Annotated in this window: 49 protein-coding genes and 6 pseudogenes (2 of these 55 only partly in view); 26 read left to right on the top strand and 29 right to left on the bottom strand. The window is 63.0% G+C overall.

Annotated elements, in window-relative coordinates; genetic code table 11:
- From K6I40_RS21905 to K6I40_RS21890, 4 genes and pseudogenes are all read left to right on the top strand, one after another.
- Positions 1-414 carry the 3' portion of an AIM24 family protein gene (locus K6I40_RS21905; protein WP_222916585.1) on the top strand. 249 nt of this gene lie to the left of the window's left edge, so only the last 414 of its 663 coding nucleotides appear in the window; its start codon lies off the left edge, out of view; it ends in the stop codon at positions 412-414.
- Between the two features lie 78 nt (positions 415-492).
- Positions 493-1,880: pseudogene (locus K6I40_RS21900) on the top strand (sodium:calcium antiporter).
- Positions 1,881-1,928: 48 nt separating this feature from the next.
- Positions 1,929-2,669 (top strand): ZIP family metal transporter, encoded by a 741-nt coding sequence (locus tag K6I40_RS21895; RefSeq protein WP_222916583.1) that lies wholly within the window; start codon positions 1,929-1,931, stop codon positions 2,667-2,669.
- A 107-nt stretch (positions 2,670-2,776) separates the two neighbouring features.
- Complete coding sequence (locus K6I40_RS21890) at positions 2,777-3,229, top strand: universal stress protein (protein ID WP_222916581.1); 453 nt, start codon at positions 2,777-2,779, stop codon at positions 3,227-3,229.
- A 16-nt stretch (positions 3,230-3,245) separates the two neighbouring features.
- Here K6I40_RS21890 and K6I40_RS21885 read toward each other — a convergent pair whose 3' ends face one another.
- The 7 genes and pseudogenes from K6I40_RS21885 to K6I40_RS21855 all read right to left on the bottom strand — a co-directional run bounded on the left by K6I40_RS21885 (position 3,246) and on the right by K6I40_RS21855 (position 13,171).
- Positions 3,246-4,673 carry a hemolysin family protein gene (locus tag K6I40_RS21885; RefSeq protein WP_222916579.1) on the bottom strand — a complete coding sequence of 476 codons (1,428 nt, stop codon included), beginning with the start codon at positions 4,671-4,673 and terminating at the stop codon, positions 3,246-3,248.
- A gap of 5 nt (positions 4,674-4,678) precedes the next feature.
- Positions 4,679-6,778 (bottom strand): ABC transporter ATP-binding protein, encoded by a 2,100-nt coding sequence (locus K6I40_RS21880; protein WP_222916577.1) that lies wholly within the window; start codon positions 6,776-6,778, stop codon positions 4,679-4,681.
- Positions 6,775-7,695, bottom strand: coding sequence for an ABC transporter permease (locus K6I40_RS21875; RefSeq protein WP_222916575.1), 921 nt, complete (start codon positions 7,693-7,695; stop codon positions 6,775-6,777). Before K6I40_RS21875 ends, K6I40_RS21880 begins: the two co-directional genes overlap by 4 nt.
- Positions 7,692-8,687: an ABC transporter permease gene (locus K6I40_RS21870; RefSeq protein ID WP_222916573.1), complete on the bottom strand. Its 996-nt coding sequence runs from the start codon at positions 8,685-8,687 to the stop codon at positions 7,692-7,694. Before K6I40_RS21870 ends, K6I40_RS21875 begins: the two co-directional genes overlap by 4 nt.
- A gap of 196 nt (positions 8,688-8,883) precedes the next feature.
- Positions 8,884-10,724 (bottom strand): annotated as a pseudogene (locus K6I40_RS21865) (ABC transporter substrate-binding protein).
- 195 nt (positions 10,725-10,919) lie between these two features.
- Positions 10,920-11,570, bottom strand: coding sequence for a helix-turn-helix domain-containing protein (locus K6I40_RS21860; protein WP_222916571.1), 651 nt, complete (start codon positions 11,568-11,570; stop codon positions 10,920-10,922).
- Positions 11,571-11,680: 110 nt separating this feature from the next.
- On the bottom strand, positions 11,681-13,171 hold the full coding sequence (locus K6I40_RS21855; RefSeq protein ID WP_222916562.1) for an SLC13 family permease: 1,491 nt from the start codon (positions 13,169-13,171) through the stop codon (positions 11,681-11,683).
- Between the two features lie 247 nt (positions 13,172-13,418).
- Between K6I40_RS21855 and K6I40_RS21850 the strand changes: the two genes are divergently transcribed.
- Complete coding sequence (locus tag K6I40_RS21850; protein ID WP_222916560.1) at positions 13,419-13,925, top strand: DUF2391 family protein; 507 nt, start codon at positions 13,419-13,421, stop codon at positions 13,923-13,925.
- A gap of 71 nt (positions 13,926-13,996) precedes the next feature.
- Here the strand turns inward: K6I40_RS21850 and K6I40_RS21845 are convergent, their stop codons facing one another.
- The 3 genes and pseudogenes from K6I40_RS21845 to K6I40_RS21840 form a co-directional block, all read right to left on the bottom strand.
- Positions 13,997-14,833 carry a GNAT family N-acetyltransferase gene (locus tag K6I40_RS21845; protein WP_222916558.1) on the bottom strand — a complete coding sequence of 279 codons (837 nt, stop codon included), beginning with the start codon at positions 14,831-14,833 and terminating at the stop codon, positions 13,997-13,999.
- A gap of 162 nt (positions 14,834-14,995) precedes the next feature.
- Positions 14,996-15,186 (bottom strand): annotated as a pseudogene (locus K6I40_RS28670) (AMP-dependent synthetase); the annotation flags it as partial.
- A 56-nt stretch (positions 15,187-15,242) separates the two neighbouring features.
- Positions 15,243-15,476 (bottom strand): hypothetical protein, encoded by a 234-nt coding sequence (locus K6I40_RS21840; RefSeq protein ID WP_222916556.1) that lies wholly within the window; start codon positions 15,474-15,476, stop codon positions 15,243-15,245.
- 130 nt (positions 15,477-15,606) lie between these two features.
- On the opposite strand from K6I40_RS21840, the gene K6I40_RS21835 reads away from it, so the two are divergent.
- Positions 15,607-16,161 (top strand): Rieske 2Fe-2S domain-containing protein, encoded by a 555-nt coding sequence (locus K6I40_RS21835; protein ID WP_222916553.1) that lies wholly within the window; start codon positions 15,607-15,609, stop codon positions 16,159-16,161.
- Positions 16,162-16,324: 163 nt separating this feature from the next.
- Complete coding sequence (locus K6I40_RS21830) at positions 16,325-16,774, top strand: response regulator (protein WP_222916551.1); 450 nt, start codon at positions 16,325-16,327, stop codon at positions 16,772-16,774.
- A gap of 69 nt (positions 16,775-16,843) precedes the next feature.
- Here K6I40_RS21830 and K6I40_RS21825 read toward each other — a convergent pair whose 3' ends face one another.
- From K6I40_RS21825 to K6I40_RS21815, 3 genes are all read right to left on the bottom strand, one after another.
- The gene (locus K6I40_RS21825) at positions 16,844-17,725 is read right to left on the bottom strand and encodes a TIGR01548 family HAD-type hydrolase (RefSeq protein WP_222916549.1); all 882 of its coding nucleotides are present in this window, start codon (positions 17,723-17,725) and stop codon (positions 16,844-16,846) included.
- Between the two features lie 68 nt (positions 17,726-17,793).
- Positions 17,794-18,426 carry a metalloprotease family protein gene (locus K6I40_RS21820; protein WP_222916547.1) on the bottom strand — a complete coding sequence of 211 codons (633 nt, stop codon included), beginning with the start codon at positions 18,424-18,426 and terminating at the stop codon, positions 17,794-17,796.
- Between the two features lie 78 nt (positions 18,427-18,504).
- Positions 18,505-18,909, bottom strand: a complete 405-nt coding sequence (locus K6I40_RS21815) for a UPF0146 family protein (protein ID WP_222916545.1) — start codon at positions 18,907-18,909, stop codon at positions 18,505-18,507.
- A gap of 39 nt (positions 18,910-18,948) precedes the next feature.
- On the opposite strand from K6I40_RS21815, the gene K6I40_RS21810 reads away from it, so the two are divergent.
- Positions 18,949-19,470: an archaemetzincin family Zn-dependent metalloprotease gene (locus K6I40_RS21810; protein ID WP_222916543.1), complete on the top strand. Its 522-nt coding sequence runs from the start codon at positions 18,949-18,951 to the stop codon at positions 19,468-19,470.
- A gap of 54 nt (positions 19,471-19,524) precedes the next feature.
- On the opposite strand, the pseudogene K6I40_RS21805 reads toward K6I40_RS21810, so the two are convergent.
- The 5 genes and pseudogenes from K6I40_RS21805 to K6I40_RS21785 all read right to left on the bottom strand — a co-directional run bounded on the left by K6I40_RS21805 (position 19,525) and on the right by K6I40_RS21785 (position 26,684).
- Positions 19,525-21,338, bottom strand: a pseudogene (locus tag K6I40_RS21805) (ribosome biogenesis/translation initiation ATPase RLI).
- Between the two features lies 1 nt (position 21,339).
- Positions 21,340-21,657 (bottom strand): hypothetical protein, encoded by a 318-nt coding sequence (locus tag K6I40_RS21800; protein WP_222916541.1) that lies wholly within the window; start codon positions 21,655-21,657, stop codon positions 21,340-21,342.
- 84 nt (positions 21,658-21,741) lie between these two features.
- Complete coding sequence (locus tag K6I40_RS21795; protein ID WP_222916539.1) at positions 21,742-22,590, bottom strand: hypothetical protein; 849 nt, start codon at positions 22,588-22,590, stop codon at positions 21,742-21,744.
- A gap of 2 nt (positions 22,591-22,592) precedes the next feature.
- Complete coding sequence (locus tag K6I40_RS21790) at positions 22,593-23,165, bottom strand: hypothetical protein (RefSeq protein WP_222916537.1); 573 nt, start codon at positions 23,163-23,165, stop codon at positions 22,593-22,595.
- Positions 23,166-23,693: 528 nt separating this feature from the next.
- Positions 23,694-26,684, bottom strand: a complete 2,991-nt coding sequence (locus K6I40_RS21785; RefSeq protein WP_222916535.1) for a flagellin — start codon at positions 26,682-26,684, stop codon at positions 23,694-23,696.
- Positions 26,685-27,273: 589 nt separating this feature from the next.
- On the opposite strand from K6I40_RS21785, the gene K6I40_RS21780 reads away from it, so the two are divergent.
- The 7 genes and pseudogenes from K6I40_RS21780 to K6I40_RS21750 all read left to right on the top strand — a co-directional run bounded on the left by K6I40_RS21780 (position 27,274) and on the right by K6I40_RS21750 (position 34,634).
- Positions 27,274-27,837, top strand: a complete 564-nt coding sequence (locus K6I40_RS21780; protein WP_222920474.1) for a hypothetical protein — start codon at positions 27,274-27,276, stop codon at positions 27,835-27,837.
- 80 nt (positions 27,838-27,917) lie between these two features.
- On the top strand, positions 27,918-29,090 hold the full coding sequence (locus tag K6I40_RS21775; protein WP_222916533.1) for a hypothetical protein: 1,173 nt from the start codon (positions 27,918-27,920) through the stop codon (positions 29,088-29,090).
- 168 nt (positions 29,091-29,258) lie between these two features.
- The gene (locus K6I40_RS21770; protein ID WP_222916531.1) at positions 29,259-30,437 is read left to right on the top strand and encodes a signal peptidase I; all 1,179 of its coding nucleotides are present in this window, start codon (positions 29,259-29,261) and stop codon (positions 30,435-30,437) included.
- Between the two features lie 139 nt (positions 30,438-30,576).
- A pseudogene (locus tag K6I40_RS21765) lies at positions 30,577-31,760 on the top strand (DUF5305 domain-containing protein).
- 166 nt (positions 31,761-31,926) lie between these two features.
- A complete protein-coding gene (locus K6I40_RS21760; protein ID WP_222916529.1) occupies positions 31,927-33,639 on the top strand; it encodes an AMP-binding protein in 1,713 nt (570 codons plus the stop codon).
- 239 nt (positions 33,640-33,878) lie between these two features.
- A complete protein-coding gene (locus K6I40_RS21755) occupies positions 33,879-34,175 on the top strand; it encodes a helix-turn-helix domain-containing protein (protein WP_008455442.1) in 297 nt (98 codons plus the stop codon).
- A 45-nt stretch (positions 34,176-34,220) separates the two neighbouring features.
- Entirely contained in the window at positions 34,221-34,634 is a 414-nt protein-coding gene (locus K6I40_RS21750; protein ID WP_222916527.1) for a hypothetical protein, read from the top strand.
- Between the two features lie 59 nt (positions 34,635-34,693).
- Here the strand turns inward: K6I40_RS21750 and K6I40_RS21745 are convergent, their stop codons facing one another.
- The 3 genes from K6I40_RS21745 to K6I40_RS21735 form a co-directional block, all read right to left on the bottom strand.
- Complete coding sequence (locus tag K6I40_RS21745) at positions 34,694-35,611, bottom strand: NAD+ synthase (protein ID WP_222916525.1); 918 nt, start codon at positions 35,609-35,611, stop codon at positions 34,694-34,696.
- 357 nt (positions 35,612-35,968) lie between these two features.
- Positions 35,969-37,396, bottom strand: coding sequence for a hypothetical protein (locus tag K6I40_RS21740; RefSeq protein ID WP_255681825.1), 1,428 nt, complete (start codon positions 37,394-37,396; stop codon positions 35,969-35,971).
- A gap of 210 nt (positions 37,397-37,606) precedes the next feature.
- Positions 37,607-39,493 carry a PINc/VapC family ATPase gene (locus K6I40_RS21735; protein WP_222916523.1) on the bottom strand — a complete coding sequence of 629 codons (1,887 nt, stop codon included), beginning with the start codon at positions 39,491-39,493 and terminating at the stop codon, positions 37,607-37,609.
- A gap of 159 nt (positions 39,494-39,652) precedes the next feature.
- Between K6I40_RS21735 and K6I40_RS21730 the strand changes: the two are divergent.
- Positions 39,653-40,797: pseudogene (locus K6I40_RS21730) on the top strand (M20/M25/M40 family metallo-hydrolase).
- Positions 40,798-41,157: 360 nt separating this feature from the next.
- On the opposite strand, the gene K6I40_RS21725 reads toward K6I40_RS21730, so the two are convergent.
- Entirely contained in the window at positions 41,158-41,526 is a 369-nt protein-coding gene (locus K6I40_RS21725; protein WP_222916521.1) for a hypothetical protein, read from the bottom strand.
- Between the two features lie 208 nt (positions 41,527-41,734).
- Here K6I40_RS21725 and K6I40_RS21720 point away from each other — a divergent pair, with 208 nt between their 5' ends.
- The 5 genes from K6I40_RS21720 to K6I40_RS21700 all read left to right on the top strand — a co-directional run bounded on the left by K6I40_RS21720 (position 41,735) and on the right by K6I40_RS21700 (position 46,109).
- Positions 41,735-43,309 carry a carboxypeptidase M32 gene (locus K6I40_RS21720; RefSeq protein WP_222916518.1) on the top strand — a complete coding sequence of 525 codons (1,575 nt, stop codon included), beginning with the start codon at positions 41,735-41,737 and terminating at the stop codon, positions 43,307-43,309.
- Between the two features lie 90 nt (positions 43,310-43,399).
- Entirely contained in the window at positions 43,400-44,143 is a 744-nt protein-coding gene (locus K6I40_RS21715) for an SDR family oxidoreductase (protein WP_222920429.1), read from the top strand.
- 89 nt (positions 44,144-44,232) lie between these two features.
- A complete protein-coding gene (locus tag K6I40_RS21710; protein WP_222916511.1) occupies positions 44,233-44,796 on the top strand; it encodes a hypothetical protein in 564 nt (187 codons plus the stop codon).
- A gap of 125 nt (positions 44,797-44,921) precedes the next feature.
- The gene (gene truA / locus K6I40_RS21705; protein ID WP_222920428.1) at positions 44,922-45,785 is read left to right on the top strand and encodes a tRNA pseudouridine(38-40) synthase TruA; all 864 of its coding nucleotides are present in this window, start codon (positions 44,922-44,924) and stop codon (positions 45,783-45,785) included.
- An 87-nt stretch (positions 45,786-45,872) separates the two neighbouring features.
- On the top strand, positions 45,873-46,109 hold the full coding sequence (locus K6I40_RS21700) for a hypothetical protein (RefSeq protein WP_222916507.1): 237 nt from the start codon (positions 45,873-45,875) through the stop codon (positions 46,107-46,109).
- A 19-nt stretch (positions 46,110-46,128) separates the two neighbouring features.
- Here the strand turns inward: K6I40_RS21700 and K6I40_RS21695 are convergent, their stop codons facing one another.
- Positions 46,129-47,598, bottom strand: a complete 1,470-nt coding sequence (locus K6I40_RS21695; protein ID WP_222916505.1) for a M28 family metallopeptidase — start codon at positions 47,596-47,598, stop codon at positions 46,129-46,131.
- A gap of 124 nt (positions 47,599-47,722) precedes the next feature.
- On the opposite strand from K6I40_RS21695, the gene pepF reads away from it, so the two are divergent.
- Positions 47,723-49,525 carry an oligoendopeptidase F gene (pepF, locus tag K6I40_RS21690; protein WP_222916502.1) on the top strand — a complete coding sequence of 601 codons (1,803 nt, stop codon included), beginning with the start codon at positions 47,723-47,725 and terminating at the stop codon, positions 49,523-49,525.
- Positions 49,526-49,689: 164 nt separating this feature from the next.
- Complete coding sequence (locus tag K6I40_RS21685; protein WP_222916492.1) at positions 49,690-50,922, top strand: proteasome-activating nucleotidase; 1,233 nt, start codon at positions 49,690-49,692, stop codon at positions 50,920-50,922.
- 56 nt (positions 50,923-50,978) lie between these two features.
- Here the strand turns inward: K6I40_RS21685 and K6I40_RS21680 are convergent, their stop codons facing one another.
- Positions 50,979-52,199 carry a PQQ-binding-like beta-propeller repeat protein gene (locus K6I40_RS21680; protein ID WP_222916488.1) on the bottom strand — a complete coding sequence of 407 codons (1,221 nt, stop codon included), beginning with the start codon at positions 52,197-52,199 and terminating at the stop codon, positions 50,979-50,981.
- 143 nt (positions 52,200-52,342) lie between these two features.
- Here K6I40_RS21680 and K6I40_RS21675 point away from each other — a divergent pair, with 143 nt between their 5' ends.
- Together K6I40_RS21675 and K6I40_RS21670 are read left to right on the top strand one after the other, a co-directional pair.
- On the top strand, positions 52,343-52,828 hold the full coding sequence (locus tag K6I40_RS21675; RefSeq protein ID WP_222916485.1) for a pyruvoyl-dependent arginine decarboxylase: 486 nt from the start codon (positions 52,343-52,345) through the stop codon (positions 52,826-52,828).
- Between the two features lie 54 nt (positions 52,829-52,882).
- Positions 52,883-53,281 carry a DUF5811 family protein gene (locus K6I40_RS21670; RefSeq protein WP_222916482.1) on the top strand — a complete coding sequence of 133 codons (399 nt, stop codon included), beginning with the start codon at positions 52,883-52,885 and terminating at the stop codon, positions 53,279-53,281.
- Positions 53,282-53,368: 87 nt separating this feature from the next.
- Here K6I40_RS21670 and K6I40_RS21665 read toward each other — a convergent pair whose 3' ends face one another.
- The 3 genes from K6I40_RS21665 to K6I40_RS21655 all read right to left on the bottom strand — a co-directional run bounded on the left by K6I40_RS21665 (position 53,369) and on the right by K6I40_RS21655 (position 54,910).
- A complete protein-coding gene (locus K6I40_RS21665) occupies positions 53,369-53,791 on the bottom strand; it encodes a DUF6276 family protein (protein WP_222916479.1) in 423 nt (140 codons plus the stop codon).
- Between the two features lie 57 nt (positions 53,792-53,848).
- Complete coding sequence (locus tag K6I40_RS21660; protein ID WP_222916476.1) at positions 53,849-54,595, bottom strand: V-type ATP synthase subunit D; 747 nt, start codon at positions 54,593-54,595, stop codon at positions 53,849-53,851.
- Between the two features lie 111 nt (positions 54,596-54,706).
- Entirely contained in the window at positions 54,707-54,910 is a 204-nt protein-coding gene (locus K6I40_RS21655) for a zinc ribbon domain-containing protein (protein WP_222916473.1), read from the bottom strand.
- Positions 54,911-54,974: 64 nt separating this feature from the next.
- Here K6I40_RS21655 and K6I40_RS21650 point away from each other — a divergent pair, with 64 nt between their 5' ends.
- Complete coding sequence (locus tag K6I40_RS21650) at positions 54,975-55,277, top strand: hypothetical protein (protein ID WP_222916469.1); 303 nt, start codon at positions 54,975-54,977, stop codon at positions 55,275-55,277.
- Positions 55,278-55,319: 42 nt separating this feature from the next.
- On the opposite strand, the gene K6I40_RS21645 is transcribed toward K6I40_RS21650, so the two are convergent.
- Together K6I40_RS21645 and K6I40_RS21640 are read right to left on the bottom strand one after the other, a co-directional pair.
- Positions 55,320-55,532: a hypothetical protein gene (locus K6I40_RS21645; RefSeq protein WP_222916467.1), complete on the bottom strand. Its 213-nt coding sequence runs from the start codon at positions 55,530-55,532 to the stop codon at positions 55,320-55,322.
- Between the two features lie 186 nt (positions 55,533-55,718).
- Positions 55,719-57,201, bottom strand: the 3' portion of a protein-coding gene (locus K6I40_RS21640; RefSeq protein WP_222916463.1) for a long-chain-fatty-acid--CoA ligase. 131 nt of this gene lie beyond the right edge of the window; the window shows 1,483 of its 1,614 coding nt (coding positions 132-1,614); its start codon lies beyond the right edge, outside the window — the gene reads right to left on this strand; the stop codon is at positions 55,719-55,721.

Genomic DNA, 57,201 nt, shown 5'->3' with positions numbered 1-57,201 from the left:
CATCTCTATCTCGCGGATCAAGAGAAGAAGATCCAGCTCCTCGAGCTCAATGCCGGTCAGTCGATCTCGGTCAACGGGAACGACGTGCTCGCGTTCGAGTCGAGCGTGACCTACGAGATTCGGACCGTCGAGAGCATTGCGGGCTTCTCGGCCGGCGGCATGACTAACGTCTTCCTCGAGGGGCCGGGCACCGTCGCGATCACGACCCACGGCGAGCCGCTGGTCCTCCGCCCGCCGGTCAGAACCGATCCCAGCGCGACTGTCGCCTGGAGCGGGACGACGCCCGGCAGCCACGTCGACAACGCACTCTCGAATATGATCGGCCAGTCCTCCGACGAGACCTACCAACTCGAGTTTACGGGCTCGGAGGGATTCGTGGTCGTTCAGCCGTTCGAGGAACAAACGCCGCAGTAGTAGCAGTAGCAGGCAACATTAGCATCGCACCGTACCACGTATGACCGTTCAACCAGTACGCGTTCCTAGACGATTTCCATGAGACGACGAGCACTCGGCGCAATATCGGCCGCAGTCGCACTGACGCTTCCCTGGGTCGCCATTGTGGGAGCGACCGATATTCTTCCCTGGCTCACAGCGGTCGCGGGAGTCGAATACCAAGCACCGGCCCGGTTCAGCACGCTATCGACGTTCTGGACAGTGATCCTGACCGGACTCGCCGTTCTCGGGGCCGCGTTCCTCCTCGCGTGGGCCGCCGAGACCGCCGAGAAGGACGTCCCCCAGGCGTTCGCGATCGCGGTGCTCGCCGTGTTGGCCGTCGCGCCAGAATACGCCGTCGACGCGCTCTACGCCTGGAACGCGGGCGTGTTCGCGGGCACCGAACGCGGGATCGAGGCAGGCAACCTGGCCGTCGCCAACATGACCGGCGCGAACCGGATCCTCATCGGCATCGGCTGGGCCGGCGTCGCCCTCTTTACGATCTTTCGCCGGGGGTCGTCGGTCGATCCCTCGGTCGAGAAACGACCGGGCTTCCTCACGGACGTCGTAATCTTGGACCGGGAGATCGGCCTCGAGATCGTCTTCCTCTTGCTCGCGACGCTCTGGGCGTTCCTCGTCCCGCTCAACGGCGGGATCGATATCTTCGACATGCTGTTCCTGGTCGGGCTCTACGTCTGTTACATCGCGGTGATCCTCCGCGGCGAGGTCGAACCGGACATGGACCACGTCGGCGTGCCGGCATACCTCCAGCGCTTTTCGAGACCGCTTCGTATCGCGACCGTCCTCGTGCTCTTCATCTACTCCGGCACAATGATCTTCACCGCCGTCGAGCCCTTCGCCCACGGGCTCGAGCACCTCGGCGAGAGCGTCGGCATCCCCTCCTTCTTCATGATCCAGTGGATCGCGCCGCTGGCCTCCGAAGCGCCGGAACTCATCGTCGTCGTCTATCTGGTGAACAAGGCCCGCTCGACCGCGGGCTTTAACGCCTTGATCTCGTCAAAGCTCAACCAGTGGACGCTGCTGATCGGGACTCTCGTCGTCGTCCACTCGCTCGCGCTCGGTCGGTACGGCGTGCTCGCCTTCGACTTCAAACAGTCGGCGGAAATCTGGCTGACCGCCGCCCAGTCGTTCTTCGCTATCGCCCTCCTGATCGGCTTCAAATATCGGTTCGGGAAGCGATCACGCTGCTCGTCCTGTTCCTCTCGCAGGTCCTCCTCGAGTTCGTCATCATCCGTGAGTTCGTCGCACTTCCGGTCTCGAGTACCGACCTCCTGCTCATCTATAGCGGCATCTACATCGTCCTCGGAACGGTGCTGTTCATCAGCCGCCGGCGGGCGTTCGGTCGTCTCGTCCGGCGGACTGCAGGGACGGTCGGCGATGCGATGCCGATGGTCGGGACTGATCGAACCCACAGCGTCGACGACTAAAGCTGCCGGCCACAGGTCTACGTTCGCAGGGGTGGTTCGTCCACGTCGATGCTCTCGACCGGCGCACTGCGCCCCGACGGGGTGGGTCTCCTTGTGCTCGCGATCATACTCGCACTGGTCCACCTCTTCGCCGGCCGGCTGGGATTTGGCGGCCGGATTCCGCGGAGCCGGTGGCTGTCCCTCGCCGGCGGCGTCTCGGTCGCGTACGTGTTCGTCCACCTCCTCCCCGAGGTCGGGGCGGCCGCGGCGACGCTCAAGGAACACGGAACGCCGACAGCCTTTGCTGAGCAGTACGGCTATCTGATCGCTCTGCTGGGATTCGTCACCTTCTATGGCCTCGAACGACTCGCCCGCTGGACGAGCACCGATCCGGGATTGGACGACGAGCCCGCCGGGACGGGGGTATTCTGGATTCACGTCGGCTCGTTCGCGGCCTACAATTCGATCGTCGGCTACCTCCTCTGGGATCGCGAACTCGGCAGCCCGCTCCTGTTCGTCACTGCCATGGCACTCCACTTCCTCGTGACCGACGACGGCCTTCGAGAACACCACGGCCCGACGTACCACCGTCGAGGCCGGTGGGTACTATCTGCGGCGGTACTCATCGGCTTCGCTGGCGGATACGTCCTCGAGGACACCGAACTCCTCGTCTCCGTCTGCGTCCCGTTTCTGGCAGGCGGAATCGTCCTCAATGTGATCAAGGAGGAACTGCCGTCAAATCGCGAGAGTGGGTTCTGGGCCTTCGCCATTGGAGCGGCCGGCTACGCCGTGCTGTTGCTGTTCGTGTGACGACGTCCCGACGTATCCCAATGATCTTTCGATAGAGTATACATTCCGCGTCAATCACGGCGCATTTATGTAATAATTTTACAATATATGGGCACAAATCTCGGTGTATGTCTATACTTGCGGCCGTCGATGCAACGGAGAAACGGGATGCCGTCGTCGAGACCGGACACGATCTCGCCTCGGCGTACGGGACGGAACTGTCCGTCCTTCACGTCGTCTCGCAGGACGATTTTGAATCCCGTAAAGAGACCGTCGAGCGCGTCTCGGACGTCCAGGGATACAGCAAGTCCCAGCGCGCCGACGCCGCAGCGAACGTCGCGAACGAGGTCGTCGTCGAGACCCTCGAAGACGCCAATATCGAGGCGATCTCGACAGTCGGTCGCATCGGCGAGCCGGTGCCATCGATTCTCGACGTCGCGGGCGATATCGACGCGCAGTATATCGTCATCGGCGGTCGAAAACGGTCTCCGACGGGGAAGGCCCTGTTCGGGAGCACGACTCAGTCCGTCCTGCTCGAGGCCGATCGCCCGGTCGTGACGGTTCTGTCAGACGGGGAGTAGTCGGCGAATCAGTCTCCTAGCTCGAGGTGGCGACGCCGGATCCGTCGGCCGTCGAAGGTGCGGGCTCAGTGATGCGGACGCGCTTGATGCGTGTGTCGTCGACGCGTTCGACGGTCAGTTCGACGCCGTCGTACGCGAACGTCTCGCCGGGGTCGACCAGCCGCCCGGCGCGGTTGAACACGAAGCCAGCGATCGTCTCGAACTCCTCGCCTTCGGGGAACTCGACACCGATGACGTCGTTGACGTCCTCGATATTCACCTCGCCGTCGACCCGGATGGTTCGTTCGTCGACGGTCTCGATCGGTTCCGCCTCCTGAGCATCAAGTATCTCGCCGACGACCGCTTCGACGATATCCTCGGTCGTGACGATCCCCTCAGTCGTCCCGAATTCGTCGATGACGACGACCTGCTCGACCCGCTCGTGGCGCATCTCGCGAAACAGGTCGTCGACCTGCTTGCTTTCCGGGACGTGCAGCGTCTCCTCAATGTGGGCCTCGAGCGAGGCGTCATCGGTCGGTTCACCAGCCCGATAGTCGCGGACGAGATCGCCGAGCGCGACCACGCCGATGACGGTGTCGAGACCGCTCTCGTACACCGGCAGGCGAGCGTGGCCGCTCTTGACGCACTTCGCGACGGCGTCATCGACCGTCGCCGTGCGAGAGACGGCGGTCACGTCCAGCCGCGGCGTCATCACCTCCTTCGCGATGGTGTCGTTGAACCGGAACACACGCTGGAGCATCTCGCGTTCGCTGGCCCCGATGATCCCCTCGTTCTCGCCGGTCCGAATCAGCTCCCGGATCTCGTCGCGGCTCACGTACGAGGACTCGACGGTGGTCCCGCCGCCGGTCATCCCGTTGACGATGCGGGTCAGCCGATCGAACGTGACTACCAGTGGATACAGCGCGTACTTCGAGATCTGGAGCGGCCGGGCGACCGAGAGGGCCCACGACTCCGTGTTCTCGATGGCGTACGATTTCGGGGCGCTCTCGCCGAACAGCAGGACGACGGCGGTCACGCCAAACGTCGCCGCCGCCATCGCCTGGCCCTGTCCGACGTACATCGCGAACAGTCCGGTCGCGATCGACGACATCGCGATGTTGACGAGGTTGTTGCCGACGAGGATCGTCACCAGCAACCGATGCGGATCCGATTGCAGCGCCTGCACCGTCTCGGCACCGGGGCTCCCATCCTCGACGAGTGCCTCGATGCGGTGCTGGGCCAGCGAGAACATCGCGATCTCCGCCGAGGAGAAAAAGCCCGAGAGGACTAGCAACACCAGTAGCGTTCCGACGCCGACGGCGGCCACGAGGTTCGTCGGGAGGTCGAAGCCGACGGCTCCCTGCGCGACCGCCAGGCTCTCGACGCCGACAATTGGTCCCTGCATGACCGCCGGGCTCTCAACGCCGACGATTGCTCCCACCAGGGTCGTCTCGAGGCCGGACATGGGCGTCAGTCACCCACTGAGTCGGTGTTCGCAGACGCCGGGAACTCGTCGTCCGCGGCCGACGCGTCCGAGGCAGCCGACTCGCCCTCGCTCTCCGGGAAGTAACACGCCGCCCGGTGGCGCTCGTCGCCGGTCTCATCGATTCCCGGCTCGGCCTCCCAACACGATTCCTCGGCCTTCGGACAGCGCGGGGCGAACGCACAGCCCGAAGGGAGATCAACCGGGTCCGGCGGCTCCCCGTCGAGCAGGACGCGGGTCCGATCGACGGTCGGGTCCTTCTCCGGCGCGGCCGAGAGCAGCGACGACGTGTAGGGATGCTTAGGCTGAGTTGCGATCCGATCGACGTCACCCTCCTCGATGATTCGGCCGAGGTACATGATGGCCAGCCGGTCGGAGACCTGTGTCAGGCTCGCGAGGTCGTGAGAGATGTAGACGATCCCGATGTCCTCGGTGTCAGCCAGTCCCCGCAGCAGGTTCAGCAGGTTGACCTTCAGCGAGACGTCCAGCATCGACGCCGGCTCGTCACAGATGAGGAAGTCCGGATCCAGTATCAGCGCTTTGGCGACCGCCACACGCTGGCGCTGTCCTCCAGAGAGTTCGTGGGGATAGCTATCGAGGAACTTCTCGGCAGGGGTCAGTCCTACCTTCTCGAGCGTCTCGACGATGGCTTGCTCTTTCTCATCGGTGCGGTAGTCGTGGATCGTCAGCGGCTCACCGACGAGTTTGCGGACAGTCTGGCGCGGGTTCAGCGAATCGAAGGGGTCCTGGAAGATGATCTGGACCTTCCGCCGGAACTCCTGAAGATTGCCGTCCTGATAGTACTCGTAGGGCTCTCCGTCGAACACCAGGTCGCCGCCGGTCGGGTCCTCGAGCAGGGCCATGGTCTCGCCGAGCGTCGACTTCCCGCAGCCGGACTCGCCGGCGACGCCGAGCACCTCCGAGCGACGGACGGACAGCGAGACGCCGTCAACCGCCTTCACGTGATCGGGGTCCTCGCCGCGGAACTTGCTCACCAATGACTGGCTCTGCTCGTAGTGTTTTTCCAGAGTATCCGTCTCGAGGATGACCTCGCCGCGGTCGGAGTCGGCATCGCCGTCGTCGGGGATGTCCCACGTCTCCGGCTCGTCGGCAGCCTGTCGCATCTGGGCCGCCTCCTTGACGCGGTGGCAGGCCGACCGGTGGTTGCGGTTCGGGAGATCGACTAGGTCCGGGTGGGACTCCCCGCACTCTTCCGTGGCGAACGGACACCGATCCTCGAAGACACAGGCCGTCGGCTCCTGGTTCAGGTTCGGCGGCGAACCGGGGATCGCGACGGGGTCCTCGCTCTCGCCGATCTCCGGGAAGGAGTTCTTCAACCCCATCGTGTAGGGGTTGGTGGGGTTGACCAGCACGTTGTCGACGCTGCCCTGCTCCATCACCTTCCCGCCGTAGAGGATCGATAGCTCGTCGCAGGTCTCGGCGATGACACCGATCTCGTGAGTGATGAGCAGCAATGAGCTGTCCATCCGCTCTTGAATCTCGAGGATCTTGTCGATGATCTTGTCCTGAACGATGACGTCCAGCCCGGTCGTCGGCTCGTCGGCGATGATGAGGTCCGGCTCGAGGGCCAGCGCCATCGCGATGGTGACCCGCTGGCGCATCCCGCCGGAGAACTCGTGGGGATAGTCGTCGATCCGATCCGGATCGAGCCCGACGATCTCGAATAGTTCACGGACGCGGTCGCGCGCCTTGGAATCTGTGACGTTGCGGTGGGTGTGGATCGCCTGTGCGATCTGGTCGCCGGTCGACATCACGGGATCGAGCGAGTCCATCGCGCTCTGGGGGATGTAAGCGATGTCCTCCCAGAGGACGTCCCGCCGTTCGGCCGCCGAGAGCGATGTGAGATCCGTCCCGTTGAACTCGATCGTCCCGCGCTCGACGGTGCCGTTCCCCGGGAGTAGTCCCAGCAGTGCTTCCGCAACGGTGGATTTCCCGGAGCCGGACTCGCCGGCGAGGCCGTAGTTGACGCCCTCGTCGATACTGAAGGAGACGTCGTTGACGGCGTGGACTGGTTCGTCGTCGGTCGCGTACGTGACTGTGAGGTCTTCGACGTTGAGTAGCGTCATTGGTCAGTCTGGATTTCGGGGTTGATGACTTCCTCGTAGGCCCGTCCGATGAGGAACACCGAGGTGGTTATCGCGGCAATACCGATCGCTGGCGGGAGCACCCACCACCACGCGACGCGCATGCTGCCCGACGCGAACACCTGCCGAAGCATCCGACCCCAGCTGGTCATCGTCGGGTCGCCGAAGCCGAGGAACGCTAGACTCGCCTGTGCCGCGATCGCCCAGGCGACGCCGTAGGCGGTGTAGAGGAACCCGATCGGCAACACGTTCGGCGCGACGTGGTACAGCATCGTCCGCAGATTGCTCGCGCCGCTGGCTCGAGCCGATTTGACGAACGTCCGCTCGCGGACCGACAGCACTTCCGAGCGGACGACCCGCGCCGGCATCTTCCAGAGGAAGCCGGCGATGATGGCCGTGATCAGCCAGATGTTCGGCGTCATGAACGTCAGCAACAGCAACGCCATCGGCATGAACGGCAGCGAGAACGTCAGGTCGGTCAGGCGCATCAGGAGTTCGTCGACCCAGCCGCCGTAGTAGCCGCTGACGACGCCGACGGTGAAGCCGAGCGCACCCGTCCCCAGGCCGCCGAAGAGGCCGACAATGAGCGTCGGTCGTGCGCCGGCGAGGAACTGGCTCAGCACGTCCTTCCCGTAGGCCGTCGTCCCGAAGTAGGCGTCCGCGCTCGGGGCCGAGAGCCGGAGTACGGAGCTGGTGTCGCCGCGGACGGTGTATTCGATCGGGTCGTGCGGGGCCAGGAACGGCCCGAACAGCCCGAGGAAGACGAACGCCGCGACGACGAGCATGCCGGCGAACGCCAGCGGGTCCCGCCGCAGGAACGCGAACTGGTCGCGGACAGTCGTCCACAGCGCGTCGACGCGCCTGTACAGTTCGGCTTTGGGTTTCGTTTCGGTACTCATGCAGAGCCACCTCCGTTGGTCGACACAGTCGGATCAAAGTACGCGTAGAGGACGTCCGCGGCGAGGTTCGCGATGATAACCGCCAGCGCCATGATGAAGACCGCCGCCTGCACCAGCGGATAGTCCTGCTGCTGGATGGCCAATACGAGTTCGCGGCCGATGCCGGGCCAGCTGAAGACCACCTCGAGCAGGATGAGGCCCTGGAAAATCATGCCGAGACGGAGGGTGAAGTACGTCAGAATGGGCAGCATCGAGTTCCGGCCCGCACGGGCCAGTTGCTGCATCTCCGAGAGCCCCTTCGCCCGGTGGAGTTTGAGGAACTCCGAGCCCCGCTTCTCAATGACGCCGTTACGAGCGAGCAACAAGAAGTCACCGCTGTAGTAGAGGACGGCGACGGTAAAGGGCAGGAGGTAGTGATGGAGGAAGTCCAGCGAGACGAACGTCTCGAGGTAGCCGTCCGGCGTCGCCCGGATCGATCGCATCCCGAGGGCAGGCACGATCTCGAGGTTGTACGCGAAGACGATGATGAAGAAGATCGCCGTAATGAAGACGGGCGTCGAGCGCAGCAGCGTCGTCGAGACGATGCTGGCTTTCTCGAGGCGGCTCCCACGGTTCCAGCCGGCGTACATCCCCAGAAGCGAACTCAGGATCGCCGTCGTCACCAGCGCCGGAATCAACAGGATCAGCGAGTTGATCAGCCGCGGCTCGAGGACGTCCCAGACCGGCTGGCTCCGCAGGATGGAGTAGCCAAACTGGAAGGTCAGCAGGCTCCCCAGGTAGTTGACGTACTGCACCCAGATCGACTGATCGAGCCCGTACATCGCGCGGATTTCGTCGATCTGCTCCTGATTGAGGTTCCCCGAGGTCACGAGCGCCTCGAAGGGACTCCCCGGCAGGAGTCGAAGGACGACGAAGATGACCGAGACCGCGACCAGCGTCAACAGGACGGAGATCGCGAGTCGCTTGAGCAGGAACCGCTGGAACTTGCTCATCGGTTCCCCTCCGAACAGGTGATCGCAGTGTCGTTCGCTGACCGTGTCGCCGTGCTCGCTGCCGCGCGGCGGTCGAGCGGCGTGCGCTCGGCTCGAGCAGCGGCACGGTCAGGGTGCCGGTTCGCCTCGGGTCGGGTCCGTGCCCGCGGAATTCGCGGGAGAGTGGCCGTCGTGTGGTGCATTGGATTCCGTCTGTTCATGAGAAATCTGGCTGGTCGAGATCCGAGCGGCGCTTGTGGGAGTTCTCGGGCTGGATACGCTCGACGAACGCGCCCCAGGCCTCGCCATTGGGGAATCGCAGGTTGTCGTCGCTGTCCCAGGTGTAGCCCGCCTGCTCGAGGATCGTCCGCGCTTCCTCGGTATCGTAGTTGTAGTCAGTCGTCTCGGGATTGTGCCACTGGGTGAGCGACGAGATCAGGTTCTCTCCGGACGGGACCGTCGCCTGACCCTGGAGGAAGTCCTCGACGAACCCTTCCGAGTCGACCGCTTTCGACAGTGCGATACGGAACTCCTTGTCCCGGATCGGCGGACAGGAGAACATGAGCTTCGCGTTCAGCGGCGCGTAGCTACCGACGGACAGCTTCTCGATCCCATCGGTGTTGGCCGCGCGGTCAGCCTGCAGGTCCGAGAGTGTCGTCCCGATCGCGTCGATCGCGCCGCTCTGGAGCGAACCGATCAGTGCGTCGACATTGCTCACATTGATCCAGATCACGCTGTCGACGCCGGGGCCGCGTTCGGCCTGATCGCCCAGCGCATCGGTCCGCCAGTCGTCGTCGAACATCCAGTGGCCCTCGTTGCGCGAGGCCTCGAACCGGGTCCCCTGTTCCCAGTTTTCGAACTGGAAGGGGCCGGTGCCGACGGGCGCGTCAGGGTTGTGCTGGGACGGGTTGTCGACGTCCTCCCACCGGTGTTTCGGGAGGATAACGCTTCGGACGACGCGCTGGGTCATGAACGATGCGTCGGGGTTCGCCAGGTTGAATCGCACCTCGTGATCCCCGAGTATCTCGACCGACTCGATGGGTTCGTAGAACGGCACCTGGCTCGTAGAGGAGTACTCCTGGTACAGTTCGACGGTGAACTTCACGTCCTCGGCGGTGAACGCCTCGCCGTCGTGCCACTCGACGCCCTCGCGCAGCGTGAGTTCGACAGTCGTATCGTCGACGAAACCGCCGCCGGTCGCCAGTGCGGGGACCACGTCCAAATCGGGTGTCGCGTCGAATAATCCGTCGTAGATGAACGTGAGTCGATTGGCCTCCGCGCCGCCGGCGGCCCACGGCAGGTTCAGCGAGTTCATCGACGTGGTGACGCCCTTGACGTAGGTCCGGTTGTCCGCCTCGGGCTGGAGGTTGACCTCCGTCCAGACGAACGAGTCCATCGTCGGGCCGTTGCCCGGCGTTTCGACGTAGCCGCTCCACCGTTCCGTGTTCACCGCCGTGATGATGTTCGGGTACAGCGTGATGAGCGCCCCGACGTCTTCGGCGAACAGTTCCTGTGCGCGGTCGACGAGTTCTTCGCGCTCCTCACGATCGGTCGTCTGGGCCTGTTCTGTGAGAACCGCTTGTAGCTCGGGATTGTGGTAATTGTCGTAGTTCGAGAGCGACCCCTCGGTCGCGCGCATCAACAGCGGGTTTGGATCGAGCCCCCGCTGCGGGTCCGGCCCGTGCGTACTCATCGAAATGACCGCCTCGAGCCCCCGCGTTTTCCAGCTCTGGGCGTACAGCTGGTTCAGTGGCCGATCATTGAGCCCGACGGCCATACCCAACTCGTTGAGACCGCGCTTGACCATCAACGCGTGCTCGCGCATCCACGGGTCGTCCTCGCTCGAGAACTCGACCGGCAACTGCTCGAGTACCGACCCGGCCGTTGCGCTGTAGTCCAGCGGCGGCGAGTCGGCGTCGACGGTCTCCCATTCCCGCCAGTACTGTGTCTCGACGGTCTCCGGTACCCCTCGGGCACGTCCGGCTCGAGACTCTCACCACGGCTGCTACTACAGCCCGCAAGCGCGCTCGTTCCGAGCGTCGCGGCGGCCGCGGCGATGTAGCCGCGTCGTGAGAGTCGGTCGCATGCCCTGCCGACCGAACTATCATCATTTTCTCTTGTCGTCATCCATCCCCACGTTACGGACTCACTAGGTTCTGTTTACTCCCATAGCGACCGATATCTATCGAACTTTAAAACGGGGCGACTAACTATGACTCCCTGGTCACGCTCGAGAGCGGATTCGGTCCGGGATCAGTCGCGAGGACCGTAGATGAGTTCGAGCAGGGTCCGCTCGGCGGTCCGGAGTCGCTCGTTGACCGTCGACTGGGTAACGTCGAGTTCGTCCGCGAGGTCCGTCTCCGATGTTTCCCGGGGCACATCGAAGTAGCCGCGGGTGTAGGCCGTCTCGAGGACCGCCAGCTGGTCATCGGTGAGTTTCGAGACGAGGACCTCCGTCAGCCGGCCGCTGTCCAGTGGCTCGCCAGGCTCCTCGTCCTGAGTGACCGACAGCAGCTCGAATTCACCCAGTGTCTCCTGAATTTCGTCGGCCATCGAGCGGAACTGATCCCAGTCGCGTGCGGTCGTCACGACTTCGAAGACGCCGTTCTGGAGGACGATCCGGTTCGGAATCGCCTCCTGGCGCAACACGAGGCTCAGAATGAACGGGTACGACTCGTTCGCCAGAATAGTAAGCCGACGGATCTCGAGATTATCGGACGCGGTCGGGATCTCGCTGCTATAGAACAGTGATGCACCGGAAATCCCCTCAAGGGCCGTCTCGGGATCGAATTCGGTATTCGAGGCGACGGTCACCGACTCGAGCCATGTCCCGTCCTCGACGTAGAAGGCGTTATCGAGTTCGATACTCCGGACGTTGTCCAGCGCCTGCTGGAGCTTTGCCATCACGCCCGTCGGGACAGTTGTGAACTCGACGCGTAGAATTTGCGACCCTCCGTACAGGGTAGAGTCCGGCCCGCTCATATATAGCTCACGTTTGTCGCAGTCGATCGCTGTCAGCTCACCAGTGGCCAGTAGACGAGCCACGCGAGCGCGGCGACGACGATCGAGAGTCCCATCGTTACGAGGCCGAACGCGGCGACATCGCGGTGTGACAGCGGCCCGCGATCCATCGAGACCAGCACTGCCGTCGTGTTGAACGGCAGGATCGTCGTCGAGCCGACGACCAGTAAGACGGTCAGCGCGAGCGGCAGCCGAGCGATGCCGAAGACGCTCGCGAACTCGAGGACGATCGGGAGCGCAACGACAATCGCCGCTGAGCCGGTTGAAAACAGGATCCGGATGCCGATGGCGATGGCGATCAACACGGCGACGATCTGCCAATCGGCGAGCGCCGCGAACGGGATCCATTGTGTCAGCGCGTCGATGACGGCCGTAATTGCGCCGGTCGCGTTCATCACGTCCAGTATCGACAACATCGCGCCGATGAGGAAAATGATGCCCCAGCTCACGTCTGTGATGTCCTCGCCTGTGATGACGCCGACGGACGGGAGCGAGAGCACCGTGACCGCTGCAACTGCGGGGACCACCGTCGGAAGCCCGACGAACGAGCCGCCGATCCAGCTCGCGACGGCTCCGAGGAGGACGAGTCCCACGAGACGCTGGTCGCGCGTCAGCGAGGCCGTCCCGTCGCCGTCCGTCTCCGGGTGAGTCTCGTCACCGTCCGCTCGCACCTCGATTCCGTCGCCGTCCGCGTCCGGCCGGGGCGCACCATGCGCGCCGACCGTTGCTTTCCCACCGACCCGCGCGAAGAGCCCCGCAGCGAGGGCCGCCAGCGCGTACAGGAGGATCGTTGGCGGCACCATCAACACAGCCCAGTCGACCCACGTGATCGGCCGTACCGACGTCGCGACGATCTCGGAGGTGACCAGCGCCATCCCGCCGCCGGTCATCAGCGCCATCGACGCGATGGGATTGACGTGGCCGAGAACGAGAAATGCTGCACTCTCGAACCCGCCGTCGGCGTCCGGTCCGAACGCGCCCGCGAGTCGCTTCACGATGGGGATGAACGTGATCGCACGGGCCATCGCGGAGGGCATGACCAGCGCCAGCGCGAGGACACTGCCGGCGACCGAGCGCAGCGCCCGGCGCGGCGTGCTGTCCGCAGTCAACAGTCGTCGCGCCAGCCGCCGATCGAGCCCGACGCTCGTCGTCGCGTTGCCCAGCAACAGGAGGCAGAGCAGAAAGAACACGAGCGTTGAGGTGAAGCCCGTCGTCGCCGCGCTGAACGACTCGACGGTCCCCAGCGCGAACAGTAACGTGACGCTGAGAACGCTCGAGACGACGTATGGCACGGGCCGAGTCAGCCACAATACGAGCGCTGACAGGAAGACGGCCAGCGTGCGTTGGCCCTCAACGGTCAGCGCCGCCGGTGGGGGCAGTACCGTCCCGGCGACGAGCACGACGGCGGCCGCGAGCAGCCCCGCGACCTGCCGTGACGGCACCGTCGCCGTCAGCCCCCGCCGCTCGCCGGATCCATCGCCCATTACTGTCATCCTCGCTACTCCCGCTGAAGAATCTGGTGACACCGTGATCGGGGCAGATCAGGACGGCGGCCATCTCTCGCGAACTCGTGAATCCCACCCGCTGATCGTATCGGCCGGAGTCACCTCCTCGAGGGTCACCCTCGTAATCCCCAATTGATGACGGGAAAATCCAGTTGCACTGGGTCACCAACGCGAGTATCGGACGTTCGAACGGGACCGTTTTACCGTTCCGCCGTAATCTCTCGCTATGAAACTTCGACGGCCGCGCCGGCCGCGCGATTTCCGGCTCGCGGACTCCGCCCAGCAGATCGTCGGCGGGTTCCTGCTCGCCGGTCCGTTCGTGGTCACCGAAGAGGTCTGGGTGCTCGCGGGGAACATGCATATCCTGCAGGCGCTTTCGATCGTCGCCATCGTCTTCGCGATCGGCTACGCAGCGCTGTACAAGGCGGACACGACCAGAGATATAGACGACGAACAGGAGGTTGCCGGCATTCCAATTCGGTTTATCTCACTCATGTGTGTCACCTTCGGCTCGGTAACCGTGCTCGCGCTCCTGTTCGGTGCCCCTTGGACGTTCCTCGAGGACGCCACGACTGCCTGCGAGCCCGTGCGCCTGTTTCGTGCCTCCGGCCCATTCCTCGAGAACGCCGCGACCTCATGTGAACTCGTGCTGACCTCGTTCAAAGCGGTGACCGTGGGCTCGGTCTTCAGCGTCGTCGGTGCGGCGACAGCCGACAGCATCTTCGCGAAGTGATGTCGCCTCAGTTCGGCTCCGAGCGGCCGACTCGAGACGCCGGGCGATCCGGCTCCGTACAGTGAGAGCCGTTACAGGTACGAGTCGTCGTACGATTCCTGGGATCGCTCCGCGTGGGAGTTGCCGCAGTCACTGCACTCGAGCCGGTCCATGTTGTCCATCGTGACGTCGAGCGAGCCACAGTTCGCACAGTAGTACCCGTACTGTTCCTCGTGGGCCTCGTCCTCGTAGGTGACGAAAAACGACGCCGCGGTGCCGGACTCTTCCTCGTCGCGGGCAATGTACGCCGTCTCGCCGTCGTCGGTCGTCGTCAGGTGACCGTCGGTCGTCTCCGTTTCGGGGAACTCCTCGCCTGCCGCGTCCGCTTCGTTATCCGAATCCGTCGTTCTTGACTCCGTTGGCAGCTCCACGTCGACGTCCACGTCCGCGTACACGTACTTCACGAGGGATTCCTCGGCGACCTCGATGCGCCGGTCCCCGTTGTGCTCGAGGCCGAACTGTTCGACGAACTGATGGCCCTCAGTGTTTGCCTCGAGGACGGTGACGCAGACGTGTTCGGCCCCCCGATCGCGGAGCGTCTCGTTCGCGGTCTCGTACAGCTCCGTCCCGATCCCCTTCCCCCGGTGTTCCGGATCGACGAAGAGCCAGTTCACCTCGCCCCACTCGTCTGCGAGGCGGCCTTCGACGAACCCAGCGATGGTCGTGCCCTCGATCTCATCGCCTGTTTCGACGACGTGGAGCAACGTGTTCTCGTCGTCGATCTTGTCGGCGACGGCGTCGTCGCCGAACTGATCGTCAGTGATTCCGTCGATCTGCCCCGGACTGAGCCTGAACGAGGTCGTCATCGAACTGTCCACGACCTCTCGAATCCGCTCGGCCTCGTCCGGCTCCGGTTCCCGAATCTCCATACCGAATACTTGGTATCGACCCGGATAAGATGGCTGCAGGCGGGGACATGCGGATTTATTTGGGGGTTCCACTCCCGTCGGCACGCCGGCCGACGCTTGCCTCGACCTCGCTCGAGGACGACCGTTCGCGATCGAATATGCAGTGACTTCTGCCCGACAGTATCACTCCTCGTCGGTCCCCTCGCGTTCTCGCAGAGAGCGACGACGGATCTTGCCGGTCGTCGTAGTCGGAGCCACTCGACGAACTCGACGTGCTGGGGGTGCTCGTACTCGGCAAGTCGGTCGGTGACCAGATCGCGGATTTCCGCGTGGGGTTCGTCAGGATTGTAGCCGTCGACGGCCGGTTTGACGAACGGCGTTTTTCGACACGTGTGAAAATCGACGGGAAACCAGCCGGTACGCCGCCTGGTCAGTCCTCTTCCGTCTCTTCCTCGTCCGTTTCCTCAGCATCTGTCGCTTCTTCGTCGGTTTCGCCGCTCGGTTCCGCTTCGCCTTCGACCTCGATCTCCGCCTCGACTTCGATCGTCAGTCCGTCGGCCTCGAGTTCGCCCTCGAACTCGCGTTTGTCTCCGACCTCGATCTCGAGTTCGTTCGAGTCCACTTCGACTTCGACCTCGACGTCGACGGTGATTTCGTCGTCCATACGCGTTCTTCAGCCGGCGTCCCTAAAGGAATATCGTGCGTTTTCGGGAATCGAATCCGCGTGCTCGTCACCGATTCCCCGCGGTGACCTGGTCCGGAACGTATTTTTAGGCCGGCCGAAAAAGGAGTGCATGACTGATTCCGTCCACGTAACACTCGAGGGTGACGACGAATCCACCTCCGTTCGCGTCTACGACGATAAGGGCGATGTGTCGACCGACGACGCAACGTTTCGGTTCAGCGTCGACGGCGGAATCAGGGATGACTCGAGCGGCGACGAGACCGATGCAGCGGCCGGGAAGCGAGAGACGGCCAACGGTGACGATCCCCGCCGAATCGCGCCGCTCGCGGACGTTCCGACGAACGGGACGCTCCGGTGTGAAGCCCGACGCGACCGTCGCGGAACGGAACTGATCCTCCGACGGGAGGGCAGCGAGGTGTCCGCGTGGCGAAACTCGTGTCCGCACAAGCCCGAGGTCCGCATCGATCCCGGTCCGGGGGCGATCGTCCGCGATGATCAACTGGTGTGTCACGAACACGGCGCGCGCTTCGAGTGCGACGACGGCGTCTGTACGGCGGGCCCATGTCGGGGCGACGCGCTCGACTCGATCGCGGTCGCCGTTCGCGACGGGGCCGTCTATCTGACCGACGACCGCTTCGATTCGTGTCGACGGCTGAACGAGTAGGCCGTTCGTTATCGTCGAAATCCGCGTTCGAGTCTCGAACTGCCGCGGAGTGGTCTCTACCACCCTGTCGACTCCTGTCACTGCCCTCGGAAAAGTACACATCTGATTACATTACCTCCCGATAACCGTATGGTTCTTTTAGGACTCCGATCCAAACAGTAGTATGTCTCCACCGATTGAGGACGCGATCACCATTCTACTGGTCGAACCGAACCCCGGCGATGCCCGTCTGTTCTCCGAATCGTTCGACGATGCGAACATCGCGAGCGAGATCCATACCGTCACCGACGGTGAGGACGCGCTCGATTTCGTCTATCAGCGAAACGATCACGCGGACAGCCCGCGTCCGGACATGATCCTGCTCGACTTCCAGCTTCCCGACATCGACGGCGCGGACATCCTCTCCGAACTTAAGTCGGAGGAGGCGCTGCGATCGATCCCCGTGATCGTGATGACGAGTTCGGCGTCCGAAGAGGACATCGCCCGATCCTATGACCTCCACGCGAACGCGTACGTCCAGAAACCGGTCGAACCTGACGAGTTCATCGAACTCGGTCGTTCGTTCGAGGACTTCTGGTTGACGTTCGTCCGCTTCCCCGACGAACAGCCCTAACGGACCGTCCGAACCGTCCCCCGCTCGAGCACTCGTCTCCTTGTTCGACCGTTCGTCCCCCGCTCGAGCCTACGACTCGAGCCAGTCCGGCAATGCGTTGACCGACTCGAGGATCGCCGCCGCGCCCTCGTTCTCGTACTTCAGTCGACCCTCTTCGCCGGTCAGCCCGCCGGTCAGGACGCCGATACCGCGGTACTCTCGGTCGGAATCTGCCTCGCTCGCGTTGACCGCCGTCCGAACGTCGTCTAACGTGTCGCCGACGAAGACGACGCTCTCGGCGTCGAACCGCTCCGCGAGCGTCGTCAGCGCGCGCGGGTGCGGCTTGCCCTCCTCCCAGTCGTCCATCGTGAAGCGGTGCTCGACCGGAACCGCATCGTCGAGCCCGACTCGATCGAGGGCGATCTCGGCCTCGGCCGCCGGCCGCCCGGTCAGGACGCCCACGTCGTAGTCCGCGAGCAGCTGATCGCGGGCCTCGGGCTCGAGCAACACCGGCTCGTCGTGGATGAATCCGGCCGTCTCCCGCTCGAGGTCGGGCTCGCCGCCCTCGAGCCCGCGGTAGAGTTCGTCGCCGAGGTATAGTTGCTGGAAGACGTCGCGGAGCCGCTCGCGGTCCCAGCGCCCCGTCACGCGCTGGGTCGCCCGCGCACCGATCGCCTCGCGGACGACGCTCTCGGCCGCCTCGAGACCGCCGCCTGAAGCGGCGATCTCGTCGGTATAGGCCTCGAGCGACTGGCTGTAGCCCTCTTCGGCCGCGAGAATGTAGAGCGCGGCAGCGTACGTCAACTCCCAGTCGTTGTTGAACCCGCCTGCGTCCTTGAACTCCTGAATGTCGTCCTTACGGATCGTCCGCCCGTAGACCACGTCGACGGACTCGACGATCGCACGCCGATAGGAGTCGGCGACGTCGACGAGCACGCCGTCGATGTCCAGGACGACGGCAGCTGCGTTCATACCCGTGCGAACGAGCCGACAGGGATAAAGGCGACCGGTATTCGACCGCGTTCGATGACCGTCCCCGATCACAGGAACGGCAACTGAATGCCGACGAAGAGAAACACCGCGATCCCAAGCCCGAGTGCATAGAAAACATCGGCCCACGCCCAGGCGAGCGCGTTCGCGAGGTAAATCACGGCGATGACGGGCACACCCAATAGGACGATCGGGGACCGCCGCCACTCGGCACGAGCGCGATCCCAGAGCGCCGTCGCGTCGCCGGTACTCGGGAACGCGTGGACGCCGACCGATAGCCCCAGCCAGCCCATACCGAGCGCGGCGACGAGTGTCTCGCTCGAGGCCCAAACGTCGCCAGTCGCATCCACGAAGATTGCGAGCCAAAAGAAGATCGTCACGGCGACCGCGGTGTTGACGACGAACGGCGCGACGCCGATGACGAACAGTTCCCGATAGCGCTCGGGCTCGACATGGCGGACGTACCCCGCCGGCGTTCCGAATCCGAAGTACTTGACCTCGAGAACCGGGACGCCGACGACCGAACAGGCCAGCATGTGCGCACACTCGTGGACGGCGACCCCGGGAGCCGTCCCGAGGCGGACGACGTACCAGCTCACGGTCGTGATGCCAACTATCGCGGCAACGAAGACCGCGAGGGCACCGAGAATGAGGAGTCCCTCTACCACCGGTTCGGTGTTCACACCATCTGAAAGGTATACGCAACTAATAATCCATTCGAACGCTGTAGTCGACCTCGACTCCCGCTCGCAGCTAGCTTGTCACTCCGGCAGGGCTCGAGCGACGTACAGCGTCCCCTCCTCGATCGTCACCCGTTCGACCGGCACCGCGGGCTGGTCGCCGCCCAGCGTCGTAAACAGGAAGTCGGCGTCGGCGTCTCGAGCCACCGTTAGTGCCGGCCGGTGGAGTTCCGGCGGCAGATTCCGTGCATACACTGCGTCCGCGCCGGCGTAGACCGACGGGTCGGGGTCGACGACGTCGTCACGGACGAACGTCACGCCGTCCGGAACGTCGCGATCATGGACGTCCGTCGCGGTGACGGAAACCTCGCGTTCAGCGAGCGCTTGAGCGAGATCGGTCCGGCGGCCGATCCCGATCTCGATTATTTGATCGTACTCGTCAAAGTAATTAATTATTGCATCGAGATTCCGGCGAGAGTGGGCCACGGCGGGACGTTTATGCCACCCGCGGCCATAGCCTTTGCTATGCTCGTCGATATTGTACCGGTCGGCAACGTCTCCGCCGAGGTCAAGCGGGCGGCCTCCACCGCGTTGCGATCGGTCTACGACTGCGATGTGTCGGTCAACGACTCGCAGTCGGTCCCAAACGGAGCCTACGACTCCGACCGGAACCAATACTCCGCCGAAACGTTCATCCAGCTCGCCGAACGGGTGGGTCGTGGCGGAAAAAATATCGCGATTACCCCACAGGACCTCTTCTACCGGCGGCGCAACTACGTCTTCGGCCTAGCCTATCTCGACGGTAGCGGCAGCGTCGTCTCAACCTACCGACTCCAGACCTCGAGCGACGGCGGTTTCTCGAATCAGAGCGCCGCCGACATATTCGAGGACCGCGTCCGCAAGGAGATCGTCCATGAGATTGGTCATACCTACGGCCTCGAGCACTGCGACAACAACCGCTGTGTCATGAACTTCTCGCCGACGGTCCGCGAGGTCGACATCAAGGAAGAGAACCTCTGTGGAAGTTGCCAGCGGCTGATTAGCTAATTCCAAGCATCTATTAGTAGCACGGTACCGACTGCTGAAATTCGAGCCGACACCCTACGGCGCGTAGTAGTACTCGCCGTCGCTCTTCTGCTGGCTATCCAGCTGCGATTCGGGCTTGTTGATTCGCGGCCGGGAGGTGCGCTCGTCCCGGCGGAACGTGACCTCGAGGTTCGCGAGGAACTCGTTCATGCCGTCGCGCATCGGCTGTGGCTGGCCGGCGCGACCGTGGACGGCGGGTTCGCCGTCGAAGACCATCAGGCGGTCAGCGAGCAGGTCCATCATGTAGATGTCGTGGTCGATGACCATCACGGTGGCATCCTGCTGTTCGGCGTAGCGCCGGATCGCTTTCGTGGCCTGAACCCGCTGTTCGACGTCGAGGTGAGCCGAGGGCTCGTCGAGCAGGTAGAGGTCGGCCGAATCGGAGAGGCAGGCCGCGATGGCGACCCGCTGGCGCTCGCCGCCGGAGAGATCCGAGAGGTTCTGCTCCATGATCCGCTCTAACTGGAGCGGCTGGGCGATCTCTGTGTTCCAGTAGGACGACCCAAACTGGTCGGTGATCGACGAGAGGAAGGCGTCGACCCGCATATGCTGGTCGATGGTGACGTACTGGGGCTTATAGGAGATATCGAGGTCGAGATCGGCGTCGCCCTCGTCGGGCGTGAGGTTCCCAGTGAGGAGTTTCGCGAACGTCGACTTCCCGATTCCGTTGGGGCCGACAATGCCCAGCACCTCGTTTTCCCGGATCGTCCCACCCTCGATCTCGAGGGAGAACTCGCCGTCGCCGTAGCTCTTCGTGAGGTCGGGATACTCCACAAGCGCGTCGGCGTGGCTCGCGGTGCGGGGCGCGTGCTCCTCGAACTCGATGGGATCCGGCCGGATCCGCATGTTCTCGTTCTCCAGATAGCCCGAGAGATACTCGTTGATCCCGTTGCGAACGGACTTGGGTGGGTGATGACACCGTACGCGCCGGGTTCACCGTAAGCGACGTGGAGCGTGTCGGCGAGTAGGTCCAAGATTGCGAGGTCGTGTTCGACGACGAGGACCGACTTGTCCTCTTCCTCGGCGAGTTCGCGGATCAGCCGCGCTGCGGTCACGCGCTGGCCGATGTCCAAATACGGCGTCACCTCGTCGAGGAAGTAGAAGTCCGTGTCCCGGGCGAGCGTGGCCGCGATGGCGACTCGCTGGAGTTCCCCACCCGAGAGGTCGTCGATCGACTGCTCCATGACGGGCCCGAGCGAGAGCCGCTCGATGAGTTCATCGAGAGCCCCGCGCTCGTCGGTCCGCTCGAGTAGCTGGCGGGTGTTCCCGTCGAAACTGTTCGGAATCTGGTCGACGTATTGGGGCTTCTGTGCGATCGTGATGTCGCCGTCGCGGACGTCCGCGATGTAGTCCTGGAGTTCGGTCCCGCGGTACGCTTCCAGTACCTCGTCCCATCCCGGCGATTCCTCGTGCCGGCCGAGGTTGGGCTCGAGTTCGCCTGCGAGGATGCGAACGGCGGTCGTCTTCCCGATCCCGTTAGGACCGAGGATACCAGTGACCTTGCCCTCCTGTGGAGCGGGAAGCCCGTACAGCGAGAAGGCGTTCTCGCCGTAGCGGTGGACGGGCTCGTCTTGGAGCTCCTGCGGGAGATTAATGATCTCAATAGCATCGAAGGGGCACTTCTCGACGCAGATTCCGCAGGTTTCGCCTAGACAGATCTCTTCGGAGATGTGGATCTGTTCAGGCTGGCCTTCCGCGGCTTCTTCGCCCCGGAGGGTGATACACTCCTTGCCGGTTCGATTTGGCGGACAGTAGTTCTTGCACTCGTAGCTACACCGGTCCGGCTGACACCGATCCAGGTCTACGACGGCGATGCTGTCGTCGGCCATGTTAGCCCGATACCTCCGCGGTCAGCAGGATTCCCCACGCCACGAACCACAGCGAGAAGGTCATGAACGCGATGAACAGGTAGTGTTTCGCCCCGAACTCGTCCTCGCCGTAGATCCCCGAAATATTGATGAGGACGTACTGGACGAGGATCGCCCCGACGACGAACGCGAGCGCCTGCGTGTTCTCCGCAGCCGTCTCGGTGACACCCACCCAGGTTGCAGAGGCCAGCGCTGCACCGACGCCGAGTAGCGCGGACAACGCCGTCACGCTGACCGAGCGGATATGCTCGCGTCGGTCGCTGATCGATTCGGTCGACATGAGGGGAAGTCCGTGACCGGCGGTAAAAAGGCGTTCGCATTAGCCGAAGCGCGTCTCGACGACAACCACACCGAGGGTCCGAACTCAATCCGTGATATAGAAGATGTCGCTGTCGTCGCGATCGTTCCTGTTCTTTCGTTGTTCGGAATAGGTAATTGTGTATCGCTCGCCGGAGCTGCCAACGACATCGATTCCGTCCATTCGGATTTCGACCGTTCCGCTCTCACCGCCATCAGGGTCGTAAACGATCTGGTCGCCGCCATTGTAACTGACCGTGCCAGCTCCACTGACGACGGTCGGGGATCCGGAAGTGTAGTCCACACCGCCGTTCGTCTGCGGACCGCTGACGTTGATATACACGTCGTCGTTGTTCTTCAGCCCGTCACCGCTGAACGAGAACGTCTGACTCGTGTTCCCGGTACCGACATTGTCCGCCTCGAAATTAACCACACCGCTGCCACTTCCTTTGTTACACTGAATGTCAACAGTGGTGTTAAACGATACACCACTAATCGTGGTCGTCGCTCCGTCGACTTCGACGACTTCGACTCCGATATCACGGACGCCGGCAGATACCGAGTCTGCACAGACGACCGTGACGTCCTCGCTCCTTCCCGTTGCGATCGTTTCTCCGGGATTGGGGCTATCTACCGCAAGCGCATCACTGTCGTTGTAGATCTCGAACTCGATGATATCGACATCCTCATTGAGGTTATTGAAAAGCGTCGCTACTTGTTCCGGCGGATCGTCACCGCGTAACGTCCCGATGTCGTTTTCGCTGTCGACACCCAGATACGCGCTCGATTGGTCACTGGGAATGTTTACGGTCGTTCCTCGCTCGGCAGCGAACGAGCTGAACCCGAACACTGGGCCCACAAGTAGCACCGCTCCCATGGCGATAAACAGGACCGCCAGTTTACTGAGTGTCTTCATTGTTACGGTGGCCGTTCCATCTCTCCGAGTCGCATGCGACGGTTCTGTACCGCGTGGACGACCGCGGAGACGCCAAACAGCGTGAACACCAGCGTCGCCCAGCCGAGTTCCGGTACCGTTTCCGTCGGTACTACCTCGAGCCACAGCCCCGCCATTACGACCGAGCCGACGGCGGCAAGCCCCAGATAGTAGACGCCCCACGGGACCGAATCGCCGGGCACGATATCGAGGTAGACGTCTAACTCGGCAGCCTCGTCGGTGAGTTCGATCATCCGATCGTCGAACTCGATAATGTCGGCTCGCTCGAGCGTCGGCAGATGGGTCTGCTGAAGCGACGTGTAGGCTCGCTTTCGTTCGGCGGACGTAATCTCCTCGACCTCCTTGTCGAGTTCCCAGGCGGCGACGTGTTCGGCGAGATCACCCAGCGAAACCGGTTCTCCCTCGCGCTTACAATAGTGAATGGTGTACCGGCGGCGTTGATTGCTTAACAGGTCGAAAATTTCGCCTTCCCGTGACTGATCGTCCTGACCTGTTTCCCCCGCCGTACTCGGTTTGCTCTCGCTGGTCGTCGCCATCCCCTGTTCAGTATGATTATCGGTACTGTTGATACATAACGCTTGTTGCCGATCAACGCGTACCGTCTGAAGCCGCCTACAGTGATCACAGGCCGATTCTCGAAAAGATCGGTAACTATCACCATGACGATAGTGCCGTCCACAACGTTTCTTCGGGCATCGGTTCCCGCTTGCAACGGCCCACGCCTGTCTCGAGACTGTTGATTCGACAAGTGCCCGTTTCGCTAGCGGGGCGTCCCTTCCAACCCGTTCGTTGACTGCTGTACCCTACTCACACTGGACGGAAACCTCACGCTCGAGACGGCGAGTACGAGCCCGCCGACGATAATCAGTCCACGGCCGAGAGACGTAAGCGATCGCATGGGAGATCAATCGGTCACGGCCGGTCGGATTCCGTGTCGAGTGTATTCGGGGCCGTCTCTTCGACCGCTGCCCCGGGTCCACCGAGTTCGACACTCGAAGAGAGCGAACCGGGAGGAATCCTGTCTCGTTCGGACGCGATAAAGTCGAATTGCGCCGGCGCTACAATTAGCCGATGACGATGTTATCGGCGTCGACGTCGACGCCGGTATCACCCGTTACACCGTCCGTCTCGTCCGTGTTGGACTCGCCAGTTCCGACCGACGGCGAACTCCCTTCGTCGGTATCGCCCTCAAGAGTCGGATCCACGTCCTCAACCCCGCCCGCGTCACGGCCGTCGCCGGCGTCGACGTCGGTCGAATTGCCGCCGCCGGGTATGATCGTGATACTGGGTGTTCCGGGATCGACGCCCGCGCGCTCAACCTCGACGTAGACGATCAGATCGTTGAAGTCCGGGTCGTTAGTTCGGTGAGGGTTTCGTTCATAGGCCTCGACCGCGTCATCCCAGAGCGCGTCGATATCGTCCTCGTCGCACCCCCGTCCACACTCGGCCGTATTCTCGAAGAGGAACACGAACTCGCCCGAATCGAGATTGAGTTCGTCCTCGTCTTTCACGAGACCTCGCTCTTCGAGGGCCTCAGTGGCGCTGATCTGTTGGTCCGCACCCGCGGGAAGCGCCGGGATCGTATTGTTCTCGGCGCTCCGAACGCGGACGTTCTGCAGGTTCTCGCCCTGCGACGCGTCGATCGGACCGAATTCGGTATTTGACGATACGTCGTTACACCACTCGAGCGCTCGGTCTTCGGGATCCGAGTAGTGGGATAGTTCGTCGGGGTCGGTGCTTCGGTCGTTACATAGACTATATCTGGTATTCCGCAGGGTGAGTTCTGTCTCATCTTCGACCGTGAAGTTGTACGTGTAACTGTCACCGGTCTTGTCCTGCCATGTCGGCCCAGTGTTGATATTATCACCGTCGGTCGGGTTGTCGAAGGAGTGTTCGGTCCCGCCGTTCGCGACCACGTCCAGGGTCATCGGCGCGAGGAGGTGAACATATTCCCATTTGTCTTCCCAGTAATTCCAGCGTCTGTTGTTGCCAGAGACCTGTGAGCCCACGACATCGACGGTTACATTCGCGTCGTCGATTTCACCCAAGCCAACTCGACCGGGATCGATTCCGGTATCGACGACGAAATCGATGGTCTCGGTTCCGTCGTCCGTCCGAATCGTCGCCCGATACTCTCCGTCGAGGAGTTTGCTCTCGTTGAGCTCCAGCTCGATGGTATCCGATTCGCCGAACGACCGAGTGACTTCCCGTTCGAAGAGGTCTCCGTACGGATTCTCACCCTCGAGGTCGTCGGGCATCTCGTCGAGGTACTCGAGGTTCAGACTGGCGGTCTGTGAGCCGGAGTCGACGCCGGTGTTCTCGAGATCGGTCGTGATCGTGACCGTGTCATCGTCGACTGTGGCGTTCCCGTTCGACAGTTCGAAGTTTGTTCCGGGTTCGCCGACGTAGAACGATCCCTGCTCACTCAGTCCCTCGCCGTCGGCGACGATGTCGTAGTCGTATACCGTTCCCGATTCAAAGTCGTAGTCGGCGGGATTGATGTCGAACGAGACCGTATCGTGTTCGCCGCTGTCGAGCGTTATCGGTTCGGTGCGGTCGACACCGGCCTCCGGAATCGTCACTCTGACTTCCCGTGTCTCGCCGTCGCTGGCGTAGGTGCTCGCGACTTCGCCGTCGACGGTGAACGGTTCGCCAGTAACGACGATCTGATCGCCTCCAACGCCCTCGTCCTCGACGACAATGAACGCCCCCTCGTCTCCAGTCGCCTCCCCGATTACCGTCCCAGTCGCCTCGTCGTCGTCCGTCCGGATCTCGAACTCGTTTGAACCATACGGTAAGGCGCTCTTATTGACCGTCCAGCTGACGGTTCCGGTCGCACCGTAGTCGAGGCTAACCGTCTCGTTCGCGGTGACATCGTGCTCATCGAAATCGATGGTCACGTTCTGGTTACCTTCTTCGATGCCGTGATTCTGGATCTCCGCAGTGATAGTGACGTTTCCGTCACCGGTCGGCATCGTTTCGATGTCGTCCTCGGTCACGTTGAACTCCGAACCCGAGTTGCCGAAGTAGAACGATCCCGGCGGGTCGTCAGCCCTGTCGTCTTCGGTCGCGATTATGTACTTGTAGGTCTCACCGTGGGACAACTCGTCTTTGTATTCGCTGTGTTGGAACTTGAGATCGTTGGCAGCGAGTTCCTCCGGGTCGCCCGGGGATATCGTGACTTCTTTGTTCGTCTCGAGCAGATTGGTGTCGAGTTCTTCGTCCCAGATCGATGCAGTGACTGTCTGCGTTTCGTCTTCGTCACCCGTGTTCTCAATTTTCGCCTCAATGCCGAAGATAGCGTTATTCGGTCCGCCACCGAGCGAGCGATTGAGTCGCTGTTCGTACTCCAGTTCGTTCGCACCGGGTCCCGAGAGCCCCCGATCCTCCGCAACGACGACTGTCGTGGTTTCTACTGGCTCCCTGATACCCGTAATGTTCACCTCGACGGTTTCTTCGGAACTCTTGTGTTCGATACCGACGTTACTGTACTTGTCCTCATTGACTGCATCCGAGAGGAATTGATTCCATCCCTCGTGGTACGTGCTGTCTTCGATCCGGAAACTGACGTCAGTCCCGGTTGAACACCCCTCAGCGGCGTTGTTAATTCGGTCAGTGAGATTAGTCGACTCGCTATGGTTCGCTCGCGCCATCGGATCGCTACCACCGAAATCACCCTCCTCGAGTTGGAGGACCTGAAGCTGTAACCTGTCCCCGTCGTACCCAATTTGGGGTTCCGAAACGATGCTGGTCTGGCCGTTGGTCTGCTCCCAAACGCCACCACCCTGGTGTGCAATCGTCCGGCCGTCAAGTTCGAACTCGAGTGCGCGTAGCTCACCTTTGACAGGCGAACAGCGAGTTCCATCCGTCGCGTTGAACCATCTGACGGAGATATTGCCATCGTCCGTGATCGTCGGCTCCCCTCCCTGCATCTCGTCGATCGGCAGCGGCTGGTCTTCCCCCGTCACCGCGGCCGTCGTGATTCTGTGGTCCGTCTCACTGACGAACTGCTGGGTCTGTTCGTTATTCACTTCCGTTTCAATCGCGTCAAACATTGCCGATCCGGCGACGAACACCAGTGACGCACCCAGTATAACGAGTGCAAACAGCAATACGACCCCGATGATCGGACTCGCCCCTCGTTCCCTAGAATCGCTTCCCCGACCCTGGGATGTACTTCTTTCTCCCACCATTAGCTCTTATTCTCTTACTACCTACAATGTACATATAAAAATACGCATGGTAGTTCTACTATCGTAATTGATAACCACTATCTCAAGTAATACTTGATCACGCTGAACCGAGCCAACACTGACCGCCAAATTCGAAGATGAGAGCGCTGGCCCGTCATATCGGTTTTCTCTCCCAATAGCCCCGCTCGAGGGACGTGGTCGAACAACCATCGGTAGCGAGTTGGTCACATCGAGTCGCTCTCTACTAGCGGCGTTTCAGGCGGGACTTGTCCGTCTCGAGGCTCGGAGACACACGTTCAAGACCGCCTTGAACGACCGTATGGCCGATCTTTCGCCGGTTCCGGTTACTCAATACAAAGGGGGTGGGGTTTGTGGATGTGAGTAGGAACTGCGTTCCGGCACCCGCCATGGGCTGGTGCTGGGGCGTGGAACGGTGATCATAATCATGAGAATGAATCGACGTAATGTGTTAGTCGGATTGGGTACGATTGTTGCTGGCGGCGGCGCTGCGCTCGGAACGGGCGCGTTCAGTAGCGTGGAGGCGAACCGGACCGTGACCGTCAACACCGCTGGTGACTCGAGTGCATATCTGGGTGTCAGCGTGACTGGGAATTACGCCGTGAACGGAGGAAGCGGGGACGCCGTCGAAATCGATCTCGGTGACTCGAGCACCGCTGACGGGTTTAACGACGACGCGGTGACCAACGTCGACGGCATTCTCACACTCTCTAACAACGCTGCAGACGGTAATCAAATAACCGTGGGATTCGGCGACGGTTCCGGAAGCCAGACGGCGACGAGAACGATAGTCGTCGAAACCGATAGTAACGGCGATGCTGTGGTAGAGGTCGATTTCGAACTCGCCAGCGATGACGGGAGCGGCAATCAGAAGACGCTGTCCGACACTACTTCGTCCGTCGATGTAAACGCAACTGTGCGAACGGGGAGTGAAGCCACTTCGTCTTCGTCTACTGTAGACAAGACTAGTGGCTCTCTAACACTGATAGCGAACTAGCTACCGTTCTGACTGGTAGCGGTCCCTGTTTCGAGCTATTCACTGTTCAGTAGAAATCGCTACCGTGCCACGAAAACCGAATGCCATCCACAAAGGTCCTGCTCATCGCGGCTGCGGCCTGTTTTCTCCTCGCGTTCGCAGTCCCGACCGTAGCGATTACAGTGAACGAGGACACGGTACGCGATAGTGTCGCCCTCGAGCCGACCGACTCCCGATACGCAACAGTCGAAGACGACGAAGTAACACTCGACCTCGAGACCCTCAACGACCGCGCGATCACTCGCGCGGACGACGTGTTCACGATCACCGTCACCGACGACGACATCGAGCGGGTCTGGATCGACCACGACGTGCCCGGGCTCACGTTCTATCGAAACGACCAGCGGACGGCGACGGTCAGCGAATCGAGTCCCCTCAAGCCGTCGGCCGGTACCGTGGCGAGTATCGGCGTCGCAGTCGATACCCACGTCGCGCAGTCGGGGACCGAGACGTTCACGGTCACAGTGCAATATGCGGACGACGACAACGGATCTGATCAGTCTGCAGGGGGCTCGAGCGGTACGGTCCCGTCCGAATCATCGGCCATCGAACGCTCGAGTTTCACCGTCTCGCCGACGATGGTTGGGGCCGGCGAGACGGTAACCGTGACGGAGACGTACCGAAACGTCAGGGACACGACGACCGAAGTGACGGCGAACCTGATGGTTGATGGAATCGTCATTGACCGGCAGACGATCACCCTCGAGTCCGGCGAATCGAGGACCGTCACATTCGAGCGGACGATGGAGTGGTCCGGCACGTACGACATCGGTATCGACGGGGCAGGGAGCTCCTCGGTGACCGTCGAAGGGACGCCGGTCGAGATCGTCGATGCGACTGTCGTCGATCCCGACATCACCGTCGGCGAGTCGACGACTATCCAGGCGACGATTAGGAACCCGACCGACGAACGGGTCTCGCGCACGCTCGAGCTGCCAGTCGACGGGATCGTCGTCGACAGCCGGGCCGTTTCGATCCCGGCGAACAGCGAGCGGACAGTGAGCTTCGAGCGCCGATTCGACGAGCCGGGGACCTACGAGACCGCAGTCAGCGGCGTGACTGCAGGGACGGTGACGGTCGACCGAGTCATGCTCTCGATCCGGAATCGAGAGCTCTCGCCGGCGACCACGGCAGCACTTGCCCCGCCGTCGCTGGCGGGGCTGTTGTTCCTCGCGATCGCCGCGAATCGCCGGTGGGCACTCCTTCGCTCGTAGCGCAGTCGGAGCCGACAGTGCATGCCACCGGATGACCGTTGTCAGTTCGATTTCTTCGTTCTCACGGGCTACTCACGGGTCCTGGCTCTCGCGACCTTTATACTGCTGGATACGAAACGTAGACTACTCGAATAGTCAGTCTAATATGACAGTCCCATCCACTGATTCATGACTGCCGTCGGGCTCGCAAAGCGAGGGCTCGGACTCGTCCTCGTGGTGGCCGTCCTCCTCTTAGTGGTCGGCCAACTGCTCGGACAGCCGATTCTGCTCGGGTACGTCTCCTCCGGGAGCATGGAACCGACGATGGACACCGGCGACGGGTTCGTGGCGATTCCCAGCCTCGTCACCGACGACGTCGAGGAGGGTGACGTCGTCGTCTACCAGGCGCGGGAGCTTCACGACGGCGGGCTGACGACCCACCGCGTGGTCGGCGAGACGGAGGAGGGGTACGTCACGAAAGGCGACGCGAACCCGTTTACAGATCAGGACGGCGGCGAACCTCACGTCACGGAGGGCCAGATCGTCGCCGAAGTCTGGCAGCCACATGGTGCCGTGATGGCAATCCCACATCTCGGCACTGTCGTTTTGGCCATTCAAGGGGTAGCAGCGTCGGCCGCCGGCACCGTCGCGTCGGTGTTTGGACTGGCGACGATGTCCGCGAACGGGCTCGGTGCGCTCATGGTCGCGATCGGCGTCGCGATGCTCGGATTCGGAACGGTCTTCGAGCGGCTCGGTCCCTCCCAGCGCGAAACGAAACGGTCGCGCTCGCGCGAGAACGTGATCGCCTTCTGGACCGCGCTCGGGCTCGTCTTGCTCGTGTTCGTCACGTTCGCGACCGCAGCTATGGTCGTCCCGTCGGGAACGACCGAGTACGAACTCATCAGTTCGGAGTCGCCCGACGACAACCCACAGATCGTCACCCCCGGCGAGACAGCAGAACTCACTCGTACTGTCGACAATACTGGCTATCTGCCCGTCGTGGTCGCTCACGAGGCAGAGAGCGGTGGGATCAGCGCCAACCCACCACGCCAGACGATCGGTATCCGTGACAGCGGAGAGACCACGGTGTCGCTATCTGCTCCCGGCGAGACGGGCGAGTATACGCGCCATCTCGGTGAGTACCGATATCTCGCCGTATTGCCGCCGTCCGTACTGCTCTGGCTCCACGACCTGCACCCGCTCGCCGCCATCGCGGCGGTAAACGGCGTCATCGTTGGGCTCGCCGTCGTAATCGTACTCGTGATCTTCGGCAGTAACGACATCCGGTTTCGGTCTGCCGGCGATCACGTCCCGCTGTCGACGCGTCTCGAGCGAAAATTCCGCAAATGGCTCCGAAACGGGAAATAGCCGCCTGAGGCCACTACGCTTATATTGGTCGGTTTCTTTCACTAATTCATGAATTATACCGGTGACCGACCAGTTCGAAATCGAACAGGTCAGCCACCGAGCATGGTCGGATGGGAAACCGATGCTCGGGGGATAACGGATGATCGATAACCCGCGTCTCGAGTTGTTACTCGCGAAACAGGGCCGGACGATTCTGATCGCGCTGATAGTCATCGGTCTCCTCGCGATCGGTGCAACCGGGTGGGCGGTCGCAAACCCGGAGACGACGACCTCGCCCCGGTTCGACGAGGAGGGGTCACGGCCGACGTCGGAACGAGTGCGACCGTCACCGAGAGCGGCACCCTCTGGACCGACGGCGAGGAGCTCTCGAACAGTTCGGTCTACTTTCTGAACGCCTCGCCGGAACTGACGGTCGAGCCGGAAACGAGGTTGCGAAACGAAACCAAGGGGATGCCGATCGAGGACGGGAACGTTACCCATGAGTTGGTGCTTCGGTTCGAAGCGAATCGCGACGGCTCCACGTTCTGGAGCGAGCCCCATCAGGTACTCCGCGAGTCCCAGTCGGTCGAAAACGGCGTCGCGACGTCACAGGCGACGATCGATGTTGAATCCTACCGGCAGCGTCAGCGTCAACTCGAGCGCGAGGTCAGCGGGGTCGGCTCGGTCGAACTCGTGATGGAGTTCCGCGTCGAGTACGATACGGGTCACCATCAGGGAACGTTGACGAGCGCGACGCCGGTGACGATTACGGAGGAGGCTTACTGGCTCGAGGAGTCGCTCTCTAACTCCGCACCGCACAGTCACCGGAGCGGCACGACGCGGACGACCGAGTCCCGAAATCCGGCGCTCGTCGGGGGCTTGTCGGTGCTCGGGACGCTCTCGTTCGCCGGGGCGGCGATCGTCGCCCGCCGATCGACGACCGACGTCGAGGTCGCTCGCCGTGCGGTTCACGAACAGCGGTATTCCGAGTGGATCTCTCGGGGGTCGATCCCGATGTGGATCGGCGACTACCACGTCTCGCTCGATACGCTCGAGGATGTCGTCGACGTCGCGATCGATACCAACGAGCGAGTCGTCCACGACACCCAACGAGGGCTGTTCGCGGTCGTCAACGACGGCGTTGTCTACTACTACAGCGACCGCGGCCTCTGGGAGGAGACTGCCTGGCCGGAGATGGACTTAGAGGAACAGCCGGCCGTCATCGACGGCGATCGGGAGCGATCCACCGAGGAGCTCTCGGACCTCGACCCGAGCGATGAGTTCGCCGCGCCTGACGAGGAGGGCGGGTTCGAGGACGACGAAGCGGTCTGGGAACAGTTGTAGCGCCCTCTCATTGTCCCACAAGATCTGCCTGAGTGCGTCTCACACAGCGGCTGACGTCTCGTCGAGCCACGAAACTCGGTTTCGACGGCCGATCGCGTGTTCGCAATCCTTCCTGATCGATCATAAACGAAATCTCTATAGGAGCGATACGCAAAAATTTCGGCGTATGGAAACGCCACTCATTGTCACGGACTTCCTCGAGCAGGCGCGGGACTACTACGGGGAGCAGGAAGCGATCGTGGGGACGGACGGCGATCGATTTACTTACGCGGAGTTCGGCGAGCGCGCGGACCGTTTCGCGGCGGCGCTCCAGAAGCGAGGGATCGAGAAGGGCGACCGGGTGGCCGTCCTCGACCCGAACACGCAGTATCATCTCGAGGCGGCCTTCGGTGCGATGCAGCTGGGTGCGGTCCATACGCCGCTGAACTACCGGCTCGAGCCGGATGACTACGAGTACATCTTGTCAGACGCGGGCGTCGACGCGATTTTCGCCGACTACGAGTACGCCGAGAAAATCGAGGCGATTCGTGACGAGGTGCCGACGGAGACGTTCGTGACGAACGATACCGAGAGCGTGGACGGAGAGTGGGAGGATTTCGACGCCGTCGTCTCGGCGGCCGGGACTGAGTTCGAGCAACCCGAGATGGCCGAAGACGAGATCATCACCATCAACTACACCTCGGGGACGACGGGGGATCCGAAGGGCGTCTGTCGCACGCATCGGACCGAGACGCTACACGCGTACCTGATGTCGATCTACCACGAGATCACCGACGACGACACCTACCTGTGGACGTTGCCGATGTTCCACGTCAACGGCTGGGGGCACATCTACGCGGTGACCGGGATGGGTGCGACCCACGTCTGTACGCGCGGGGTCAACCCCGACAAGGTCGTCACCGCGATCCGCGAGGAGGACGTGTCCTTCCTCTGTGCGGCCCCGGCGGTGCTCAACCAACTGATCGACTACTACGAGGAACACGCTGCGCCGAAGGGGCAGCGAATCGAAGGTAGCGCGGAACTTCGTTCCGCGGACCACTCGAGCGGGCAGAGCCCGCGAGAGGACGGTGAAACCGCCGGAGCGGGGGAGCCCGAGATGATGGGCGAGAAACAGGTCCGAGTCACGACTGCCGGCAGCGCGCCGCCGGAGGCGACGATTCGGGCCGTCGAGGACCGCTTCAGCTGGTATCTGAAGCACCTCTACGGGGCGACCGAGACGGGGCCGCTGATCACGATTTCCGACGCGAAGCGTCTCATGACCGACGACAACCGCTTCGAGATCAAGAAGCGCCAAGGGATGGGCGTCCTCGGCACCGACGTTCGCGTCGTCGACGAGGACGGCGAGGATGTCCCCCGCGACGATCAGACGCTCGGCGAGATCGCCGTCCGGGGCAACCAGATCATGGACCGTTACTGGAACAAGCCCGAGGCGACCGAGGAGGCCTTTTCCGACCGCGTCGAAGGCTACTACCACACCGGCGACCTCGCGACCGTCGACGAGAACGGCATGATCGCGATCCGGGACCGCAAGAAAGACATCATCATCTCCGGCGGCGAGAACATCTCGAGCATCGAACTCGAGGACACGCTGTTCGATCACGACGCGGTCGCGGACGCGGCCGTGATTCCCGCACCGAGCGACGAGTGGGGCGAGACGCCGAAGGCGTTCGTCGTGCCATCGAACGGCGATCCGACCGATCCGCCGGTCTCGGCCGATGAACTGACCGAGTTTACCCGCGATCGGCTCGCGAGCTACAAAGTCGTCCGCCGGATCGAGTACGTCGAGGAGCTTCCGAAGACCGCGACGGGGAAGACCCAGAAGTACGAACTGCGCCAGCAGGAGTGGGCCGACGAGGATCGGATGATCGGTGAGGGGTGATCGGAACACGGTCCGCAGGGTGGATATTCAGGTATGTTTTAACCTCTCGTGATCGAAGCGGACCGTATAGCTGAGTATCGCCGTATTTGACGGGTTCCGTCCGATCAGCTACGACAGGCATATCGCGCCATTCACCGCCGTATGGGGCACTTTTCAGGATTCAATATGTAGGAACGTATCGCAGTTCTCCTTCCGGTAAGGCTCAACTTTTATACTGCTGGGGCCTTTCGAATCGTAATATGGCAGAGACCGACGGGGAGGAGATCGAAGACTTGCCACCGAGCGCGAAACTCGTCTTCAAGGTTCTCGAGTACGACGGGCCGCTGACGCAAAAACAGATCGTCGAGGAATCGATGCTCTCGGCCCGAACGGTGCGATACGCACTCGAGCGACTCGAGGAGATCGGGATCGTTGACGAGGATATCTACTTTGCGGACGCCCGTCAGAGCCTCTATCGGCTTGAGGATCCGGTCGCGGCCGACGGCAACGGCGGTGTCGAGGAGTCCCCGAAGAAAGACGCGTGCTGTGCCGAATAACGGCGAGAGCGGCAGAATTATTTTCCAGCGGTGACCGGATTCGGTATGAACAAAGAGCGACTCCCGCGGTGGGGATGGCTGCTGGTCGGCCTATTTCTGGCAGCACTGATCGCGAACCTGCTCAATCTGATCGTCTTGGTGCCGACCGTCTTCCCCGAGGCGTATCGATCGATCACGGTCATCACGACCATGTCGCCGGTACTGATCTACGTCGGCATCTGGTACGACGAGGAACGACAGTCCTACTGGGAACATTCGCGGGCGCGAATCGTCGGCGACGTTCTCTTCGTCGTGGCCGGGGCCGCACTGGGGTCGGCGATCACGCTCGCAGTGATCGTCGATCTGGGACTGTCCGCGTTCCTCCAGGACATCCTCGCGATGGCCACCGGGTTCCTCCTGGCGTGGGGACTGTTCTGGTGGCGCAACCCGGACATGTACTCCGTCCAAACTGATCAGTGAAACCCACTGTCTCGAGTAGCGGGTAGTGGTCGCGAGGGAACGGTCGCGAATCGCCCCAGCTACTTGAGAGAGTCCGCTCCGTCGTCAACCCGGCCATCGTCGCGGCCAGGGATTTCCGTCGTCGGTGGAATCGTTCGTTTGTGAGCGGTGGCAGCGTGCAGGGACGCGATCTCGTCGGCCGTCTCGCGGTCGATCCGCAGGTCGACAATGGCCTCCTCGAGCGGGAGCCCCTCTTCGACGAGTCGATACAGCAGCGGATCGATGACGTCGTACCGCGCCCCGAGTTCGCCGGCATCGGTCTGGGTCGCCCAGAAGCCCGCCGTCGGCTCCTTGCTGACGATGCGACGCGGGAGTCCGATGTGTGTGGCGAGCGCCCGGACCTCCGTCTTATAGCACTCCCCGATCGGGTAGACGTCGGCCGCACCGTCGCCGTACTTGGTGAAGTACCCCAATAGCCGTTCTGAGCGGTTTGCGGTGCCAAGCACCAGCCGCGACTGGCTGTTCGCGGCGTAGTAGGCGGTGACCATCCGCAGTCGTGCGACGGCGTTGCCGGTTTCGTGAGTCCGCTCATCGGGCCGGCCGCTCGCGTTCGATGTCGACTCGAGTTCGCTCGCGATCGTTCTCTTGAAGGCCTCGAGTAACGGCCGCAACTGGATCTCCTGAAACCCGATTCCCATGCCCTCGGCGATCGTGCGGGCCTCGCTGACGTGGGGCGCATCGGTCTTGTGACAGGGCAGTCCCAGTCCGAGGACGTTCTCGTTACCGACGGCGTCGACCGCGAGCGCGGTCGTCAGCGTCGAATCGATGCCGCCGCTCATCGCCACGACGACGCCGTCCGCGTCGGCGTCGTCGACCTGTGTCCGAATGTCGGCGATAATTCGCTCGCGAACCGCCTCGAGCGAACGACGATCGGTCAGAAACGGGCCGTTCGCATGTGCCATTTCCGAATAGACGAACGTTTCCCCATCAGCACTCATTTGTTGATATCACACTCATTTATCCAATTCATGCAAACGAGCGCACTGAATAAGAAGCTACTCCTTAAACAACTAGTAGTTCTATGTTGGTGTCCATCGACACACCCAGTACCACGGTATCCATTCATCGATTGCTCTTCGCTGGCGTGTACACTCGGAATGTTAGCGAATAGTCGTCCTGCCCACCGACTATGGTAGACACTGAAACGAGTTACATACTGATCATACAGCTGTCATGAGATCAGGTATGCAGTGACTGTCAGTGACTACTATAGCGATCCGAATCGGACGTCACATCGGCCGATTCTGGTACGGAGAACGCATCGAGACTCGTCTCCTGGACACTGCGCCACCCAATCACGACCGTGTCGCCCGGGTCGACGTTCTCGATCGTCGCTGTGGCTCCGTCCCACTCCACGGCTGTACCGTCCGATCCGGTTCCGGCCCCGATTCTCGCTTCGAGCCCACCGCGTCGATGATCCGCTCTCGTTGCCTCCACTCTGGATCGACGTAGACGCCACCGTACACGTGCGCGCCATCCAACGGGAACTCGTCAGCGTACGTTATCCGTAGCGATCGCGACTCCGAGTCGTAGTCGTACTCGAACGCGAGATCGTTCATGACGGTCCATTCAGGACCCCCGTTCGTGTCCCCGTCGTGGACGAGTCTAATCCCCGTTACCAGCTCATAGTCCGCCTTCCGAACGGAAATTTCGTCGCCTTCCTCGATCGTTTCCTCGCCGCCAGCCCAAATCTCCGGATCGTACGGATCGCCGTCGACTTCGAGCGTGAGTGCGTCGACGGGCGTTTCGTCGCCGCGAACGATCGGAATTACGAGCCGTTTCGCACTGGGATCGTATCGACTCTCCGAACCCAAGGTCGGACTGTCGTGTGCACGAGCGCGTCGGCGGTCAGCGAGGTCGATGGTGATGTCAGCGGAGAGCACTGGCCCATCAGAGCCGACGGTCGGACGGCCCTCGACCGCATCGCTCTGTCGGATCACTGATTCAAACTGTTCTTCGACGTCGGTCGTGATGACGGACTCGTCGGTCACCTGCACGAAATAACGTCGCTCGAGGTGGTCAGCGTCCGGTAGTCGCTGCCCCCTGCCGGTGGTAACGGCAGTATCGGCGTCGATACCGAGCGATTCGGCTACTTCTTGCGTAGCGGGCTCTACTTGCCGACTGTCGTACCCGTCGAGCCCTGCCAGCCCTTGCTCAAATTCGGGATGTGTCGCGAGTAGAGTGTCCGAATTCTCACTGCCGGCAGCGTCGACAACCGTTTCAATGGCCTGTTCATCGTCGCTCTGTATCATGATCCCGTCGGTGAACGCAGCGGTCCGAACACCGGGTCCGGCGGTGTCGAGTTCGTACAGTGATAGGCCATTTCGGTCGCGGATATGCTGGTCGTCCGTGTACGAGTCCGTGGTGATATCGCCAGTCACTACCCGGATCGGGAGACCATCAGACGGCGTGACCTCGACGACCCAATCGATGGCCGAGAGATCGTCGACCGGAGCGAAGTACCGATAGTCCATGTCTGTCGGTACCGCTGTGATGCCGTCGAACACACCCGGTGTTACCGCGTGAACGCTATCTATGTCGCCGATGCTTCCCGGAAGCAGTGTCAGGGGATCGGCGAGAGCCGAGGGCAACGAATCCTCGTTCTCGTTCCGTTTCTCATCGGGACTTGATTCGTCTGTCTCAGTCGTCAGACAGCCCGCGATTCCAAGCGGAAGGAGGGAACTAGTCGCTGTCAGAAATCGTCGGCGGGGACAATGCACCATAATATAAATATATTACATGAAATGTAAAGGTATTGTGCAAATGATCGTCGAATACACTGCGAGAAGGCTTCTCTCGGTGGACCGTCACTCGCTTCGTCTGCTCACGTGGACGCCGTGCCCGTTCGCCTGCTCTGCGAGACCGCTGATCTCGCGCTCTTCGTGACACCCTGCAAAAAGCTGCTCACTCACTTCGTTCGCGGGTTACCGATCTTACGACGGCACGATCGTTACCGGATCTTTCCGGTCGATTGCCTGCTCGAGTTCCTCCGCGATCGCACTGCCTCGCGACACCTGAATTTCACCACCGCGGCTCACCGTCGCGGTGAAGAGGTACTCGCTGCCGGCTCGCACCTCAACGGTCTCGCCGTGGCTGCCGTCGACGGGGATAACGATGTGTCTCGAGGTGATTTCCGGTTTGACCATCTGGCCTGCCTGCGCGCCACTACCGCCGCTACTGCCGCTGCCGTTCGCGCTGGCACCGCCGCCACCGCTCCCCGCACCGTAGTTGGGGTTCTCGTCGTGGGTTCGGACGTCGATGTCGATCCCCAGACGATTCTCGACGTCGGTGATGCGCCCGCCGCCCTTGCCGATGACGCTCGAGATGTCGTCTTCCTCGACGAAGACGATGGCCTTGTCCTGGCTCTTGAGTTCGACATCGACGTAGCCCTGGGCGATCGAGCGGATCTCCCGTTCGATCTCCTGTTTGGCGATGCGATCGACGCCGGACTCGTTTGCAGGACCGCCCTCTTCGTCGTCCAGCGGGACGGTGACGACCTGTCGGTTGAAGGTGTAGATCTCGTACTCGGGCTCGCCGGTCTGGAAATCCGTGACCTGGATGACCGGGCGAGCGAGGTCCTCCTCGGTGAGACCGGCGGGAACCTTGACTTCGGTCTTGACGTTGTAGACCGTCTCGACCTCGCCGGCCTCGATGTAGACGACGGTGTCGACGACCTGGGGGATCATCCCGAGTTCGACCCGTCCGACGAGCCGCTGGAGGGCGTCAATCGGGCGCGTCGCGTGGACGACGCCGATCATGCCCACACCGGCCAACCGCATGTCCGCGAAGACCTCGAAGTCGTTGGTCTTGCGGACCTCGTCGTAGATGGTGTAGTCCGGTCGGACCATCAGCAGGGCGTCGGCCGTCTTCGCCATCTCACCGCCCAGTTCCGTGTACTGGGTGATGTCCGGGCCGACCTGCAGGTCCCGCGGTTTCTCCATGGTCTTGACCGAGTAGTCGTGGTCCGAAATGTAGCGGGCGACCGCCTGTGCGAACGTCGACTTCCCGGCTCCCGGAGCTCCCGAGATCAGGACGCCGCGCTGGCGCTCGAGCAGCCGCTCTTTCAGTTCGTCGGCGTGCTCGTAGTCCTCAATGTCGGTCTGGGCGATCGGCCGGACGGCGGTGATCTCGATGCCGTCGGAGAAGGGCGGGCGGCCGATGGCGATCCGGTAGTCCCGGAATTGGACGATCTTCATGCCCGGCTCGGAGAGCTCGATAAAGCCGTCGGGGGCCTCCTTCGCGCCGTCGACGACCTCGCGGGCGTACTCGTCCATCGTCGCTTCGTCGAGTGGCTCGTCGGCGATCGCCTCGTAGTGCATCGCGCCAAGTTCGCCGCGTTTGGCCTTCGGGACGGCGTCGGTCTTGAGGTGGACGCTCATCGTCTGCTCGTCGAAGAACTCCTCGACGGCCAGCGTCCCGACCTTTCGTATTTCGGGGGAGACGTGCTCGACGTCGAGCCCTTTCGCCTGAGCGACCTCGGACTGGACGATATCGCTGGTGACGAATGTCGCGTCGAGCTCCTCCGCGAGATCGCGAATCAGAGCGTCGATCTCGCCTTCCGAGGCGTGGCCTCGCTCGATCGCGCTGGGCCGCTCGCCGACGTACCGGAGTTCGATGACCCCATCGTCGGCGAGGTCGGCCAGCCGCTGGAGCTCTTCTAAGCCGTCCCAGCCGCCGTCGATCCCGTCGTTGGCCTGCGCCTCGAGTTCTGCGACGACTGCTTCGGGCACGCAGATCGTCGCTCCCTCGAACTGCCCGTCTTCGATAGTCGCCGAGACGCGGCCGTCGATAACCACGCTCGTATCCGGCACGACGTTCATATGAAACCTAGGTACCCCGACGCCTTTAAGCGTGTCCTCGCAACGGCGCGTGTTGCTGTCTCTCGGCAGAGTTACTTGCGACGGATCGGCGTCAGCCAGGAAACGGTCCGACGAAACCCGTCCGATGGGATCAACACGCTGCCCCACGAACCCGCCGCCATGTCCGTCGTCGACCTGACGCGCGAACTCGCCATGATTCCGAGCCATGAAGACGAGACTGCGGCCGGCGACTTCCTCGAGTCGTGGCTGCGCCGCGAGACCGATGCCGACGTGACTCGAGACGACGCCGGCAACGTGATCGCCCGGAAGGGAGACGGAACTGAGACGCTTGCGCTGGTCGGACATCACGATGTTGTCGAGCCGGCCGACTCGCAGGTCGCGAACGCGGACGAGAACGATGACGGGAGCAGGTACGTCGTCGACGAGCGGGATGGCCGCCTCTACGGCCGTGGGACGGCGGACATGAAAGGCGCGCTCGCGGCGGCCCTGCTCGCGTTTCGTGACAGCGAGGGACGGAGTCCCTCGAGCGGCCGAACGTCATCCGGCGATGCCGATCCCGCGGGGAACTCGTCTTTGCGAGTTTCGTCGGCGAAGAAGTGGGCGGGGTCGGCGCACAGTACGCGATCGACGAGGGATTCGCGCCGGACTATGCCGTCGTCGGCGAGGGATCGACGAACTACTCGGGCCCGGACGTCACCGACGTCGCCGTCGCCCACAAGGGTCGCCGCGGGAGCACGATCACCGCCCGCGGGACCGCTGCACACGCCAGTGAGGCCGATGCCGGCGAGAACGCCATCTACCGCGCTACCGCCGCCGTTGACCGCGTGCGCGACCTCGAGCCCCCGTCGATCGACGTAGCGGGTGAGACGCTCGAGGGTCGGCTTACGGTCACCGAGATCGAGGGCGGCTCGGCGATGAACGTCGTCCCCGCTCGCTGTGCGTTCACGGTCGACGAGCGGACGGTGCCAGGCAAACGCGCCGCTCTCGAGCGAGTCGCAGACCTCGAGGGAGTCGAGTGGACGGTTGACCAGGACCTGCCGCCGATGCGCTGTGCGGACGAGGCGTTCGCCGAGACGGTTCTCGAGGCCGCTGACGGTTCCCAAGCGAGCGAGCCCGAACTCGTAACGAAACCCCACGCGACGGACGCGGGCTGGCTCTCACAGGCGGGCACGGAGTGTGTGATCTTCGGCCCGTCCGAACCCGGCGAGGCTCACACCGACGACGAGAGCGTCTCGATTGCCGTCCTCGAGCGCTGTCTCGAGACCTATCGGCGGGTCGCGGAGCGGTGGCCGACGGCGCGGTGAGAGCTGACTGACGGGCCGTCGATGCGAGTTACTACATAACACATATTTATTCCGCCATGTAACGTCGTGTATATCGAACCAATAGGACCGACAGAAGGACATCCTCCTCATGCTTTTTGCCGTTCAGAGTACCCCCTCTGACGGAACTAGTTTCGGGTGAGACGCTGGTGCCGCTGTTTTTCGTCGCGATACTCGTCACGGTCGCAGTGATGATCAGGGAGGCCGGCCGACGTTTCGCTGAGCACTCTGGACGGTAACTGCGACCCGTCCATCACTGAAGCGTGTGCGACCTGCCGGTCACGGAAGCGGACTGTCGGCGCGCAAGCCTGTCGTGTCCGCCCGGCCTTCGGCATTCGATCCTCAGACGCCCGGAACGCCGACCGCCTCGAAGCCGGTGATGCCGAGCACCGCAAGGACGTACAGCGCGATCAGGACGGTGACCCACGCGACGAGTCCGATCATCGCCGCGGCGGTCCAGTCGCCGGGATACCGCCAATTGATGACCCCGACGTACGCGATCAGGGCCAGCAGGGGTCCAACGAGTGGAATCCAGCCAACGACGAAGCCGACGATCGCCCAGACGATCGCTCCGATCAGCGCGGTGACGATGGCATGATCGTAGTCTCCGCGGCCGACGATGACTCGAGCGCCCGCGTAGATACCGAGGGCACCGATCAGTAGGCTCACGACGAACACGACGGCTGACGCAATTGGTGATGCGAGGGCCATAGCGATCCGACTTACGTCAGATCGGCGGAACAGTCCGGTGCTTGCAAGTTCTATCTCACTCTCATCGGCTCGTGATTGGGGCAGTACGGTCGCTCACGGTGCCTTTAATACCGGGTATTGATAGTCACAGTAGCCGACATCCAACCGGTCAGTCTCGAGATGCCCGGAACCCCGACGTTGATACTGCTTCCGAGCGAACGGTACGTCTATGGCGACCGATCAGGCCCAGAGCGACGCGAGCGAGGCCGACACGTACGATCAGTTCGAAGAGCGAGTGCGGCGCATCTCGAACGTCGGGAACGCTGCCGGCATCCTGCAGTGGGATCAGGAGGTCGTGATGCCCGACGAGGGCACCCCGGCCCGCGCCCAGCAACTCTCGACGCTGTCCTCGATCAGTCACGAACTTCTGACTGCCGACGAGACCGGCGAGCTGCTCGCGGACCTTGAAGGCGAGACGACTGCGTCGTCTCGAGAAGACGGTGAAACCGCGAGCACCGATCTCGACGAGGAAGAAACCGCCGTCGTCCGCGAAACCCGCCGCCAGTACGACCGCGAGACGAGCGTCCCGCAGGACCTCGTCGAGGAAATTTCGGCGACGGCGTCAAACGCCCATCCGAAGTGGAAGCAGGCCAGAGCGGAGGACGACTTCGACCACTTCGCGCCGACCCTCGAGAAACTGGTCGACCTCAAGCGAGAGTACGCGAACCACATCGATCCCGACGCCGACCCATACGCCGTTCTCTTCGCGGACTACGAGCCCTACATCGACCTCGAGACCGCGGAACGAGTCCTCGAGCGGCTACGTGAGAACCTCGTCCCTCTGATCGACGCGATCGACGACAGTGACGCCGAGCTCACAACGGACGCCTTCGCAGGTCAGTTCGACGATGACGATCAGGAGGCCCTCGCGCGCGATGTGCTCGACTCACTTGGCTACGACTGGGATCGAGGCCGCCTCGATACCGCGCCGCACCCGTTCTCTTCGGGGACGCAGTTCGACGCCCGCGTGACCACCCGCTTCGAGGAGGATGACCTTCTGGGGTCGATCACCTCCACGATCCACGAGTTCGGTCACGCGAACTACACCCTCGGACTCCCGGACGAGGGGTACGGCACGCCGCTCGGCGAGGCCCGCGATCTCTCGGTCCATGAGTCTCAGTCTCGCCTCTGGGAAAACCACGTCGGCCGATCCCGGCCCTTCTGGGAGCACTTCCTGCCGATCGCCCGCGAGCGCTTTCCCGAACTCGAGGACGTTACGCCCGACGAGGCCTACGAGTCTGCCAACCAGGTCTACGACGACAATCTCATCCGCGTCGAGGCGGACGAACTCACCTACCACCTCCACATCGTCATCCGATTCGAGATCGAACGCGATCTGATCCGGGGCGACCTCGAGGTTTCCGAGGTGCCCGAGGTCTGGAACGACAAGTACGAGGAGTACCTGGGCGTGCGTCCCGAAACGGATGCTGAGGGCTGCCTGCAGGACATTCACTGGTCCCACGGAGACTTCGGCTACTTCTCGACGTACTCGTTGGGCTCGGTACTCGCAGCGCAGTTGTACACCGCGGCGGACGCCGATCTCGGCGAATTCGACGATCAGATTCGCGAGGGAGAGTTCGATGAACTCAACGGCTGGCTCCGCGAGAATATTCACCAGCACGGCAAGCGCTACGTCACGCCCGACCTGATCGAGAACGCGACCGGTGAGGGGCTGACCGCGGACTACTTCCTTGAGTACGTCGAGTCGAAGTACGGCGACCTGTACGACCTGGACGGCTACTGACCGCGCGGTTCGTGTGATCGTCGTCGATCACCGATCCGGCGGTTCTGCGACCCTCGTTTTTACGATCGATGCTCGCGTACTCGTGGCATGATGTCAGACACGCTCGAGCAGGGAACGGCGATCGTCACGGGCGCGAGTTCGGGAATCGGCGCGGCGACGTGTCGCGAACTCGCGGCCGAGGGAGCGAACGTCGTCCTCGCGGCCCGCAGCGAGGACCGACTGACGAGCGTCGCGGACGACCTCGAGGCGACCCACGACGTCGAGACGCTGGTCGTCCCGACGAACGTCCGCGAGGAGGACGACGTCGACGCGCTCATCGACGAGACCGTCGCGGCGTTCGGCGGCATCGACGTCCTGGTGAACAACGCGGGACTGTCCCGGGGCAGCAAGGTCGAATCGCTGTCGACCGAGGAGTACGAGACGATCCAGGAGACCAACGTCGACGGCGTCTTCTACGCGTCGCGGGCGGCGATACCCCACGTCTGCGAGAGCGAGGGCCACCTGATCTTCGTCGCCAGCTTCGCCGGCCGACATCCGCGGCCCGCCAACCCGGTCTACGCGGCCTCGAAGTGGTGGGTCCGGGGCTTCGCCAAGAGTCTCGCGGCCCAGATCGGCGACGCCGACGTGGGGGTCACGATTATCAACCCCGCCGAGGTCCGTTCGGAGTTTGAGACCCCCGATGGCGAGACCTTCGCCGAGCGGTTCGACGAGGACGAGGCCAGCGCCCCTCAGGAGGTTGCCGAAGCGATTCGATTCGCCGCGTCTCAGGACCACTCGAGCGTGAGCGAACTCGATATCAACCGTCGGGGCAAGTTCGCCGACACCTTCCACTGACGAGAGCGGCGACGGCCACCGCAATCACCTAAAACGGGGCTGTGATTGCCGGGTGTGTATTCACCCGTTCCCGGCCCCCTCCCTCGAGTATGCGAGTATCGATTCCACGCGTTCCGGGCGTCTACTTCGACACCGACGCGGAACCGCTGGCGATCAACGTCGCGCTGACCGCCGCGGGTCGGCGAGCGCCGAAACCGCAGGGCTACGCCATCCAGGCCCTGCCGTACCTCTGGTCGTTCGACGTCGACCTCCAAGAGGTGCCCACCGATCATCCGATCCAGTACCTCCATCCGGAGGGGGCACGGAGCCTGGGCGATCTCTCCCGCCAGCGCGGCGTCCGCGAGGCCGGGACCGAACTCGAGTCGGTGTTGCGGTTCGTCTGGTCGGTCAATCAGGAAGTGGAGTCGGCGACGGGGCAGTTGCTTGGGGTGTCCTCTGACGACGACGGCGTCACCATCGAGGTCCACGAGGGTGCCGTCAGCGCCGACGGATCGACGCTCGAGACTGACGAGTTCGATATTGACGAGGGCGGGGCGACGGAGTCCGACCGCACCGAGATCGACATCGACGAGGGCGGAGCAAACGAATCCGACGAATTCGGGTTCGACGAGACAGGTCCCGACGACGAGTTCGACTCCGACGACGAGTTCTGAATTACATCGAGATCGATGCCGCCGGCCACTCAGTGAGTGAATTCTGCCGTTCGATCAGTCGGATCGGTGGCCGTCGAGACAGCGAACGGTATAACACCCTGGCCCCGCTGGATCGACTCGAGACCATGGCTCCCCGCGCGTTTCGGATCGCCTACGACGGCACTGACTACTACGGCTTCCAGCGCCAGCCCCAGCCCGACATCCCCACCGTCGAGGACGCGATCTTCGACGCCCTCCGCGCGCTTGAGGTCCTCGCCCCCGACGCCGACAAGCCCGCGGGCTACGCGGCCGCCGGCCGCACTGACGCCGGCGTCTCCGCACTGGCTCAGACGATCGCGCTCGAGGCACCCGATTGGCTCGCACCCCGGGCGGTGAACGCCGAACTTCCCGCCGATGTACGGGCGTGGGCGGCCGCAGACGCGCCCGAGGGGTTCCACGCGACCCATCACGCGAGCCGCCGGGCATACACCTATCACCTGTACGCGCCACCCGCCGATGAAGCGATGTCCGGTTCGGACGCCGATCAGACCGCGCCCGCCGTCGACGACGAGCGGTTCCGCGCCGCCTGCGAGACGCTGTCGGGCACCCACGATGTCCACAACCTGACGCCGGACGGTCGCAACACGGAGCGCTCGCTGACGCTCGAGGCCGACCGCGATGGCGACTACCTCGTCGTCACCGTCAGCGCGGGCGGCTTCGCTCGGGAACTCGTCCGCCGACTCGTCTCGCTCGCCCGCGCGATCGGTGCCGGCGAGTCTCCGCTCGCGAAGATCGATCGCGTCCTCGAGTCCGAGCCGTTGCCCGGTCATAAGGGAATCGCGCCTGCCCCGCCGGAGCCGCTCGTGCTGACCGACGTGGTCTACCCCGATCTTGCCTTCGAGATCGACGCGGACGCAGCCGAGAGCGCTCGAGCCGTGTTCGACCGCCGCCGCGTCGACCGACGGACTGGGGCGCGGGTCGCCGGACAGCTGGCCGACGGGATGCGCTGATCGGGGAGCCGGGCCGACTCGAGCCGAAACCGTCGCCGCCCGAGCTGCGTACGAGCGTTTTTCACGCCCGAAGACACACGTCGGCGCATGGAACTGTCACCGGAAGAGTACGGTGCCTACTGGCGCGCATCGATCCGCGTCGCTGCGGGGCTGCTCGTGATCTTCTTCGGACTCCGTCTCACGTCGCCGCTCCGGTCCTACCCCGAGGTCGGTGCGTCTGCGCTCGGCATCGTCTTGCTCGTCTTGCTCGTGGTCGTCGGCACGTTCGTCGCGATGCTCGGCGTCGCTCGTGTCGTTCGGACAGCGGTCGACGTTGAGACCTGAAACTCGCCGATATCCCTGCTCACAACCACGCGTCGGGCCACATCTCCGCGGCACGCATTCCCGACTCGTACTCCTGTGCCTGCAACTGTTCGCGAAGCTCACGCTCGTCGATCCGCGGCACGTCTCGTCTCGTGAGTTCGCGGACGAGCAGCGCAGTCAGGACAGCGTGGTCCCGGAGATTCCGCGGGTCGGCCTTGTCTCGCGTGTCCGCCGCCGTATGCCCCCAGCCGCGGCCGCGCTCGCTGCCCTCGAGCGGTTCGCTGTGGAGTTGCAGCGCCGGCACGCCCGCCCGCAGGAACGGCCAGTGGTCGCTGAACGGGTGTGGATCCGGCTCGTGGACGACCGGCTGGCCGAAGGCGTCAGTCACGTCGTCCGCGAGTTCCGCGAGCGACTCGGAGCCGTGTGACAGTGCCCGCAGGTTCCGGAACCGCCCCGCGCCGTCGACGTTGACGACTGCCCGAATCGACTCGAGGGGCAGATCGTCAGCGAGCGCCTCGGCACCGAGCAGCCCGATCTCCTCGCAGCCGACGCCAGCGATCCGGACCGGACACTCGAGGTCGTCCTCGATCGCCGCGAGGACCGATGTCGCGCCGGCAACGGTCGCGATTCCACAGCCGTTGTCGAGCGCACCCTCGCCGATGTCGTGGGCATCGTAGTGAGCGAGGACGAGCACCTCGTCGTCAGTCTCTCGCGAACTCCGTCCGCTCGACTGTCCCGAGGCGCTACGCGCCTCGCCACCGAGTCTGCCGTGGACGTTCTGACTCGAGCCATCCCACGTGGTGGCGTCGACGCGGAGTCGAGCGCGCGCGCCGCCATCGGCGTAGTCCGTGAGCCAGTCGTGCGTTTCGGCGCTGACGCCGACCCCCGGAACGGCGGCCTCGGCGTCGAACTTCAGGGCACCCGTCGGCGGTAACTGTCCAGGGACGTGGTTGCCGAAGACGAACGCCTCTGCCCCCGCCGCTGCGGCGTGGCCGAACTTCTCCATCCGGTGGACGAACCGCTTGCCCGGCGGCGTTGTCGTACTCGCGACGGCGATCCCGCCCTGCAAGGCCGCATCGTCGATCTCCTCGGGGGTGCCGTAGCCGATGTCGACCAGCGGCCCCTCGACATCGTTAGCCGGCGAATACGGCAGTGCAATCGCCTCGAACGACCGATCGATTCGATCGGTGGCCACCGCGTCGCCGCCCGCTCGGGCTCCCGTTTCCGTCTCGCCCTCGAGGACTGCGAATTCGGTCGTGCCACGCTCCCAGCACCGCATGGGAAACTCGTCGATTCGAACGTCCTCGAGACCCGCATCGGAGAGGGTTTTGCGGACGATTTCGGCGGCTCGGCGCTCGCCACCCGAGCCGCCCATCCGATGGGGGAGTTCGGTCAGTCGGGTCAGCAGGTCCCACGGTCGATCGTCGGTCCACGCTCGGCCGATTGCGCGCTCGAGGGCCGGTGTCTGGTCCGAGTCGGCCGACCCCGTTTCTCGGTCGCCGTCGTCCATACCGTCCGTTCTCCGTCGAGCGGGAAAAGGGCAGGCCGGCGCAAGCGCTGTGCGTCGCTTCCGACGGTTGCCGTTCGTGAAGGGGTCCGACACGCTTTACCGCCACCGCTTCGAAGCCGTCCCCATGAGTTCCGTTCCCGAACGCTCCGAGGTCGACGAGGGATATACCTGGGACCTCGAGAGCATTTACGCGACCGATGACGACTGGGAGGCCGCCTACGAGGCGGTCGCCGAGCACGTTGATGACCTCGACACCTACGAGGGACAGGTTACCGACGACGCCAAAACCCTCCTCGAGATCCTCGAACTCCGCGACGAGATCATGCGCGAGGTCTCGATGGTCGCGGCCTACGCTCGAATGCGCCGCGACGAAGACACGACGAACCAGCAGTACCAGGCGTTGACGGCCCGATCGCAGTCGCTCGCGGCTGACGCCCAGTCCGCGGCCTCCTTCATCGACCCCGAACTGCAGGAGTTGACCCGCGAGGAGTTCGACGAGATGGTCGCGGAGGCACCTGCCCTCGAGACCTACGACCACTACGTCGACGACGTGCTCCGGATGAAACCCCATACGCGCTCAGCCGAAGTCGAGGAGCTACTCGCCGACCTGAGCGAGGTCACGGGCGCGACGGGCGAGGTATACAACATGCTCTCGAACGCGGACATGGCGTTCCCGACGGTCGAGACGCCCGAGGACGACGAGGAGGATGCGATCGAGATCACCCAGAGCAACTTCACGAACCTGCTCAAGCGTCCCAACCGCGACTTTCGCCAGCGCGTCTACGAATCCTACTTCGACGAGTGGGAGTCGGTCCGGAACACGGTCGCGGCCAGCTACAAGAACAGCGTCAAAGCCGACGTCAAGACCGCTCAGGCGCGCAACTACGACACCGCACGTGAAGCGGCCCTCGATGGCCCGAACGTCCCCGTCGACGTCTACGACACGCTCGTCGATACCGTCCACGACAATATCGACAAGCTCCACCACCACACGGAACTCAAGGAGCAGGCGCTTGGCGTCGACGAACTGCAGATGTGGGACGTCTACATGCCACTGACCGGTGACGAGGGTCCCGATCTCGAGTACGATCAGGCAACCGAATACGTCGTCGACGCGCTCGCACCCCTCGGCGAGGAGTACCAGTCTCGAGTCGCCGAGGGGCTGGACTCCCGCTGGGTCGACGTCTACGAGAACGAAGGGAAACAAGCCGGCGCGTACTCCGGCGGGACCTATGACACCCAGCCCTTCATCCTCCTGAACTACCAGCGGGACATCTCCTCGATGTACACGCTGGCTCACGAACTCGGCCACTCGATGCACTCTGAGCTCACGAAAGAGGAACAGCCCTTCATCTACTCGAACTACGAAATCTTCGTCGCCGAGGTCGCCAGCACCGTCAACGAGGCGCTGCTGACCAATCACCTCCTCGAGACCGTCGACGATCCTGAGTTCCGGAAACACGTCCTCAACGAGTTCCTCGAGCGCGTGCGCTCGACGCTGTACCGCCAGACCCTCTTCGCGGAGTTCGAACACGAGACCCACCGCCTCGAAGAAAACGGCGAACCGCTCACCGCCGACCGACTGGACGACCTCTACCGCGGGCTCAAGGAAGACTACTACGAGCCCGCCGCGATCGACGACCGCATCGCCCGCGAGTGGATGCGTATCCCCCACTTCTACCGGGCTTTCTATGTCTACCAGTACGCGACCGGCATCTCCGCCGCACTCGCCATCGTCGACGATGTCCTCGAGAACGGCCAGTCTGCCGCCGACGACTACCTCGAGTTCCTCCGCCACGGCTCCCGGGAGTACCCGCTCGAACTCCTGCGGATCGCCGGCGTCGACATGAGCTCCTCGGGGCCGATCGACCGCGCGCTCGAGACCTACGGCCAGCGCCTCGAGGAGTTCGAGTCGCTGCTTGACTGATCGAGCCCCCGATTGGTATCAAAATTTTACTAATTCTTCCGCGGACGCCGGTATCTGCTGCCCGCTCCCTGCAATCGCACAGTGTGCAGTAATACCATTCGGCAGAAATCCCTCCGGGACCCAAAGGCACATTTACCATCGAAATCCTATCGGCGTACAACAGGATGTCTCGAAGCCCGTCTATTCCCGACCGACCTCACCGCGATATCGACTCAGAGCTCCCCGATGACGAACGGCTCGAGGCGCTCCGTGGGCATTACGAGGATCTGGTCGACGTGAACGACCAGCTCTCCGACCAGCTCGACGACGCCGAGGACCGCCGCGAGCGACTCCGGGAGAAAGTCGATCGTGTCGAACGAGAAAACGAGACGCTCAAGAGTTCGTCGCTATACATCGCCACAGTCGAGGACGTCCTCGAGGACGAACAGGTCGTCGTCAAACAGCACGGCAACAATCAGGAAGTGCTGACCGACGTCTCCTCGCGTATCGTCGACCGCGTCGAGCCCGGCGACCGCGTCGCGGTCAACGACTCCTTCGCGATCCAGACGGTTCTGGACACCGAGACCGACGCGCGCGCCCAGTCGATGGAGATCACGGAGAAGCCGGAAGTCACCTACGCCGACATCGGCGGTATCGACGAGCAGGTCCGCGAAGTCCGCGAGGCCGTCGAGCAGCCGCTGACCGAGCCCGAAATCTTCAACGAGGTCGGCATCGACCCGCCGAGTGGCGTCCTCCTCTACGGACCGCCGGGGACGGGGAAGACGATGCTCGCCAAGGCTGTTGCCAACGAAACCAACGCTACCTTCATCAAGATGGCCGGCTCGGAACTCGTCCGCAAGTTCATCGGTGAGGGCTCGCGGCTCGTCCGCGACCTCTTCGAGATGGCCCGCGAGCGCCAGCCCGCCATCATCTTCATCGACGAGATCGACGCCATCGCGACTCGTCGAACGGAGTCCAAGACCTCCGGCGACGCCGAGGTCCAGCGGACCATGATGCAACTGCTCTCCGAGATGGACGGCTTCGAGGCCCGCGGTGAGATCCGTATCATCGCCGCTACCAACCGCTTCGACATGCTCGATCGGGCCATTCTACGCCCCGGACGGTTCGACCGCCTCATCGAAGTCCCCGAACCTGACCGCGACGGCCGCGAACAGATCCTCTCGATCCATACCCGCAATATGAACATCGCTGACGGCGTCGACTTCAGCTCGCTCGCCGACGACACCGACGGCTACTCCGGTGCCGACATCGAAAGCCTCGCCACCGAATCCGGCATGTTCGCCATCCGCAACGGCCGCGACGAAGTTACACATCAGGACTTCGCCAACGCCTTAGAGAAGATCGAAGAGGACGACTCGAGCGACGTCGTGTCCTCGGCCGGCTACTTCTACCAGTAGCGAGACGAGCGTCCGCTCGTCGAACCGTTCGTACGATTTCGAAACGCGCGAGTAGATTATGCTTCGACCGCGAACGAACGACGCAGTCGCGACGACCACGACCGTCGCTCGTTACTCCGTTTTCGAGATGGCGTGGACAGTGCCCTCGTTATCGCCGACGTAGACCGTCTCATTGATGATCGCGGGCGACGATTGCATTCCACCCGCCGCGTCCGCCTGCAGCTTCTCGCGGTGCTCGCCTGTGTCGGATCGACGGCGTGCAATCCGTCGTCGGACCCGAAGTAGACGCGATCGCCGGCGATGACCGGGCTCGTCACGGACAGGACCTGCTCGAGGTCAACCACCTGCCACTGCTCGCGTCCTGAGTGCGGATCGAACGCTCGAACCTCGCCCGTGTTCCAGGTCCCGACAACCAGTAGTTCGTCGTCGACGGCCGGTGACGGGTACAGCATTCCCAGTCCGTCGGTATTACTGCGCCACTGTTCCGTCCCGGTTTCCCGATCGAGCGCGTGGACGATACCGCTCTGTGTCCCGACGTACACGGTGCCGTCGCGAACGGTCGGCGCTGCGACGACGCCTCCGCTCGCGTCGAACCGCCAGTGTTCAGTGCTGTCATCGACATCCAGCGCGAGCACGCGGCTATTCGTCGAGCCGGCGTAGACGGTTCCGTCGACGATCGCCGGCGGCCCGAAGAGTTCGCTACCGACGTCGACCGACCACCGCTCCCGACCGGTCTCGGCCTCGAGAGCGATCAGTGCCGCTCCCTCGTCGCTGCCGACGAAGACGGTCCCGTCGGCAGACGCGATCGAACGAGACCCGTGTGCGGTCGAAAAGGTCCACTCCGTGTCACCCGTCTCCGCGTCCAGCGCGAGCACCGTCCGGTCGCCGCTGTCGTTCAGGTACACACGCTCGTCGTCGAGTGCCGGCGCTGCGAGGGGGTCTTTCCCACCGGTGAACCGCTTCCACAGCACTTCTCCGGTGTGCTCGTCGAGGGAGGCCGTTTTCCCCGCGCCCCTGTCGTGGACGTACACCCGTCCGTCGACGACGATGGGCGTGGACCGTATCTCGCTGCCGATCTCGACCGACCAGCGCTGATCCGACGAGAGCGAAACCGGGTCGGACTGTGGACTCACGCCCGTCCGCGCCACGTCGTATCCGTCGGCGGGCCACTCGTCGGTTTGGACGAACGCCGGACCGGAGCTATCCGTCTTCGCGAGTGACGTGCATCCGGCCGTCAGAATGGGGACCGTTCCCTCTATATCCCCCCTTCGTTTCATTGGTTAGAGGAACGCAGATAAGGCGTATTAATCTGCTGAATGATACCGCTCGTTCACGATGACAATCGAGTGGAGCGATTCGCCAAGACGCGTCGCTGCTGGTGAATCGCAACGCCTTACGGCGCTCGTCCCCGAAGACGGATATGAGCACGATTCGAGTCGTCTGGGGCTCCGCGTCGGCACCCACGGCGATGGCCTCCTACGACGCCGCGCTCGCCGAGGCCGGCGTCGAGAACTACAACCTCGTCTCGGTTTCCTCCGTGATCCCGGCGGGCGTCGATGTCGAGGCCGTCGGCACCGCGCCCGATCTCGGCCCCGCCGGCGAGCGCCTGACAGTTGTCGAGGCTCGAGCGACCACTGCCGATCCCGGCCGCGTGAGCGCGGCGCTGGCGTGGGCACAGTCCGTCGACGACGGCCCGGGCCTATTCTACGAGACCGCGGGCGAGATGGACCGCGAGGACGTTGAACGCCGGGTCCGTGAGGGGCTGGCTGCGGGCCAGGAACTTCGCGACTGGCCGTTCGCCGACCCGCGAGTTGCCGTCGAGAGCCGGCAGGCCGATTCGGGAGCGCATACGACGGCGGTCGTACTCGCGGTCTACGGCGAGAGCGAACCGATCCTCTCGGAGTGACCCAAAGCGAACCCTTTTGAACCGGCGACCCATTGATACGGGTACACACTTCTCATGAACGGAAATACGCCGTACGCAGGGCTACCGGGCGAGACTGGTGCTGGGCAGCGTGCAGCGGCGGACGTTCCTGACCTCTCGAACACACAGAAACGATTGCTTCACCGCGACGTCTCGCGGATCGCCGCCCGCACGCGCGAGTTCCTCCCCAACGAATACGTCGTCGACGCTGACGTCTCGAACGGCATGACCGGCCCGGAAGTCACCGTCGCCGTCCGACCGCCGGTCGGCCACGCTGTCTCCGCCGGCTTCACCCCCGACCTCGAGGAGGCGGCGGCCGCCGAGGAGGTCATCACCGCCGACGAACGCGACGAAGTCGCTCGCGGGCTCGCGGCGAGTGCGGCCCTGCAGGTGAAACGGGCGATCAGCAACAACGTGCGGCCGACTGGGAAATAGCCGGGACGCCGTATTCGATTCTCGCGTTCGACTGCTGCGTGCCGTCGGTAACTAACTACAACTCGCTTTTTGACGTATCGTCGCAATTCAATAGAGCAACTGTTCGAGCTGATGGGTCCGCCGCTCAAGGTCGATCGCCGGCTCGACCGACGGATCGGCGCTGAGTCGTTCGAGCACCAGGAGCGGGTCTCCACCGGCCCTTTCGACCTCCCTGAGTAACAGTTCGATCGCAGTGCGATTCGTCGCGAGCGATGAGCACAGGCCGAGTGCCAGCGCGAGCGGGATCGCACGTTCGGGCTTGGTGGGGAACGCGTCGCTAACGCGTGAGAAATCGGGATCGGTGAGTGTCGTCGCCTCGTCAGTTCTGTCGTGGTCTGCCTGTGAGGCCGGCTCGAGGGTCAGACAGTGCGTACAGAACGAAACGACGGCGGCGGCCGACGGCGCGTCCGTGCGGTACGCCTCCGGAACGGAAAACGAAATCGCGGGCGAATCGCATTCGGAGCAGGCCATCGGGATCGAAGTCGTGGATGGATGTCCGGTCGATCGACGGCGAGGCAGTCAGCGCGCTTACTGGTTGGCCGCGGGCGACTGTGCGGCGGTATCCGGCTGAATGTCCTCGAGTTCCTCCTGTTTTGCTTCGGCTTCCTCGGCGTCGGCGGCTTCCTCGGCCTCTCGCTCTGCCTTTTCTTCGGCTTCCTTCTTCTCCTTGATCTTCTTCAGACGGAACGTCTCCTCGCGTTCCTGTTCCTCGAGTTTCTGCTCGATGTACTCCTGATTCTCGTAGAGTTCCGGCAGGAGCTTGAACTCAAGGGCGTTGACACGGCGCTTGGTAGTCTCGATCTCGCGGAGCATCTTCTTCATCGCCGTCTCGACTTCGGCGGCGAGGATGATGCTCTCCAAGAGGTCCTCGTAGGCCTCAGCGGCCTCGTCGATGCGGGCGGAGGTGCCCATGATCCCGTAGCCGCGCTGATCGAGGCTCTTGGAGACCCGGGAGGACTCGATTTGCGGGACGACGACGCCCATGATATTCTTTGATTCGGTGGTGATCTCGGGGTGTTCCTGCAGTGCCGATGCGGCACCGCGGACCGCGACGTCACCCTCCATCGCGCGGGCCATGTTGATCTTCTTCTGGGCGTCCTCGTAGTCCTCGGCGAGGTCGCCGCGGACGTCCTGGGCCTTGTCCAGGATGTCCATGAACTCCATGATCAGCCCGTCGCGTTTCTTCTCGAGCGTCCCGTGCCCCCGCTCGGAGAGCTCGATGCGATCCTCGATCGCCATCAAGTTCTTGCGGGTGGGCTTGACGTCGTTGGCCATCTTGTGGGAGGATAGCGGCCCCAGTCGGATAACTGTTTACAGTTTCCGCGCACCGTTCGCACTCGAGACGCGGGAAATCGGCGGCAGCGGGTCGCACTCAAGGAGGGATCTCTAGCCGAGGAACAAATCGATCATGTCGCCCGACGACTGCCCCTTGTAGAGTTCCGAGTAGCCACAGTTCGTACAGCTCACAACGTGGAAGCTCCGATTTTGGATGTCGAACATCTTCGAGAGCCCGCTCCCGGTCGTCGAAATCTCGTCGATCTCAGTCTCCGTGTGGTCGCACTTCGGACAGCCGCGATCGTCGTCTCTCATAGTCGACCCTATCCTGTCAATTCACAAACTCTTTGTGCTCGGCTCCTCGAGTAACGGACGAGCTATGTCTATCGTTCTCGGCCTCTTCCTTCTGGCTTCGCTCGCGATTCCGCTCGTCCTCTGGCTGGCGATCAGTCAGGAAACCTCGGACCCGACCGTGGTCGATCGGGCGGAAGCGGAACGGATCGCGAAAGAACGCGGCGGCCACGATCCGACCCGCTCGGCTGACGGGCCGAACCGTTCCGTCGCCACCGACGATACCACGGCCGCCGGATGGGACGATCACCGCGAGAACGACCAGCAAACTGATCGGACGGCGGGAATCGATCAGGATGATCACGACGAGTGGGGCAATCGGCGGACGTAGCCAGGATTTCTCACCGAGACCGTCGCTATACGTCGACGGCACTCAGTCCGCCACCATGACGGCCTCCAGTTCGATCACCCGGTCTGGAACAGTAGATCTACAGCTCCTCGGGAAACACCGCGCGGCGTCGACATCCGTTTCGTCGTCGCCGTGACCGATGATGTACGTCTGAACGCCGCTCTCACCGGTAAAATCGCTCAGACAGCCCGCGACCGAGAGCGTCCCCGCAGTCGCGCACTCGTAAGCACCGATCATCGTGTCGTCCCTGTCGGATCGGACATACCTGAGCAAGCCGACAAAACACACTACTCTGCCACTATGTTCAGAACAGTAACCTATATGGCATCTCGGAGCGGCTCCGATCGGTCCGTGGCACTCTCGAGCAGTCACAACGGACGAACCGTCCGTCGCTCGTTTCGGCGATCCGGCCGATCGGCGTCCCTATCCCTGTCCGACCATCCGCTCTTCGTCGCCCCACTCCTCCTGCCGGAGTTCGTACTTCTGGACCTTTCCCGTCGCGGTCGTCGGCAACTTATCGACGAACTCGACCCGATGGACGGCCTTGTAGCCCGCGAGGGTCTCGCGAGTGAAGGCCTCGAGATCATCCTCGGTCACGCCCGGCTCGTCGGGGTCGCCGCTGGCCGGAACGACGAATGCCTTCGGCGTCTCGCCCCACTCATCGCTCGGGGACGGAATCACCGCCACGTCCGATACCTCGGGGTGGTCGAAGAGGGTGTCCTCGAGTTCGATGCTCGAGATGTTCTCGCCGCCGGAGATGATGATGTCCTTTTTCCGGTCCTGAATCGCGATCATGCCGTTCTCGTCGATCGTCGCGAGGTCACCGGTGTGGTAGTAGCCCTCGACGCGGTCAGTGAACGCTTCTTCGGTCGCCTCGGGCTTCTCCCAGTACTTCTCCATGATCTGGTTGCCTCGGACGACGATCTCGCCGAGCGTCTCGTCATCGCGGGGGACATCGTTTCCGTCCTCGTCGACAACGCGAATTTCGGTCCCGAGATAGGCCAGCCCCTGTCGTTTCTTGATCCGGAATCGGTCGTCGCTGCCGTCCTCGAAGTGTCGGCGAGCATCGGAGGTCGTGATCAGCGGCCCCGTCTCGGTCGCCCCGTAAACGTGTTTCAGGTACCAGCCGAACTCGTCCTCGACGGTCCTAATGGTGGCTTCCGGCGGCGCGCTGCCGGCGGTCGCGAGCCGAACCGCTGCATCGCCAGTCGTCTCTGGCTCGTTCTCTTCGTAGTAATCAACGAGCATATTCAGGACCGTTGGCGCACCGCACATGTAGGAAACGTCCTCCGAACGCACGGCCTCGAAGATATCCCCGGCGTCGACCCCGCGCGTACAGACGTGTTTCGCGCCAATCCCCGTCACTGCGAAGATATGGCCCCAGCCGTTGGCGTGGAACATCGGCAGCGTCCACAGGTAGACGTCGTCGTCGGTGATCTCTTGATGGGCGACCAGCAGGTAGGCGTGGATCGTCTCGCAGCGATGCGTGCGACAGACGCCCTTCGGCTCCCCCGTCGTCCCCGAGGTGTAGTTGATCGTGATGATCTCGTCTTCCGCCATCTCGGGCCGGTCGTACTCCGTGCCCGCGTCCTCGAGTACCTGATCAAACTCTTCCCACTCGCCTTCGACAGCATCCGCGTCGTTCGTGATGAACGTCTCCGTCGGCACCTCGTCACGGACCGCCTCGATCCGCTCAGCGAAGTCGTAATCGGCGTAGATCGCGTCGACACCGGCGTCCGACAGGATGTACTCGAAGTCGTCGGGCGTGAGCCGATAGTTCAGCGGCGTGTGAACAGCGCCGATTTGCATGATTCCGTAGGCTGCCTCGAGGTGATAGTGCGTGTTCGGGTCGAGGACGGCCACCCGGTCGCCCTTCTCGATCCCTCGCTCCTGTAGTGCCGCCGCG

It is taken from the genome of Natrinema sp. SYSU A 869 (genome assembly GCF_019879105.1).
Taxonomy (GTDB): Archaea; Halobacteriota; Halobacteria; order Halobacteriales; family Natrialbaceae; genus Natrinema.
The sequence above is the reverse complement of the archived record's forward strand: the minus strand, read 5'-3'. Positions and strand labels throughout refer to the sequence as shown.

Excerpts from the sequence above, each read along its gene's own strand:
- K6I40_RS21895 (WP_222916583.1), top strand. The coding sequence starts at position 1,929 with ATGCTCTCGACCGGCGCACTGCGCCCCGACGGGGTGGGTCTCCTTGTG.
- K6I40_RS21890 (WP_222916581.1), top strand. The coding sequence starts at position 2,777 with ATGTCTATACTTGCGGCCGTCGATGCAACGGAGAAACGGGATGCCGTC.
- K6I40_RS21885 (WP_222916579.1), bottom strand. The coding sequence starts at position 4,673 with ATGTCCGGCCTCGAGACGACCCTGGTGGGAGCAATCGTCGGCGTTGAG.
- K6I40_RS21880 (WP_222916577.1), bottom strand. The coding sequence starts at position 6,778 with ATGACGCTACTCAACGTCGAAGACCTCACAGTCACGTACGCGACCGAC.
- K6I40_RS21875 (WP_222916575.1), bottom strand. The coding sequence starts at position 7,695 with ATGAGTACCGAAACGAAACCCAAAGCCGAACTGTACAGGCGCGTCGAC.
- K6I40_RS21870 (WP_222916573.1), bottom strand. The coding sequence starts at position 8,687 with ATGAGCAAGTTCCAGCGGTTCCTGCTCAAGCGACTCGCGATCTCCGTC.
- K6I40_RS21860 (WP_222916571.1), bottom strand. The coding sequence starts at position 11,570 with ATGGCAAAGCTCCAGCAGGCGCTGGACAACGTCCGGAGTATCGAACTC.
- K6I40_RS21855 (WP_222916562.1), bottom strand. The coding sequence starts at position 13,171 with ATGGGCGATGGATCCGGCGAGCGGCGGGGGCTGACGGCGACGGTGCCG.
- K6I40_RS21850 (WP_222916560.1), top strand. The coding sequence starts at position 13,419 with ATGAAACTTCGACGGCCGCGCCGGCCGCGCGATTTCCGGCTCGCGGAC.
- K6I40_RS21845 (WP_222916558.1), bottom strand. The coding sequence starts at position 14,833 with ATGGAGATTCGGGAACCGGAGCCGGACGAGGCCGAGCGGATTCGAGAG.
- K6I40_RS21840 (WP_222916556.1), bottom strand. The coding sequence starts at position 15,476 with ATGGACGACGAAATCACCGTCGACGTCGAGGTCGAAGTCGAAGTGGAC.
- K6I40_RS21835 (WP_222916553.1), top strand. The coding sequence starts at position 15,607 with ATGACTGATTCCGTCCACGTAACACTCGAGGGTGACGACGAATCCACC.
- K6I40_RS21830 (WP_222916551.1), top strand. The coding sequence starts at position 16,325 with ATGTCTCCACCGATTGAGGACGCGATCACCATTCTACTGGTCGAACCG.
- K6I40_RS21825 (WP_222916549.1), bottom strand. The coding sequence starts at position 17,725 with ATGAACGCAGCTGCCGTCGTCCTGGACATCGACGGCGTGCTCGTCGAC.
- K6I40_RS21810 (WP_222916543.1), top strand. The coding sequence starts at position 18,949 with ATGCTCGTCGATATTGTACCGGTCGGCAACGTCTCCGCCGAGGTCAAG.
- K6I40_RS21800 (WP_222916541.1), bottom strand. The coding sequence starts at position 21,657 with ATGTCGACCGAATCGATCAGCGACCGACGCGAGCATATCCGCTCGGTC.
- K6I40_RS21795 (WP_222916539.1), bottom strand. The coding sequence starts at position 22,590 with ATGAAGACACTCAGTAAACTGGCGGTCCTGTTTATCGCCATGGGAGCG.
- K6I40_RS21790 (WP_222916537.1), bottom strand. The coding sequence starts at position 23,165 with ATGGCGACGACCAGCGAGAGCAAACCGAGTACGGCGGGGGAAACAGGT.
- K6I40_RS21785 (WP_222916535.1), bottom strand. The coding sequence starts at position 26,684 with ATGTTTGACGCGATTGAAACGGAAGTGAATAACGAACAGACCCAGCAG.
- K6I40_RS21780 (WP_222920474.1), top strand. The coding sequence starts at position 27,274 with ATGAATCGACGTAATGTGTTAGTCGGATTGGGTACGATTGTTGCTGGC.
- K6I40_RS21775 (WP_222916533.1), top strand. The coding sequence starts at position 27,918 with ATGCCATCCACAAAGGTCCTGCTCATCGCGGCTGCGGCCTGTTTTCTC.
- K6I40_RS21770 (WP_222916531.1), top strand. The coding sequence starts at position 29,259 with ATGACTGCCGTCGGGCTCGCAAAGCGAGGGCTCGGACTCGTCCTCGTG.
- K6I40_RS21760 (WP_222916529.1), top strand. The coding sequence starts at position 31,927 with ATGGAAACGCCACTCATTGTCACGGACTTCCTCGAGCAGGCGCGGGAC.
- K6I40_RS21755 (WP_008455442.1), top strand. The coding sequence starts at position 33,879 with ATGGCAGAGACCGACGGGGAGGAGATCGAAGACTTGCCACCGAGCGCG.
- K6I40_RS21750 (WP_222916527.1), top strand. The coding sequence starts at position 34,221 with ATGAACAAAGAGCGACTCCCGCGGTGGGGATGGCTGCTGGTCGGCCTA.
- K6I40_RS21745 (WP_222916525.1), bottom strand. The coding sequence starts at position 35,611 with ATGAGTGCTGATGGGGAAACGTTCGTCTATTCGGAAATGGCACATGCG.
- K6I40_RS21740 (WP_255681825.1), bottom strand. The coding sequence starts at position 37,396 with ATGGTGCATTGTCCCCGCCGACGATTTCTGACAGCGACTAGTTCCCTC.
- K6I40_RS21735 (WP_222916523.1), bottom strand. The coding sequence starts at position 39,493 with ATGAACGTCGTGCCGGATACGAGCGTGGTTATCGACGGCCGCGTCTCG.
- K6I40_RS21725 (WP_222916521.1), bottom strand. The coding sequence starts at position 41,526 with ATGGCCCTCGCATCACCAATTGCGTCAGCCGTCGTGTTCGTCGTGAGC.
- K6I40_RS21720 (WP_222916518.1), top strand. The coding sequence starts at position 41,735 with ATGGCGACCGATCAGGCCCAGAGCGACGCGAGCGAGGCCGACACGTAC.
- K6I40_RS21715 (WP_222920429.1), top strand. The coding sequence starts at position 43,400 with ATGTCAGACACGCTCGAGCAGGGAACGGCGATCGTCACGGGCGCGAGT.
- K6I40_RS21710 (WP_222916511.1), top strand. The coding sequence starts at position 44,233 with ATGCGAGTATCGATTCCACGCGTTCCGGGCGTCTACTTCGACACCGAC.
- truA (WP_222920428.1), top strand. The coding sequence starts at position 44,922 with ATGGCTCCCCGCGCGTTTCGGATCGCCTACGACGGCACTGACTACTAC.
- K6I40_RS21700 (WP_222916507.1), top strand. The coding sequence starts at position 45,873 with ATGGAACTGTCACCGGAAGAGTACGGTGCCTACTGGCGCGCATCGATC.
- K6I40_RS21695 (WP_222916505.1), bottom strand. The coding sequence starts at position 47,598 with ATGGACGACGGCGACCGAGAAACGGGGTCGGCCGACTCGGACCAGACA.
- pepF (WP_222916502.1), top strand. The coding sequence starts at position 47,723 with ATGAGTTCCGTTCCCGAACGCTCCGAGGTCGACGAGGGATATACCTGG.
- K6I40_RS21685 (WP_222916492.1), top strand. The coding sequence starts at position 49,690 with ATGTCTCGAAGCCCGTCTATTCCCGACCGACCTCACCGCGATATCGAC.
- K6I40_RS21680 (WP_222916488.1), bottom strand. The coding sequence starts at position 52,199 with ATGAAACGAAGGGGGGATATAGAGGGAACGGTCCCCATTCTGACGGCC.
- K6I40_RS21675 (WP_222916485.1), top strand. The coding sequence starts at position 52,343 with ATGAGCACGATTCGAGTCGTCTGGGGCTCCGCGTCGGCACCCACGGCG.
- K6I40_RS21670 (WP_222916482.1), top strand. The coding sequence starts at position 52,883 with ATGAACGGAAATACGCCGTACGCAGGGCTACCGGGCGAGACTGGTGCT.
- K6I40_RS21665 (WP_222916479.1), bottom strand. The coding sequence starts at position 53,791 with ATGGCCTGCTCCGAATGCGATTCGCCCGCGATTTCGTTTTCCGTTCCG.
- K6I40_RS21660 (WP_222916476.1), bottom strand. The coding sequence starts at position 54,595 with ATGGCCAACGACGTCAAGCCCACCCGCAAGAACTTGATGGCGATCGAG.
- K6I40_RS21655 (WP_222916473.1), bottom strand. The coding sequence starts at position 54,910 with ATGAGAGACGACGATCGCGGCTGTCCGAAGTGCGACCACACGGAGACT.
- K6I40_RS21650 (WP_222916469.1), top strand. The coding sequence starts at position 54,975 with ATGTCTATCGTTCTCGGCCTCTTCCTTCTGGCTTCGCTCGCGATTCCG.
- K6I40_RS21645 (WP_222916467.1), bottom strand. The coding sequence starts at position 55,532 with ATGATCGGTGCTTACGAGTGCGCGACTGCGGGGACGCTCTCGGTCGCG.